Raw genomic sequence first — 57671 nt, 5'->3', positions numbered from 1 at the left:
CTATTGCATGGGTAGTAGAAATAAAAGTAAATGGAGTAGTTATAACTTCTCCTTTTAAATCCATTGCTTGGATTATGCTTTCCAGGGCTAAGTGCCCATTAACAAAAAGTGTAATGTTTTCCGTATCTAAATATTCCTTCAGTTTTTCTTCTAATAATTGATGTTTAACTCCCATGTTAGTTAACCAACGAGTTTCCCATAGGTCTTTGAGTTCTTCAACATATTCATCTAAATCAGGAATAGATGATTTAGTAACCAAAATTTTTTTATTCATTCATTTAATCACTCTTTTTCATTTAAAAATTGTTCTTCTAATTCTATTAAATTCTTACTTCTGCCTTTTATTTTTTTTATCGGATTACCTGCATATATTGACCATTCTTCTAAGTTTTTTTTCACTAAACTTAGGGCACCCACGGCTGTTCCTTCTCCAATAATTATATTTGGTAATATTACTGTTCCCGACCCAATTATTACATGTTTTCTCAAAATCACAGGCCCTTTATCAAGCTTCTTATATTTATCGGGAATCGTTGGATTAGTTAAAGAGTTACCGCTATAATCATCAGAAATGGCATATACAGAAACTTTAGAAGATAAAGTTGTAAAATCTTCCATAATTATACCTTTTTCACTGCCATACAACAATGAACTGGCAGCAATATGAATGTAATTGCCTAACATGATATTTCCACTCAATATACAAAAGTCATCTATTCTTACATTGTTTCCTATTTCTATTTTTTCCGGACTATATATGCTTGCTTTTTTACTTATAAGAACATTGTTTCCTACTTTCTTAAACCCTATTTCTTTTAATTCTTCTTGAGAATAAAATGAATTTGACATTTGAAATATTCTCCTTTAATTTTCAAATATATTTCTCCATAATTCAGCACATTTTTCTTCTGAAAATTCTTTCGCTATGATTTCCCTGTTTCTTTCCTTCAAATTTTTATCCATATAAATGAGCTCATCAAAAGTTAAATTATCTAATCCATATGTGTCGAACACAATTAAGCCTTTTCCCTTGAAAAAGTCCCATGGCGTTATGTCGCTTTTTATAAAAACTTTCTTCCCTAAATACAGGAGAGCTAATATATTCCCAAGGGCTTGTTGTCTATCATGATTAAAAATAGCTATATCTACAGAATTGAGTATTTTTGAATATTCTTCTGAAGGTAAAAATTCCAGCAAAGGCTGATATTTTTCTCCATATAATTTCTTGCCAGCTTCAGAAACCGTTTTCGCCCATTTCTGATCTCCATAAGAGAGTGGCGTTATTATTTCAATGTTTTTTTCTTTAAATCTTGATAATTTGTTGAGTATTTCAATGTGTTTATTCATTGGGTCCGCGGAATTACCAACCTGAATAACTATTCTATCTGTTTCCTTTTTGCTATTTTTTATTTTATCCAAATATTCATAATCAATAGGATTAGGATAAAAAGCATAGTGATACTGTGCTTTTGTTTTGTACCAATTCTTAGCTAAATAATAGTCTCCAGGAACTAAAGCAACTATATGCGCAAAATTTTTTATCACTCGTTTTCTTATAAATTCATAAAAATTAGATTTTAGATTTTTATTCCTAAATTTGTAATAGTATAAATCTCCGCCCCATAGAACCCAATACGATTTTTTTAGTAACCATGGTTGTAAAAATAATAATAACACTAAATGAGGAGAAAACAATGAATGAACAAAAATCTTTTCTGCTTTACGCATTTCTTTAATTAGTTTAAAAACCTCTTTTTTTTTAGAAATAAACAATATTTTTGAATCATAGAATCCGTTATTTTTACCCAATATAATTAATCTTTGTTTGTCAATATTAAAATAGCTATAAACAAATTTTATGAAGTTGATGTTGTAATTTGAAGTTCCACTTATTATATGCAAAATTTCTGTCTCTTTCATCCTATGTTTGATTTCCTTTCTTCAACAAATTAATATTTCCTTAGAAGCAATAAAATTACACTTATACCTTTTCCCCCATCAAAAACTCACACTTTAACCCTTCAAGTTTTTCCCAATCTTCAACATTCCAGTATAGTACAACGTTTGTACTTTCTATTTTTTCAAGCTCGTTTTCTGTTATGTATTTAACTCTCAACTCTTTCAATATCCCTTCTATTATTTCCTTCATTTCTTTATCTTTCCCAAATAGAACGTAAGTTCTATTTCTTCCATATGTTTGTATTATTCTTTCTATGTTTTGTTTTATCAGTAATGTTCTTCTATAGTATATTTTCATATACTCTATTGTCTTTTTACTCTTTTCTTTGAAGCCTTCTGGCGTTAATATGTACCTGAAACTCTTGTTGTTCAATCTTTCTAATTTGACAAACCCTTTTTTGATGAACTTTTTTAAAAGTCTATTTACCATTCCCAAGGATAACCCTGTTTTTTCTGAAAGACCTCTTTGAGTTATGTTAGAATTCTTTTCTAATTCTTCTAGAATGAGTATCTCATTATCTTGCATAATATTCAACACCTTCGTTCAATTTTTGAACAATATATAAAGATAATAGTAACTATTTTGGTATTTGTCAAATGCTTAATAATTTTACTATCTTTTCCCCTGGTTTCCCGTCTCCATATATGTTTTCTACATTTGAAGATATTTCGTTGTTCATTATATAATCCATCTTATTTTTGATTTCATCAGGTTCACTTAGTATATTCCAATCTGCTTGTGTTAACTCTCTCCAGCCTGTGTCTGGCATAACAACTATCGCTCTTTTCCTTGCAAAGTATGCTTCTTTTTGCAACCCTCCACTGTCTGTTATTACAAGAAGGCTTTTTTGTACCAATCCCATCATACTTAAGTAATCAAGAGGTTCTATCAGTAGAATATCTTTTGTGTATTTGTTAAGATTGAATTCATCTATTTTCTTTTTGGTTCTTGGATGTATGGGAAAGACAACCTTTATTTCTTTTGATATTTTATCTAACTCTTTTAATATATTCTCTAGTTTTTCTTTACTATCTGTATTGAAATCTCTATGAATTGTAGTCACTATGTATTTATTTTCTTCCAAACTCAATTCGTCTATAATATCTTCTTTGAAATATGGTCTCATCTTTAAAAAAAGATCGTACATTATATCTCCTGTGAAATGCACTCCTTCAGTGATACTTTCCTTTTTTAAGTTGTTTACAGCTACTTCAGAAGGACAAAATAGGTATTTTGATATTCTATCTGTTAATACTCTATTTATTTCTTCAGGCATGTCCTTTGGTTCTTGCCTTATTCCAGCTTCCACGTGTGCAACAGGGATCTTTAATTTTGCTCCTACTATTGCTCCAGCTAATGTAGTATTTGTGTCTCCATATACTAATATAATATCAGGATGTTCTTTTAATACAACCTTTTCAAACTCTATCATGGTTTTAGCCGTCATTTGAGCATGCGTTGCTGAACCTACTCCTAAATTGTAATCGGCTTTTCTTATGTTTAAAACTTGAAAGAACACATCTGACATATTGAAGTCGTAATGTTGGCCAGAATGAACCAAGATTTCTTTTATTCCTTTTTTCTCAAATTCTTTATTTATAATCGCTTCTTTGATTATCTGCGGACGAGCTCCTATCAAACTGATTAGTTTCATGATATTTCCCTCGTTTTTGTGAAATTATTTGTCCCACTTTGCAATAATTTCATCTATTTTATTTATTTCTATTTTCATTCTTTCTTCCCAAGTCAATATATCTTTATTTATTTTTTCTTTTACTCTGTCTTTATTTTTATATATTTCTAAAGCATCTTTTAAAGCTTCTTCTAAGAAATTGTGTGGATTGACATAGTGTATATTATCAAATTTCAAAACTTTTGAATTACTTCCATCATCAGTAGCTATAGTTTGCTTACCTAAATAAGCAGCTTCCAGTAATTGATTCCCCGTATTCGCATAATCATTTAATATTAAAATCACATCACAAATATTATAATAAGTAAGCATGTCGTCATATTTAACTTGGCCTAAGAATGTAACGTAATTTTCGAGTTTATTATCTTTTACAAATTTTTTTATAGGTATTTCCATAGGGCCACTCATGCCTCCAATAAGAAGATGGGGATTGTTTATCTCCTTTTTTAATTCCTTTATGAGTTGAACTGCTCTGTCTACTCTTTTGAATGGGTAAAATCTGTTAAATATCCCGAGAACTAAGTCTTTATCTTCTAATTTTAATTTGCCTTTTAATTCTTGAATTTTAATCTTTTCAGCTGGTTTGGTGATCCTTTCATCTAAACCGCTTAATAAGAATAGTATCTTATCATCTTTAAAACCTAATTTTTTTAACACCACATCTCCTTTTGTTCCATCATTTGTTATAATGTTCAAAGTACAATCTTTTTCGTATGCCTTTTTATGGAATAGAGTAGTTTTTGATTCTATATTATCTTTATCAATAAAAGTGCCCTGAAATCTTTTAACAAAAGGTTTATTTAAGATTTTAGATATCAAGCATCCTGGCATTACAGCGTATATTTCATAAGCATAAATAATATCAGGTTTTAAAAAGGGGGTAATTATAAGTTGTCTTAAACTTTCAAAAATATCATAAAGTAATTTAAAAATAAATTGACTTTTAGTTAGTTCTGAATGGGGTTTTATTATTTCATTTGGATTTGGAAGTTGCCAAAAATTATGATTCTTTTTATGATTCTTTTTTCTCTTTCGGCCATTCACAAAATATGACAGAAAATTTGGTATACCGAAAAATTTGTAATTTTCATATTTTAACAATGCAGATAATTCATATTTTTGATTTTTTTTACTGTAAAATGCAAAATGATATACTTTAAAGCCATTGTCTAAGTATCCTTTCACAGTATTTATAAATGATTGATTGCTTGACTTCATTGGGCCCACTATGCCAGAAATTAAGACAAGTCTTTTTTGATCCACATTTTTCTTCCTTTCTTTATCTAATTTATATTTTACCAATAACATTTATTGCATTTATAGCAAAAGCATAACTTAAATTTATAATTAGAGCACCTCTTCTATAGCCTTTTACATAAGATAAAGATAATATAAACATTTCCAAAGTAAAGTAAAAACTCAAAATTCTAGAAGCCATTTCATTCCAAGTATTAAAAAAAATGAACATAAACATAAAAATTATAAAGAATGCTCTAACAATCCTTAATTGAGAAAAAATGTAGTCTTCTTTTTTTATCTTTCCGAAATAGTACTCACTTAGTAAAAATATCAATAATATAGGTAAATACTTTATTGTGAAGTCTATCCTACCCTCGGTAATATTAAAGTTAAGATAAGTAGCATAATAGGTATAACTAATTATAATCGGAAGTAATATTATAAGAACTATACTAATAGATAAAAATAACAACCTTACTAAATTAATATTAAGGCTGAATCCTAAAAGAGAGAGAGGGTGCTTTTCTTTAAAAAAATATCTTTTTTTTGCAAAGTAAATTATAAAGATAACAAGAAAATAAAACATTGAAGAACTCAAATGAATAAAAGGGGCAAAAGCGAAAATAATTAAAGAATAAATTATCTTATTATTCAAAAAGAACCAAATAGCAATAAAAACGATTAAACTCGCCATGTATTGCCTTAGCCCATTATTAACCCCTAAAGTAAAGGCGGTAGAAAAAAAAGCAAAAATCAATGATATGCATTTATTTACCTTATTTTTCGAACTTTTAATATATAGTCTTATGCTTAGGTAAGTTAATATTCCTATCAAAAACTGAATAACAAGAATTACGTTTCGATTGTTAAAAAATGACCTTAATAGTATTATTAAAAAAGAAAATAAAGGTTCGAAGTAAGGATAATCTACTGCAGCAACGTAGGATGGTATGTCGTATGTATCGGGTTTTAGGAAATATATTATCATAAAGACCATAATAGAAGAAACTATGAAAAAAAATTTGTATTTTTTATTATAATAAATGAGAATAGATATAAGATGTTGTAAAGAAAATAAAAGACCTAAAATCATTTTTTCTCCCCTATCTATATTTAATGTCTTTCTGTATTCCATCCAGAGTGATCTCTGTTCTTTAATTTCGCTATATCTATAATTAAAAAAAATGGAATTATCATATCGATTAGGAAATACCTTGTTTTTTTGATTATCAGAAGCAAAAAAATAAATAGTACTGAAAGCAAAAAATATTTCAGACCAAAAAAAATGAATATATTAAGGAATAAGAGAAGCAAAAAAAACCATCTTAAAATTTTATGAGATAACAAAAAAATCGTCGACAAAAAATCATTTATTAAGAGTTTTCTAAACAACAAAAAAGATGTTTGTAAACCTCCTTTTATTACACGGGCTCTTTTGTTAAAATATTTTGGAAAAGTGAGCGTTTCGTCTTCTGTAGAACAATATATTTGCTCAGAAAGAACAGATTTTCCTTTTTTTATAAGTACTGTTAAAGGAATAAAAAGGTCATCAGCTATAATGTATTTGGGAAGTGGTTCAAAAAATTCTTTTTTTAAAAACATGAATGCACCATTTGAAGTTAAAAGTCTATTAAACTTGCTTTCAAAAGACCTAATGGCATAATCTAGATTCCAATAAGTATTTTTTGGGTAAGATAGTTTAGCGCTAACAAAATCTTTATTTAAAGACTGGGCAATTTTTAATGCATCTTTATTCATTATTAATGTGTCTGCATCTGTAATAAGGACATATTCTCCTTTAGCTCTAGTTACTAATTTATTGATTATATTCGCCTTTCCACCTCTTTTTTCTTCAATATAGATTACGTTATCAAATTTACTTGCGAATCTCTGGCAGATTGCAACAGTATTATCAGTTGAACCATCTGATCCTATAATTATTTCTAATTTATTTTTTGGATAATCTAAAGATAATATATTATTTATTTTGTTAGCAATATTACTTTCCTCATTAAAAGCAGGTACTAAAACACTCACAAATTTTAATTCATTTTCTTTTGTATGTACAATAATTTGTTCATTTTTCCTAAATAAGATATGTAAAATGCTAACCCCTGATAAAGCTATAGGCATGATTAGAAGAGTAAATATAAATACTTTAATGATCAATCACCTTGTCCCCCTCATTCCTACTATTGTTTCAAGAGTTTTAAACATTATTTTAATGTCCAGAAGAATATTTTGATTTTTTATGTAATACAGATCATATTCTGTTTTTTTTATGTATTCTTCAAGGGTTGATGTATGCTTGTAGTGTATCTGAGCCCAACCGGTTATTCCTGGGTTTAGTTTGAGTCTGTAATTGTAGAAAGGAATTCGGTTTGACATCATGTTATGAAACTCCAGCATTTCTGGCCTGGGACCTACAATAGACATATTCCCTTTTATTATATTCAAAAATTGAGGCAGTTCGTCAAGTCTTAACTTTCTTATTATTTTTCCACTTTTTAAAACACGTTTTTCTATATCTTTGTTTGGGTCATTTGGGTCTATTTCCGCCTCTTTCAAGGATCTAAATTTGTTGATAATGAATATTTGTTCGTCTTTTCCCATTCTTTTTTGTTTGTAAATAATGGGTTTGCCATCTTCAATCAGTATAGCCAAGCTTATTATTAACATAAATGGAGAGAATAGTATTAAAAGTAATGTTCCAAAGAACTTGTCAATTATCTTTTGTGATGGAGATGGTTGAACGTTTTGAAACACTATCTCGTAATATTCTTTGAAACTTTGAGCAACTTCTATTGGTATGCGTTTTAGGTATTTTTCTACCATGTTCGGTAAGTATTGAATCTCTAAACCTTCTGCTTTGTAGTTTTGTATCTGTGGTTTTACCCTTTCTTCTAATTCTGGGTCTGTTATTACTATGCCATGTAGCGTTTGGGTTAATGTTTTTTGTGTGTTTTGTTTTATTATTTCATCGAGTGTTACTGGATTTGGGTTTATGTATTGTGTGAACTTTATTTTGTTGAGCGATTTTTCTGAGATTTCTTCCATTATGTTGCCTATTTCTTCTTTTCTGCCTATTACGAGGTAGTTTTTTACAGGCATATATTTTTTGTAGATATTGTATTCTATTTTGTGTATTATTGGCAAGAGGGTTATTGTGTACAATAAGTTAGAAAGGAAAAAGTATCTGTTGAAGTACTTACCGAGAAAGAAGTAGATAATTAGTATAACGATGAAACTCACAAGAGTTCCAACGGTGGTTTTTATTAGAGATTCTGTGTAACTTTTCATCGTTTCGGTGTCGTATGTTCTGAAGGAGTATATCCCGAGGTATATTATTAGAGATGTGATTGATGAGATTGTTATTGGTAGGTTCAATAGGAAGGTGTTCATAATGAATATGAGCGATATATCTAATAAGTGGATCGCTGCTTTTTGCATTTTCGAGTCAAACCCCCAGTTGTGTTTTTCAAGGTCCATTATAGCATTATCTTAACGATTAAATATTAAACAAATATTAAAAATTGTTTTATTCTGATACATTGCTTACGTTCAATATATCAAATGTCTTTTCAGTAAAGATTTTATTATTATTATAATATATTATCATAGAGAAAGGAATACTTTATTGTATTTTTTGCATTTTATTTCACGGCGTTTTTATTAAAATTTATAAATACACATACTAGGATTGTAAAAGTGCACTAGTGTGAAATAATCTTACTATTCCATATACTGGGCACACATAAAAAACCTCCGTTGCGGAGGTTTTTAAGTTATTTTGTTTACTTTTAAATTAGAATTGTACGCCTGCGTAAATTTTGAATTTTGGTCTCAACTGGAACTCACTCTTATAAACTTCGTCATAATCCTCAGCTACTGTTGGTTTTTCAAATAAGACATCTGCACCTACATTCATATTGAGGTTTTGAACTACGAAGTTTGCTCCAGCTCCACCACCGAAACCTAAACTGCTTGCTACAACCTTAGCATCTCCTAATCCCAATGAATAGTTAAACAAGCCTTGTACATACATTCCAAATGGTAAGTCTGGGAAGAAAGTGTTTAAACTTTGTCTGTAACCAGCGTTGACACCTAAACTCATTTGAGACAACTCGGTAGCATCAGGAGTCTCATCAAGAAACTCTGCTGGAAAATAATAATCAAAAGAACCGCCGACTAACAACGCTCCACCTTCTACACCTAATTCATCGTACAGATAGTTTGCGCCAACACTAACACCATGCATCATTACAGATGTTGCAACATCTGTGTCACTAGCCGCTAACGATGCATTCACATAACCACCTGTGACTTCAAATGCAGCGAAGCTAAAAACAGCCAACATACCTACCAACAACGTTGCAAAAACCTTTTTCATCTTTTTTCCCTCCTCTCTGAGATTTTATAGAAACTATGATAAAAAAACCCCACTAATCTTTAGTGCTTATTGTATCACATTTATTTTATATCTCTAAGAAAAAATAAATACATTTTGTTGAATTTCGATGAAATCCGGTGTACTTTGTTTTAAAAGATTAAGAGAAACTATGTAATCTAACCTACTGTTTTTTTGAACAAACTTGTTTGTTAAATCGTTTTTATAAGAGTAATCGTTTTTATAATTTTTGTTTTTGACGTTTGGATCTGATTTGATAAATTTGTCAGAATGACTTTTAGATCGGTTGTGTGATGTACTTGCCATTGCATTAAAAGCTGAATTATAGTCTTGGTGATAGTTGAGATCAGTTAACTCTTTAATTTTCATTGTGTAATCATCAGTAGAAGCTAAATGATAGACCCCTACAGTAATCGTTGATTTCTCATTTTGATCCATTTCTGACTCGCCAATCAATTCCATTAAATTGAGATTACCGTGAATAGAAGAAACTAAAGATAAATTATCCAAATCTGTGAATCGATTGTAAGACGTATTACTTGCGAAAGACGAAAATATAAACAATAGAAAAATTAATAGAATGCTAGTGAATTTCGTAGCTTTTATCATAATTACTTCACCTCCTGAAATTAACCCGTTATATCGTCATAAAAAATCTGTATCTACGCCCCTTTAATTTGTTTGCTTTCAATGGTATAATAGACTACGTTCCTTAAAATTAGATTAAAAGAAAGGGGTAGTTCAGATGTTTGATCCATTAAAATTTGCTTATCCATCAAGAAGGATCCCCATTTATGCGAAAAACGGAATGGTAACAACAACAAACCCATTAGCTTCTGAGATAGGTATAGATATTTTAAAAAAAGGTGGTAATGCCTTCGATGCGGCTGTTGCAGTGGCAGCAGGCTTGACCGTCTTGGAACCTACTTCCAACGGTATAGGTAGCGATGCCTTCGCTATACTTTACAAAGACGGTAAACTATATGGATTGAATTCCAGCGGATACGCTCCAAAAAATCTCACCTTGGAACTAATGAAAGAAAAAGGGTTTGAAAAAATACCTCAGTTTGGTTGGGAATCAGTAACTGTTCCAGGTGCTCCGGCTGCTTGGGCAACTTTGTCTGATAGATTTGGTGTCCTTCCTTTTGAAGATTTATTAGAACCATCCATAAAATATGCAAGTGAAGGTTTCCCCGTTTCGCCTGTGACAGCAAAATCATGGCAGAGTGCTTTTAAAAGGTATAAAAAAGAGTTGAAGGGAGAAATTTTTAAAACATGGTTTGAAGTATTTGCCCCGAATGGGAAGGCACCTGATGTTGGAGAAATTTGGGAATCAACTTATCACGCAAAGACTCTAAAATTAATTGCTGAGACAAAGGCAAAAAGTTTTTATTCTGGAGAGTTGGCACAAAGGATGGTTACATTTTCAAAAAAGACGGGAGGCTACTTTTGCCAAGAAGATTTAGAAAGTTTTGAACCTATATGGGTAGAACCACTTAGTGTAAATTACAGAGGATTTGACGTATGGGAATTACCACCAAATGGACAAGGTATAATTGTTTTGATGGCTTTGAACATACTAAAAGGCTTTGAAATGAGATGTAAAGAAGATCCAGAAAGTTACCACAAGCAAATAGAAGCCTTAAAGTTAGCTTTTAGCGATGGATTGAAATATATTACTGATATAGAAGAGATGAAAGTATCAGTAGAATCGCTTTTATCAGAAGAATATGCAAAAAAGCGAAGAAATCTTATAGGTGAATATGCACTATTACCAGAGGCTGGAGATCCATATTCCGGAGGAACGGTTTACTTTGCAACCGCGGATAAAGACGGAAATATGGTTTCTTTCATTCAAAGTAACTATATGGGATTTGGTTCTGGAATAGTAGTTCCAAATACTGGTATAAGCCTTCAAAACCGAGGAACAAGTTTTTCTTTGAATGAAGAAGATCACAACTGTTTAAAACCACTAAAAAGGCCATACCATACCATTATACCTGGATTTATAACCAAAGAGAACAAAGCGATAGGGCCTTTTGGAGTTATGGGAGGGTACATGCAACCACAAGGTCATCTACAATTTCTTAATAATTTTATTGATTTTCATTTGAATCCTCAGGCAGCTTTAGATGCTCCAAGATGGCAATGGGTAAAGGGAAAGGAAATTATGGTAGAAAAAGAATTTCCGACGTATATTCTAGAGTCTTTAGTAGATAAAGGTCATCAAATAGAGGTTTCATTAAATTCCTCTAATTTTGGAAGGGGACAATTCATATATAGAACGGACGATGGTGTACTGATAGGGGGCACCGAACCAAGAGCGGATAGTAACATATCTTGCTTTTAAAAGAAATTTAATGTAAATTCCAAAAAGATTCTAAAAAATGGTGGTACAATATAGTTAGATAAGCTAACTATATTGAGGTGAGTAAACTGACGCAAAAGGTTATTAATCTGCTTATTTTTTCGTCCATAAGTAGCTCTTTTTGGGCAATTTATAGGGTTGTTTTTAATTTATTTTTAAGAGATTTAGGTTATACAAATCAGTTCATTGGTCGAATGACCTCTTTTGAGATGTTGGGTGCTGCCATCCTAGGGATCTTAATAGGGATCCTGGGGGATAGAATCGGAAAGAAAAAAATGATAATTATATCTTCAATAAGTTTTGGCATTCTATTATTGATCAGAAGTACGTTTCCCTATAAAAATATTTTATTAATCCTTGGATTTTTAAATGGTGGATTCATGACCTCTAGGAGATTACTTTTGGATTCTTATCTGATGGATGTTACCGATAGTTCAACTCGAGGAGCTGCTTTTGGATACAATTTTGCTATTTTTATGGCTAGCGGTGTTTTAGGGAATTTCGTAGGTGGTTTTATGGGAGAATATCTGGGTTTAGGGTTGACTCTTTACATAACAGGGATATGTTATGCCATATCACCCATATTATTAAGAAAATTACCCGAAAGCGTTAGAGATAAAAGAGTCACCCTTCAAAAAGTTTTAGACTTTTCCCAATACAACAAAGAAGAAAAATACATTTTAAAGTACTATCTTTTAAGAACGGCAGCAATATCTTTTGGAGCGGGATTGTTTGTCAATTTTGGGAATATTATATACAAAGACCTCTTCAACATGTCTCCTTCCTTGATAGGTATATCTCTGTCAATTGCACAATTTGGGGCGGCTGCTGGCTCTGCCCTTTCACCAGTACTTGGTAAAAGATTTGGTCCTTTTAAATATACATTCATTTTAAATGGTATAGTTATTCCGTTGATTATATGTTTAGGTTTCATCCGAAATCCTTTTGTTTTTGTTGTTATTTATGCACTAAGATTTACTTTCACAAATATGACCAACCCTGTGGAAACATCCTCTGTTTTGAGTGCTCTACCAAAGAATAGAGTCACATCGATATATAGCCTTAGAAACGCCGCCAATTTTTTGACAAGGTCTTTGGCTGCATTTATATTTGGAATCGTAAGTGTATTACCAAGTGGTTATACTTACTTGTTCTTAATTAGTTCAGTGTTTTATACGCTCGCACTAATTTTCATGTTTAAATTATTCGTTCCTTTGAGGAAAAACGGTGTTTTGCATCAATTGTACAGTAATAATTCATAAAAAGCGTTTTAATACTTCTTCCTTTTTAGGGATTGAAGACTGAGCTCCTTTTCTTTCAACAGAAATTGCGGCGGCGGTATTGGCAAAGTTAAGGCTTTTCTTTAAATCTTTTGTTTCTGAAAAAGCTACGGCAAATGCTCCATTAAAGATGTCTCCTGCACCGGTACTATCAACAGCTTTTATTTTTAGAGGTTCAATTTTCGCTAAGTTTTCATCTTCATCAATGTATATAACGCCTTTATCTCCCATCTTTACAATCAAATTTTTTACCTTGCTAATTCTTTTAAATTCAAGCATTGATTTGTCGAGGTTGTTTTCGTCGAAATCTATCTTTTCTTTTTCACAAAGGAACATAAACTCTTTAATATTGGGAGTTAAAAAATCTATACCGTTTAAACTTTCTATCTTTGTATTTCCAACAGGGGCAGGATCGTAAATAATAGTTATCCTTTTTTCTTTTAACTTAGAAATAGCGTACTCAACGCTTTGCATGGGAATTTCATTCTGCAATAAACAAATATCTATTTCATCACCATATTGATCAAAAAACTTATCTATTTTCTCTTTGTCCACATTATCGTTGGCACCCGAGAAGATAATTATTCTATTTTCGCCATTTTTATCAACCTCTATATAAGCCCTACCTGTTTTTTCATTCTTTTGCACGTAATAACCTTCTATTTTATACTTTTTAAAGTTTTGAGAAATTTGATTCCCATATTCGTCATCACCTAGGCAGCTACAAAAGTAAACAGGCTTTTCAGATAACTTAGCGGCTGCAACTGCTTGATTTGCCCCTTTGCCCCCAAAATAAAAGTCCAAGGAAAGGGCTTTTTGGGTTTCTCCAGGAAGTGTAAAATGTTCAACGTTGAATACAATATCCATGTTACTGCTACCAATTACAGCGATCATGAGGTTATCTCTCCTTTGGATAGTTTCAGTAAAAGGGGCATAAAGCCCCTTTTTAAGTTATTTTGTTACCAATTGAAGTGGAACGGGGAAGTAAATTGTCTCTGTGGTCAAATATTCATAAGCTTTTTCAACTGCCAGTTCCCCCATTGTGTAAGGTTGTTGAGCTATTGTTGCACTAAGTTCACCACTTTCAACAGAAGCTAATGCATCGGGAGTGGCATCAAACCCAACAACGATTATATCTTGTAATTTCCCAGCAGCCTTTATTGCTTCCAATGCACCTAAAGCCATTTCATCGTTATGAGCAAAAACGGCGTCTACATCAGGATAGGCCTGAAGTAGGTTTTCCATAACGGTTAGCCCTTCAGCCCTGTTGTAGTTTGCTGTTTGTCTGGCTACTACTTCAATACCAGGATATTTCGATATTTCTTCGTTGAAACCTTGACCTCTTTCTCTTGCAGAAGAAGTTCCAGGAACTCCGACCAATTCTATAACCTTTCCTTCTCCTCCTAATTGTTCAGCAATAAAACTACCTGCCATCATTCCTCCAGCAACGTTGTCTGAAGCTATATGGAGCAAAACTTTTCCACCATTGGCACTTCTATCAACAGTTATTACTGGGATTTTAGCATCGTTTGCTTCTTCAATAGCTGATACAATAGCGTCGCTGTCCGTGGGATTTACTAAAATCATGTCGACTCTCTGTAATATCAGATCTTCTATGTCGTTTAGTTGTTTTGCTGGATCGTCTCGGGCATCAACTACCAACAGTTCTACCCCTAATTCATTTGCTTTATCTTCAGCACCGTTTGCTAAGTCAACAAAAAATGGGTTGTTCAATGTTGAAACCGATAAACCTATCTTTACTCCAAAACTAAACGTTGAAACAAACAACACTAACAATACAAATACTAATACCTTTCTCATCTTTCTCTACCTCCTTTGATATGTTTTTCTCAGCGCCCTTCCCCCGCTCCCCACCCAAAAGGAAAGGGAAAGCATTATCCCTTCGCCTATCGAAAAATGTTTTTATTCCTCTTTTTCTGAAAGAACAGCTAACAGTATTATGACTCCTTTAACTAAATCTTGATAAAATGGGGAAATATTCATCAAGTTCATTCCGTTGTTAATTGTTCCCAGAAGAAGGGCACCAAACAACGTTCCTAACACTCCACCTTTTCCTCCAGCTAAACTTGCTCCACCCAAAACGACTGTTGCTATTGCGTCAAGTTCATACCCTTGCCCAAAAGTGGCTTGAGCGCTGTTCAATCTTGCTGTCAAGATTATTGCGCTGATCGCACTAAAAAGTCCACTCAACATATAAACAACGGTTTTATATCTATCTACGTTTACTCCACTGAGTTTCGTGGCTTCCTCATTTCCTCCAATTGCGTATATATACAATCCCAATTTTGTTTTTTTCAGTATGTAAAGGGAAAGAAAAAATATACCTAACATAATCAAAATGGGGACTGGTATACCAAATATATCCCCTCTACCCAAAAATCTAAAACTATCTGGGAAAAGTGAGATGGGGATTCCTTCAGTGTATGCTAAGGTTAAGCTCCTTCCTATAGCCATTGTAGCTAATGTTACAATGAAAGGTTGGATTTTGCCTTTCGATATGACAATTCCATTAAATGCCCCTATCGCTGCGCCAATTAATAAGCCTACAATTATTCCTAATAGGACTCTTCCATCTTTGACTATGGAAGCCATAACAACAGCACTAAAAGCAAAGGTTGAACCAACAGATAGATCTATTCCTCCAGAAATTATTACAAGTGTCATTCCGAAACCGAGGATAGCCATTATTGAAACTTGCCTAATAACATTAACAATATTATAGAGATTAAAAAAGCTGTCTGTAAAAATTGAAAGTACCACAAACAAAATGATAAAACCAACAAGGGCAGGATTTTTTCTCATAAAAACTAAGAGAGTTTTAAACAATTTCAACCAACCCCATTCCAGCTTTTAGTATATTTTCTGGTGTCATTTCTTCCTTTTCCAATAAAGCTGTTTTCTTTCCTCTGTGCATTATCAGAGTTCTGTCACATAACCCCAAAATTTCCGGAATCTCTGAAGTCACTAATATCACTCCCATTCCTCTATTAGCTAAATCGTTTATGAGCTTATAAACTTCAATTTTAGCTCCAACATCTATTCCCCGAGTAGGTTCTACAAGGATGGCAATTTTTGGTTGTTTTAATAAGAATTTTGCTAATACAACCTTCTGTTGGTTTCCGCCAGATAAGTTTTTCACCTTTTGTTTGTTAGACGATACTTTTATATTATATTTTTGGACCTGATTTTTAGTTTCTTCGATAGCTTTTTTCCAATCAATATTGAAAATAGGAGCGAATTCTTCAGCATTGGGAATGGTTATGTTCTCAACAACAGTCAATAGCTGAACTAGCCCTTGGGTTTTTCTATCCTCAGGAACCAAAACTATACCCCTTTTCAAAGCTTGAGAGGGAGACTTGAGCTCTTCTACCTTTTGGTTTTCTACAATAAGGTTTTTGAAAGTTGATTTGTATGCCCCAAAAAGTCCCAATGCCAGTTCTGATTTTCCACAACCAACCAATCCTGTTATTCCAAATATTTCCCCTTCCCTAACTTCAAAAGAAAGTGGGTAGACCTTTCCAGGAATTTCAAATTCCTCAACTTTTAGGGCAATTTTGTCTCTTACCTTATTAAACTTGGGGAACATGTCTTTTATTTCTCTTCCTACCATCATCTTTATCAGGTCATCTTGGTTTAGTTCTTCTAAATTTCCAGAACCAACCAATTTACCATCTCTAAGAACGGTTACTCTATCGGCAATTTGATAAACTTCTTCGAGTTTGTGGGTTATAAAAATAATAGAAATCCCCTTTTCTTTAAGATCCCGCATAACCTTAAATAAAGTACGTGTCTCGTGCTCGGTAATTGTAGCAGTAGGTTCGTCCATAACGATAATTTTGGCTTGTGATGCTATAGCTTTAGCAATTTCTACCAACTGTTTTTCTGATACGTTTAGATTAGAAACCTTTATTTTTGGGTCAATATCAAAATCAAGCATATTTAGATATTTTTTTGCTTCGATAGCCATAGATTTAAAATCGATATTCAAGAAATTACCTTTCTCTTTTCCTAAAAATATATTTTCTGCAATCGATAAATTTTCAGCCAGCATTAATTCTTGATGTATTATAGATATTCCTCTTTTTTTGGCTTCTATTGGGGAACGAAAGATTACTCTTTCCTCACTTAAAATTATCTCACCGCTATCTGGCTGATAAATTCCCCCAAGTATTTTGATTAACGTACTTTTGCCAGCCCCATTTTCTCCAAGTAAGGCGTGTATTTCTTTTTCTTTTAAATTGAAACTGACTTTGTCAAGGGCTAAAACCCCTGGAAAGGTTTTGGTAATATCTACCATCTCTAATAACATTAAAAAATCACCCCTGAAACCAATATAATGTTTGAAAAGGGGGTACATTCTCCAGTTCTTATAAAAAATTTGGAATTTTTTGCTATATCTTTAAACTCTTCATGTGATTTTTTCTCTATCTCAATATTTGAAAATATATCGATCACTTTTTGATAATTTTTAAGATTATTTACTTCCATCTCACCAGCGATAATAACTTTCTCAACTTCTAATTCGTATAAAACCATTTTTATGGTATCGATAAAATTTGGTATACCTTTATCAAAAACCAAGTCAACAAATGTGGCATCTTTTGGTATTGGATAACCCATGTCAACTATACTTAACATATCTTTATGCCCCATCGATGCAACAAAATATGATATCTGAGAATTAAATATGCCTTGCTTTTTCAAATTAGTTTCTCCCCCTCGTACTTTCTCGAATTATTATCTCGTTCTCAAACTGTTTCACAGGAATGTGATCGATTTTTTTTGAAAGTATTGTAAAGATCATTTCTCCGGCCGTTTTTCCCATTTCATACATAGGTTGTTTCACAGTGGTTAAAGGTGGTGAGAACATTTTACTAAACGCGATGTCGTCGTAGCCAGTGACGCTTACATCTTTTGGCACTTTCAAACCATTTGTTTTAAAATGTTCTATAACTCCATAAGCCAACAAGTCATTTGCACATACCACAACGTCGGGAAGACTTTTAATCTTTTTAGCCACCGAAATCCCCGATTCATGAGTGTACTCTCCCTCAAATATTTTGTAATCTATCTTGTATTCATTTGCAAAATCTTGGAAGGCTCTTAATCTTTCAGCTGCACTGAATATTTCTCTCTTGCCGCTTATAAATATGAATTTTCTGTGATTTGAATTGTATAGATATTCAAGTAATTTATGCATTCCATTGTAGTTGTTTGAACAAACGTAAGAAAATTCATTGTTTTTAATGATCCTGTCTATGAAAACGGTTTTTACATTTCTATTGATGAGACTTTCAACATGGTCACCTATACCTGAGTACAAAATCCCATCGACTTTCTTTTCGATTAATGTTTTAAATAATTTTTTTTCTTCAGAAATGTTGTTATCCGAATTGCATATAATCAAAGAAAAGCCTTTTGATCTTAGAAAATCTTCTGCTCCTCTTACTATAGTTGCAAAAAAGGGGTTGGCAATATTTGGAATGATAATACCTATTGTCTTGGTGTATCCAACTCTTAAACTCCTGGCGAGAGAATCGGGATAATAATTCAACTTTTCAATTGCCTTTAAAACTTTTTCTTTAGTTTCTTTTTTTACCGGTAAGGAACTGTTTATTACCCTTGAAACAGTTGATATGGAAACCCCCGCTTCTTTTGCTATATCTTTAATGGTTATTTGTTTATTCATAAAAAACCACCTTGTTACAATTATTATGCAAACGTTTTCGGAACTGCTTATTCATAGTATATCCCTAAATAATTTAAATTGCAAACTTGATTATGGGGGATTAGAGGAGATTAGACGGAATTATAGTCAATTAACTCAATTTTTCTTTTGTTTTCTTAATTTTACTCATTTTTTTCTTCCCTTTTGTTGGAACTGTATAAGAATAAGACCACCAGAGTAATTACATAAGGTAACATGGAAGTGATTTGTGGTGGGATATTGAAGTTTTGAAGAGTGAAAGTCACACTTTCAAAAAATCCGAACAGTAAAGACATTAAAAGTATTCCTAAAGGACGACCTTTTACCAAGATTATTATAGCCAAAGATATCCATCCTCTACCGTTTGACATATTTTCGCTGAAAAGGGTAACGTAGCCTAAGGATAAGTATGTTCCAGCCATGGAAGAAAGTATACCTGAAAGTAGTATAGAGGTAAACTTCATTTTATTAGGGCTAATGCCTAAAGATCTTGTGGTTTCTGGATCTTCCCCTGTTGCCCTAAGTCTGAGACCGAATTTTGTGTGAAATATTATAACTTCTAACAACAAGGCTAAAAGTATTGTTATGTAAACAATAAAAGGATGATTGTTCAATATTTGTGAAAGAATAGGAATTTGATTTAAAATGGGTATGTCCCATGTTGGAAGAGATTCTATCTTTGGAGATATGAAAGCACCTTTTACGTCGAAAATATTCCTTAAAAGATACGTAGTTCCACCCAAAGCGAGCATATTTATACCGATTCCTGTCAAGAATTCGTCTGTTTTAAGGGACAATGCAAATGCCGAAAAAATCAGGGCAACAACAGCTCCGGAAATCACTGCAAACAACATGCCCATTGCCCAACTTTGAAAAAGATAGCTTCCCAAAACTCCGAAGAAAGCCCCGATAAGCATCATACCTTCCATAGCAATGTTGAATACGTTAGCGTAATAGGTAAAAGTGCCCCCCAACGCTGCAAGAAGTATAGGAGTTGCGCTACTGAAACTGTCTCTAATTAATAAAGAAATTATATCAGTCAGAGGATTTCACCACTCTTTTTGCTTTCAGAGAAGCCTTGATTTTATCACTGTAGTAAGATATCGTACTCCTTGTTGCAACAACCAATAAAACGATTATAGCTTGAAGAACCATTGTGAATTCAGAAGGTATTGATACCTCGAATTCCATACCTATTCCACCTGCTTTAAGAAACCCGAAGAATATGGCAAAAACTGATGTTTCAACTACTCCGTTACCTCCCACTATGGCAAGCATTACTCCATCCCAGCCATAGTTTGCTCCTATCCCTTTAATAAACCTATGTTGAGTCCCACCTAATATCAACAAAGCACCTGCTAAGCCGGAAAGGAACCCTGTGTAAAACATAACCCAGATTAAATTTTCTTCATTTTTACATCCACCTATCTTTGAAAAATCATAATTATGTCCCATCATACGCCATTCGTAACCTTTTTTTAGATAAGTCACAACAAAAAATGAAACAAAGACCATAAAAATCGCTATGAAAAAACTGATATTTATTCCGTTTATAGTGGGAAGAAAAAATTCTCTTTTTATCATATGAGTGGCGGGGACGTAGGATTTTTCATCCAAAAATGGGTAGGTCGCCAGGTACAAAGTCAAGTAATCAGCTATAAAATTCAGCATTAAAGTGGTTATAAATTCATCCATTTTATAATACTTTTTTAGTACACCAGCCAAGCCGCCATATAAGCCCCCAACGATACCAGAAATTACCAAAATAACAAATATCCCCAAGATTCCTGGTATGGGTAGATAGTATCCTAAAAGCGCAGCGGTCAAAGCTCCAACAATTAGTTGTCCTGGTTCTCCAAGGTTCACCACGTTTGAACTGAATGCTATTGCTGCAGCCATACCCGTTAATATCAATGGGGTAGCGTTGTTTAAAGTTGAAGAAAGAGAAAACCATGAAGCTAATCCGTAATTAAATAATGCTCGATAAGCTTCGATAGGGGAATTTCCCTGGAGTTTTATCAAAACCGCAGCTGCAAGAAAAGACAAGGCTATACCAATGATTCCTGTTAATATTTTATTTAAACTTTTCATAGTTTAGCCCCCAACATGTATTCGCCCACTTCTTCTTTTGAGTGAATTTTGGGGTCTAATTCAGCCACTATTTCTCCTTTTCGTACCACGTACAACCTATCGCACATAGATAAAAGTTCATCCAGATCTGCAGAGATCATCAGAATCCCTTTCCCTTTTTCTCTCATTTCAAGGATAACGTTATGAACATATTCGATTGAACCAACATCTAATCCTCTGCTTGGTTGGTCCAAAAGCAAAAACGGTGCATCGAGGCTGAATTCACGGGCAACTATTAATTTCTGCTGATTACCTCCTGAGAGGCTTTTAGGAACATCGTTTATACTTCTTGAAAGGATGTTGTATTGATTGATCAAATCTTTCGCAAATTTTTTAGCCTTTTTCCAATCCATGATATATTTGAATTTTGATAATTTTTCACCTAAGTGGTGAGTCATGGCAAGATTTTCTGTTAAAACAGCGTTCAAAGCTAATCCATATCTTTTTCTATCGGCAGGGATATAACTAATTAGTCTTCTTCTTTTTCTGATGGGGAGCTCTGTGATATTTTGATCTTCTATAAAAATTTTTCCGTGATTCGGATAAATTTCACCGATTATTGTTTGTACGATCTCGTATTGGCCGTTGCCTTCAACACCTGCTAAACCAACTATCTCACCTGATCTAATAACAATATTGATGTTTGACAATAGGTTTATCTTTGTTTTATTCGAAGCAACGGTCAAATTTTCACATTTAAAAACCTCTTTACCTGGTTCTTTTGGTACCTTCTTTACAGTGAGCATAACCTCTTTGCCTACCATCATTTTAGCCAATTCGCCTTTTGAAAGGTTTTCGTTCTTTAAAGTTGAGATAATTTTTCCCCTTCTCATAACTGTTATGATATCTGAGATTTCCAATACTTCTTCCAATTTATGACTGATAAAAACAATGGTTTTACCGGTATCTCTAATATTTCTGATCTCTTTGAATAGTTGTTGAGTTTCTTGAGGTGTTAATACCGCTGTTGGTTCATCAAAAATCAACGTGTCAACCTTTCTGTACAGCAATTTTAGAATTTCCACTTTTTGTTGGGCTGCGACAGAGAGGTTGGAAGTAGTTGCTTGTAAATCAACAGCCAAACTAAACTTTTTGGTAATCTCTTCTAACTCATTTAATATTTTTTCTTTATCTAGGAAGCCGAAATTTTTTGTCTTTTCCATACCCAAAACAACGTTCTCGTATACCTTAAAAGAAGGAACGAGCATAAATTCTTGGTGAACCATACCTATACCAAGTTTAATAGCTACGTTTGGGTTAGTTATTTTTTGTTCTTGACTATTGATAAAGATCTCCCCACTGGATGGAGGCACCATACCGTATAAGATCTTCATCAACGTGCTTTTTCCGGCTCCGTTTTCGCCTATAATAGAGTGAATTTCTCCTTTTTCTAAGGAGAAATTCACTCCTTCCAAGGCTAAAACATCAGGTGGGTATACTTTATATATATTTCTTATTTGTATATAAGACATTTAGAACCACCTATGGATGATTATTCTCTATACTCTTTGACCACAATCTTACCATCCGCAACATCTTTCTGGATCTGTAATATTTTTTCTACAGTTTCTTGAGGAAGAATCTGATATGTGTATTCATCGATAGCCAATCCTACTGCTCCGGCTTTTAATCCGAGTTTGTACAACGTACCGGGTTCATATCTCCCCTCTACTATGTCTTTAAAAACTAGTTCAATGGATTTTCCAACTTCTTTAAGATCGCTGGTGATCACGTGACCCGGGGCAAGACCGTTTTGATTCGAATCTACGCCAATGGCATATTTCCCTACTTCCTGGGCGGCTTGTAATACACCAGTACCGGTTAAACTTGCGATTTGAAATATTACATCCACACCCTGAGAATAAAGTTGTAAAGCGGCTTGTTTCCCTTTTGCAGGGTCATCCCAACTTCCCACGTATATCGTTCTTACTTCAATTTCCGGATCTATGTAATGTGCCCCTTGTTCATAACCATACACAAAGGATCTGATGACTATATCGTCATCTCCGCCTACTGCTCCTATTAGTTTTTGGGGATTTATCCCTTCCAATTCCGTCATTGTTGTAACGATACCTGCTACAACTCCAGCCATGAAAGCCCCTTCTTCTTCAACGTAATCAACGTTTGATATTATACCCTGTTCATCTTCAACTACGGTGTCAATATTAACGAATATCTTATTGGGAAATTGTGTTGCTATGGTTTTTAATTCTTCTTCAAAACCATAAGAGATTACGAATATAACATCTGCCCAATTTGCAGCTGTAAGTAAACTTGGATAATAGAGCGAAGGATCAAAGTTGCATTCAATTACCCTTGTTTGAACCCCATAATCAGTTTCCAGCTGTTTTATGCCAGCGTAACCGGAGTCATAAAAGGATTGATCTCCAAGGGAACCGTTTATTACGTATGCTACCTTTTGTGGTACGGCAAAAGCTGTGAAAGAAAAGAGAATAACAATAAACACAAAAAATGTGAATCTTTTCATATTTTACACCTCCCCATACGATTTATTATACTATTTTTATGAACTTTGCAATCTGCTTTAGCGCCCTTCGCCCCGCTCCCCACCCCATAATGTTTACGATCTATTAATTCCATTTTGGGTACTTAATTTAAATGTCCATTCTGCTAAAGTGGATATTTTTATCTTTGAAAAATCTGGTAAATAGGTTTCCAACGTGTCTTTCAAAGGGTCTGACCAATAAGAAGGGAAATCGTTTGCACCATACATGATCCCCAATATCGTACCTACCTCACCAGCATTACAATCAACGTCATAACCGAAAGAAGATACGATCTTCATCGTTTTATCAAAATCCCCTTCCCCAAACCACAGAGAAGTTAAAACCGAGGCGGTATTGGGATACAGATGAACCCAATTATACCTTTGGAAATTGTCCTCTGTTTTTCTAAGGACGTTGATCCAATCATTATTTGCTTGACAATATTTTACTACATTATCTACGACTTTTTTAAATTCGGTATTTTTGGGGATATAATCCAATGACTTTTCTATTATTTTTCTTGGATCTTTTTCAGAAAAAGCCAAAGATGTCATAACCGCACTATGTATGCCGCCGTATATACCGTTACCACTATGGGATACTTGTGAATCGATAAACGATAACTTTGCGGCATTATATGGATCGCCAGGTTGCAATAAACCATGAACCATGCATCTCATCTGTGCTCCTATCCATTCTTGAAATGGGTTATTAAAAAATCCTGATTCGGGTGGGAATATTCCTCTTTTAATATTTTCAAGGGCTATCAACTCAGCACTCCATCCAAATGGTATGTACGATATCCAATTTTTTGCTAAATCCTTTGAAGTGATCCTTCCCCACTTCTCTTCGTAAGTTTTGAGAAAAATTAATTCATAGGTGACATCGTCGTTGATCGTTGAAACCTCACCTATGTAAGTACCCAATTGGTCAGAATATGTTTCTTCCAACGCATCGTGGGTATACCCTTCAAGTTTGGTTCCCATAGATCCACCTGCAAGTTGGCCTAACCAACCACCATGAATCTTGTCTTTTAGATTATCAATATTGTTAAATTTTTGCTTAGGAAAAGAGTTAGAGATATCTTCCCAGTCCAAAGGTCTATCATACTTTTCGTATGCGTTATTGTCCAATGAATCGGCTTTAGAAAGAGAAAAGAAAATTTCTGAAGTTATAGCCTTTAATTTAGAGTAATCTTTATTTTTTAATGCTTCGAATCCTTTATCCAGCAATAACTCCGCTTGGTTTACGTTTTTACCCATATTTTCTACAGATTGGACTGCACCAACGATGAGAGATTCCGGGGCGTTAGAACCTGGAACTTTACTATCCCAAAGGGTTACCAATATCTCTTTTGGAAAAACATTCATTTTTTCTACATCTTCCCATTTTTCGATGTGATCTTTTTTTGGTTTGGCGTTTCTTCTTCTATTAAATTCGTTTACCCATGCCTTCATAATTTTTCTCCTTTCTTGAAACAAGAGGAGCTCTAATGATATAATTATTTTATCACATCTGTCGGTTAGGAGGATGATTAAAAAATTATGAATGAATTTGTAATTTTAGGGCATAGGGGTTACAGGGCAAAATTTGTCGAAAATACGATCGAAGCCTTTAAAAAAGCCAGAGAATATGGTGCCGATGGTATTGAGTATGACTCGAGATTAACTAAAGATGGGACGTTAGTTGTTCTTCACGACGATAGTATTGAAAACAGAAAGTTGAAGGAACTAACTTACTATGAGTTAAAACAAATACATTTTAAAAATGGAGAGACCGTTCCAACAGTCGAAGAAGTTATCTTTAATTTAGATGAGCGAGCTATTCTTAATTTAGAAATCAAAGAGGTTGAGGCGGCTGTTCCTTCCTACGAAATAACTAAAAGAATAAATGCAGTTGATAGAACCCTATTTTCTTCTTTCAAAATTGACGCTTTGAGAAAGGTCAGAAGTTTAGATAAAAGTGCAAAAGTTGGATTACTCAGTGAATATAATACTTTAAAATACGTAGATGAATTGAATAACGAGATCGGTCTTTATTCTTTGAATCTTTGGATAGACGCTTTAAAAGATGATATAGAACTTTCTAAAGAACTCTTGCATAAATGGAAAGAAAAGGGTTTGAAGATATTTTTATGGACGGTCAACGATCCTAAATATTTGCACACATTCAAGGGTTTGTACGATGGTATAATTACCGATGAGGTTGAAAAAATAGTAGAAGTAAGGAGACAAATCGCAAAAGAGAAACTTTAGAGATTGATGTGTCGAGGTATGGGGATGTTATATGGTTCTTTTGTTGGTTTTTCATTGTAAAAAGGACGGGTGCACCATGGACATCCCGAGGTTTTTTTAGCTTCTTCCATATCTATCTCCGCTTCTGGCAATTTTTCAAGGTTACCATTTGAATCAAAGAGAAAATCGGTTTTTTCTACATCGTGTTGTAAGATGATTTCTCTAGCGATCTGGATTTTTCTGTACCTAGATAAAGAAGGTGGTAAAAGGTTTTCAAACCTTGTCCCCTTTATGGGGGTTAAAGAAAATAAACTTACCAATATCTTAAACTTTTTCATTTTTAATAAAAACTCTATAATATTTTCGTCTGTTTCTCCCAATCCAACGATTATATGTGTTGTAATTCTGTTGGGGAAATCATTTGAAGCGTTTATGAGCATATTTTCATAGACTTCGTATCTACCGCCTCTGATTTTTGAGAAAAGTTCTTTGTTTGCTACATCTATAGCCATTCCAACCCTATCAACGTTGTACTTTTTAAACAAGGTTCTAACTTCTTCAATATTTCTTGGCCTTATAGAAACAGAGATAGGTATTTCTGTTTCTTCCAAGAAAGATAATAATTCGTTTAATTCGTTCCAATAATCTAAAGAAGAAACAACTTGGATACATATACGTTTGAATTTTGTTGGGATGAAGATATTTTTAAAAGTTTCTACAGATATTTCAGGCCATTTAATTCTTGATAATAGATCTGTGTTACTTTGAGCATTCCTGGCTTGTGCACAATAAGAACAGTTGAAAAGGCACTTTTCCCCGATCATGAGATAAGCTGTGTAGTTTGGAAAGTCAATTTTTCCTTTTTTTAAACCGAGTTCTACAGCTGTAGCATAGGATAAACGCAATTTAAATATTCCTCCATTCACCTATTGTTTCGATATATTTGTTACTTAGCGTGTATTTTCGATGTATACGAAGTCATATCCCTTATATTCAAAAACATGAATAGTCGCTTCTTTCGTTGTTGTCGATATTGTTTGTTTAATTTCATAACTATTCAAAAACTCTTGAGGCGTTAACGCAAAGATTTCTTCCACTTCATTTATTAATTCAAAGGCTTCTGTGATTTCCTTTTCTTTCAAATTTCTGTATTCAAGGATCCGATAGGCATATTCATATGAAAGCACAGAAAAGATCAACGTTGGGATCATAATAACAAAAGTCAACACTACTTTCAAATTAGAACGACCCCAGAAGTATAATAATTAAAATTATCAAAAGTATACCTATTATTGAGAAACCAGCTATTATCAGTACATCTAATGAACCTATTTTTTTATCAATAGGTATACTTTTATCATTTTTCATTTGGACGTATAAATCTCCGATAGTTTTTGTTTCGTTTTCGTGTTCAGTTTTTTCTTGAGACTTTCTTAAAATTTGAAGTCGATTTTGGTCTACTGAAACCTTTAACTCTCTATGAACTACCGCTTTACCCAAAACCCCATTCCCTAGATCTACTTTTAAAAATATATAGTCGCTTGAAGGAATCAACTCTTTAGATATAATTTTTCCCTCGACTACTTCTCCCATTTTTTTTTCGCCTTCATTTTTATTTTCAATTGGTAAAACTATTATAGGTTCACCTATATCCAATTTAGAAACGGAATAACCTTCTATGGGGTCTATTATTGGATAGATTTCGGTTGCATTTTTAACGTCTTCTCTAGTTAAGTATTCTTTTAAACCTTCTTCTCCTTTCTCTTTTACAGCGGTTATCCAGGTTAGATCTTTATAATCAAATTTTTGGGCTACCAATCTGATCTTTGTATCTCCAGCCCATTCACTTAAAATATCGTTCAAGATTGATTTTAAAACATAAACATCTTCATCTTCTATAGCCATAAAGATTTTTGTCCCTGTGACCTCGAATTTCATTTTTTTTAGCATGCTGTAGAAGTAGGCTTTGAACTGAGTTAAAAGGTTATTATTTTTTTCCTTAGACAATTGATAATACAGCATATCGATGTCTGATTTAAAATCGAGATAATCTTTTGTTATATCAGGAAGATCTATTTCTCTAAGTTGAGCCCTACTCAACAAAAGAACATTAAAATAGGGGGTTTGAGCCTTTTTACCAAACATATATCCCACATACGTTTCACCAGTTAAATTTGAGGTTGCTAAAAATTTTAATGCATAAAAGTCCATATTTTTTCCCCTTTTCTTGAATATACGTTTTTTCTAAAAATTTTTTGTTCACTTTGATATTCCTTCCCCACTTTTTATTTCTTCCACATCATAATCATTTAAATCTATCTCGTTGTCTATTACACAATTTTTCCCTATTATCATCTTGTCTTTTATCTTCGAGTTGAAGCCTATTACAGTTATATCTGAATTATAGATCTTTTTATCGACTTTTGATTCTGAAAATTTGCCTTTTCCTATCTCAACCGAATCACCGATAATAGTGTTTTCAGCAATAATTGTTTTTTCTATATACGAATTTTTGCCGATAAATACGTTATTCATTATTATGGAATCTTTTACATAAGTTCCCTCTGAAACGGTTACCCCCTGGAAAATTACTGAATTTTCAACTGTACCATATATTTCTGATCCTTCACTAACAAAGCTTTTTATTACACTAGATCCCTTTGCAATGAAAGCAGGTGGTAACTCTTCCGATTGAGTGTATATTTTCCAATTTTCATCATGAAGGTCTAACGGAGGCAAGGGAGAAATTATCTCAAGATTACAGTCAAGATAAGATTCTAAAGTTCCAACGTCTCTCCAATACCCTTCAAAGTTGAAAGCATACAGTTGAGAATTTTCTACTAGCGATTTGGGAATAATATTTTTTCCAAAATCATGTTCAGAAGTATTATCTTTGGCATCTCTTATTAGAGCATCTTTTAGAAAATTCCATTTGAATACATATATACCCAAAGAAGCCAAGGTTCCTCTTGGTTCTTTGGGCTTTTCTTGAAATTCGATTATTCTATCGAAAGGGTCAGTGACCATTATACCAAATCTATGTGCTTCGCTCACTGGTACTTCCATACAGGCTATAGTACCATCGGCATCTTTTTCTATATGATAATCTATTATATCGTTGTAATCCATTTTATATACATGATCCCCTGACAACAGTAACACAAAATCAGGTTTATACCTTTCTATGAATTCTATGTTTTGATAAACCGCATCGGCTGTTCCTTGGTACCAAGAAGTTCCTGATCTGCTTAGATAAGGGGGCAAAATATGTAAACCTCCGCCTTTTATGTCCAAGTCCCAGGGTTTTCCTATCCCCAAATGTTCTACTAGCCTATGTGGCATATATTGAGTGACAACACCTACTGTATTTATATTTGAATTAACGCAATTACTTAAAGTGAAATCGATCATACGATATTTTCCACCGAAGGGTACGGCGGGCTTTGCTAAATTGTTTGTAATTACCCCAAGTCTTGTTCCTTGACCTCCAGCTAAAATGATAGCTAAAACACGCATTTCAATGCCTCCTTTATAGAACAGCCCCTTTTTCTATAACGTTGATCTCGTTACCTATGCCTTCCAACTTTCTCCCTGATCTTATCCTTACGTTTTTATCAATTATTGTCTTTCTAATTACACTTCCTTCCTCTAAATAACTTCCTTGAAGTACTATACAATTTTCTATTACTGAACCCGCTCCAACGTACACATCCCTAGAAAGGACAGAATTTCTAACAACTCCATTTATTATACAACCATCAGATATAAATGAATTGGAGACTTCGGCGTTAACGTTAATCTTCGGTGGGACCGAATCTTTGAGCTTAGTATATATTTTTCTTTCTGGTGAATAAAACAATTCATTTCTGACCTCTTCTTTTAGAATATCCATATTAATATTATAATAATCTTCCACAGATTTTTTTATATTTTTCCAATAACCATCAAAATCGTAAGAAAAAACTCTCATCCTGGATAAATTGGGAATGATTATATCTTTTAATAGATCGAATTTACCGTTTGATACGTTGGCATATAGAATTTCCATCAAAAATGCTTTGTTTATAAAATAAACACCCAAAAAAATCTTATCAGAGCGATATTGGGAGTCCTTTTCATAGATTTGTGTGATTCTGTTATTTTCGTCTGTAATGACTTGTCCATATTGGCTAAAATTTACTCCCTCTTCTACAGTTTTTGTTAGCAACGTAATATCTGCGCCGTTTTTTACATGGTATTTAAAAAGCGGTCTAAAATCAATATTATATATATGATCTCCAGAACCAATTAAAACAAAATCTTCGTATGATCTTCTCAAAAAGGTCAAATTTTGAAATATTGCATCCGCTGTTCCTTCATAGTACATTTTATGACTTTGAGGGCTTATAAATGGCTGAAGTATGAATAATCCCCCTCTTTTTCTATCCAAGTTCCATTCTTTACCGCTTCCCAAATGATCCATGAGAGACCTAGGATTGTATTGAGTAAATACTCCTACGTTTGTGATGCCAGAATTTACCATATTACTTAACGTAAAATCTATTGCTCTGTACTTACCAAAAACAGGAACGGCTGCGCTAGTTCTTTTTAAAGTTAATTTATCTAAATTATCTTTGGTGGATCCAGAAAGAATAAGACCTACAACCCTCATAAACCTCACCTCTTTGATGTTTACAACTCGTTTTCAAACCCGCATAGATATTCAAAAATCTCATTTTCTTCAAAGAAAATTTTCCACTCTTGTTCAGCACTTTGAATCGAATCTGAGGCATGTACAATGTTCTTTCTGACACTTATCCCAAATTCTCCACGAATGCTTCCTGCTTGAGCTTTTAGGGGATCCGTTTCACCGTTTATACTTCTAACAGCTTCAATAACCCTTGGGCCTTCTATAATCATAACAACCACAGGTCCAGATAGTATGAATTCTATCAATGGTTGATAAAAATCCTTACCTTGGTGTACTTTGTAGAGCTCTTCAGCTTGTGCTTTTTTCATCTTTATCATCTTCATAGCAACTACTTTTAGGCCTTTTTGTTCATATCTTTTGATTATTTCACCAATTAGTCCTCTTTTAACAGCGTTAGGTTTTATCATCACAAATGCTTTTTCCGCCAAATTAAGCTCCCCCTTCTATTCATCTTTTAAAGATTCGACAATATTGAAGCTCGCTGCTCGCCTTGATGCGACATAACTAAAAAAAATGGATACAAAACTGTTTATTAAAAAGGCTATCAAAAAAGAGCTGGCTGTTATCTTAATGGGTAAATATTCCACATAAAAGAGGCCTTCGGGTAATGGGATCTTTAAAATAATTAGAAACCAGCAGGTTAAAACACCGGCAATAACTCCAAGTACAAATCCTACTAGAGATATTAAAAAAGTTTCTAAGATAAAAATAGTAGTTACTTGTCTTCTTTGAAAACCAAGAGCCCTTAAAATAGCTATCTCTTTCTTTCTAGTAAAGACAGAGAAAGAAACCGAGTTTGATATACTGAATCCAGAAATCAAAAGAATGAAAAAAGTTATCATAAAAGCTATCAAGCTATCAAATTGGACTGCCTTAGCCAAAGTTTCATTGGACTCTTCCCAAGTGAGGGCGGAGTAACTAGAAAGATATTTTTCTTTAAATTGTTGAGCCTTGTTTGGATTTTTTAAAAAAATGCCGGTATATTCTTTTGAGTTTGAATTTTGAGACAATATGAAAGTTGAATCGTACGAATATACCCCAGAATCGAATATTCCTGTAATGGTACTTTCTTGGAAAATCGGTAATAGGCCCTTTGTTCTAACAGTTATTATGGTATCACCAATTTCAACATTGAGATTATCTGCTAATTTATTTCCTAATATAAGGCCTTCGGTACCCTTTTCCTCATTTATAAATCCTTCATAGATTGATAGATCATCCAATTCCATAAGCTGAGAGAAGGCAATTTTAGATTGGTTTATAACTGCTACAGAGGAGATGTTGAAATTTACAATTTTGTCTATTTCTGATGAGTTTTGAGTGTAATTTCCTCTAACAACTAGATGAGGATAAAAATTAGTTATTGAATCTATTAACAAGCTATCGAAACCATTTATTATTGAAGTAACTACTATAATACCCCATACCCCTATTATCATAGCGATGAGTGAGAATTTAAAGTTTTTTTTCGACCTTGTGAAAAAAGAAATAGCCAAAAGTAAAACCGGATTATTTCTTTTACCACCTTTCATTGAGAACCACCAGAGCATCGTAATCCGTTGGATCGATCAAATTTTCTGAAATAAAATCTATCAACTGGAAATATTTGTACTTATCTTCTATTTCGATGAAATTTGTTCCGAACGTCTCTTTCAAATCTGCCTTTATCTTTTCCTTAGTTTCTTCTTCGACGTTCCTAAAAAAAACATATGAATATTGGTCACTTAAACCATCAAAGGTTTCATCCAAAACCTTAATCTGATACCCCGGTTTTTTCCATACGTCAAAAACATATGTATAAAAATTATATAATTTACTAGAAAAATTTTTGGTTATCAGAATTTTTGGTTTATCATTGCTTTGGTCAGAATATGTTTCAAAGGTTTTCAACTTGTATTGAATTTGGGGTATTTTACTTTCATCAGCAACTACATAGCTATCTTTGATTAGATAGGGGAATGAGATAAATTCCATCTGGGCATCCTTCGCTTGGTTATACAAAAAAAGTAGATCTTGGATTTCAAAAGAATTAATCGTGTCAGATAAACCTATATTAATAGCTTCAAGGAGTTTATTTATTCCAGCAGATTGAACTTCATCCAATAAAGCCAATACAGCATTTTTTTGACGTTCCATCCTTCCTAAATCTCCCGATGTATCTCTATACCTTACATAATATAACAATTCTTCACCGTTTAACTTATTATACCCTTTTTTAAAATCTATGTGTAAATTTTGATGGTAATCTGAGTAACTCATATCTGATTCTATGTATATATCTATTGGAGCAAATAAATCACCAATACTTTTAAATATAGAATAATCAAAAATTATATAATCTGAAATCTGAACACCGCTTAATTTTTCGACCTCTTCTTTTAGCCTGTCTATGCCATAAATCTCATAAACAGAGTTAATTCTTCTTTCACTTTGATCGATACTGATCAAAAGATCCCTTGGTATGGGTAGAAAAATGATCTTCCCTTTATCGATTCCCCCTAAGATTATCACATCTGTTCTGGTTGAACTTTCAATATTTTCATCTCTTCCTAGAACCAAAAAATAGTAAGGAAATTCTATGGGGGATAAATCTAATTGAATATTCTTACGTAAAGGTATTATAAAACTGAGTGTCAAAAAAATCAGAAAAATGAAAGATAATATTCTTAAGATATGTATTTTCAAATAATAATCACTCCACGATCTCTTTGACCCTTTCAAAAGCCTCTACATCCGCGTATTTTCTTTCGATTGTTTGATTTGCTATATTGATTTGAATAGGTTCATTTAAAAGGAGTGGAACGGTTAATTTATCGTAATTGGTAATAGAGTACTTTGAAAAGCCATCAATGAGGGCATAAAGACCTTCTTCGTCTAAATTGGTCGACCTATAGTAATTTTTTACTATATCTACGTATCCTTCCAAACTGAAAACTTGCCAAAATCTTATCTCACTATTCTTCAAAGCGTCAAAAAATCCATCTATACCTTTTAAGGTGCTGCCTCCTAATTTACTTATAAACTCGTTGGCAACTTCATCATTTAGGTAGAAATAGTAATTAAAATTTGAGTTAAGATCAAACAACTCCAAAAAATCGTTTGTCACTTTATCTAAATTTTCAGAAGATAGAGTAATGTAAGACTCTGGAAATGTAGTTCCATCTTCTACTTTGACTATCATTATCTTTCTGTTATCGTTCAGAACCCTTATAAAATAGAGTCCATTGTCATAAGATACTGTATAAGTTACACTGCTCGATGCTGCTACAGGATTGTTGATGAATTGGTTGTATCTATATAACATGAAGCCTAAAAAAGCCGCGATTATAGCGATAATTATTATCAAGATAAGCCATATTCTTCTGCCTCTTTTTCTTTTTCCTCCAACATACACATTTGCCACAAAATACACCTCCAACATGCGAATTCCTTAGATAATTTAGAAATTAAAAAACATCAACGAGAGATGCTCTCAATGAGCATCTCTCAATCATTTTATTTATTTTCTAAAAAATTACTTAAAACTTCTTCTAAATCAGGTTTACCGATTTCTTGCAACTCGTAAGTTACCCTAACTGTAGGTTTTTTTATGTCCATAATTCTTGTTAGATCAATTGGTGTACCTATAACCACAACTTCGGCATCGGATTTATTGATGCTTTCTTCCAGTTCTTTGATCTGTTTTTTTCCATAACCCATTGCGGGAAGTATTTTATCAAGATGAGTATATTTCTTATAAGTATTTACTATTGAACCAACTGCATAAGGTCTTGGGTCAATTATTTCAGAAGCTCCAAACTTTTTGGCAGCTATGAAACCGGCTCCATAGGTCATTTCGCCGTGAGTTAAGGTTGGACCATCTTCAATAACAAGGCATCTCTTTCCTCTTATAATAGAAGGATTTTTGACGAACAAAGGAGATGCGGCATCAATCACTGTTGCGTTTGGATTCCATTTTTCTATATTTGCTCTTACTTTTTCAATGCCTTCCAATGTTGCTGTTTCTTCTTTATTGATAACTAGAACATCTGCCATAATAAGATTCGTCATTCCAGGGAAATAGGATACTTCATGACCGGCTCTGTGTGGATCGACTACAACGATAGATAAATCGGGTTTATAGAATGAAAAATCGTTGTTTCCACCATCCCATAATATAACATCGGGATTTTCTTCTTCCGCCTGTCTCAATATCTCTTCATAATCAACACCTGCATAGATGACAGAGTTCCTATCAATATGAGGTTCATACTCTTCTCTTTCTTCAATTGTACATTCGTGTCTATCTAGATCTTCGTAAGTGGCAAACCTTTGTACCTTTTGCTTTACTAGGTTCCCATATGGCATTGGGTGTCTGATTGAAACAACTTTCAAACCTTTATTTTTTAGAATATCCAAAACTCTCCTCGTTGTTTGACTTTTCCCTGAACCGGTTCTAACGGCACAAATCGAGATAATAGGTTTTTTGGATTTCAACATAGAATTATTGGGGCCCAGAAGTTTAAAATCCGCGCCACTAGCAAGCACCAAAGAAGCCTTTTCCATTACATACGAAAACGGCAAATCGCTGTAGGATAACACAACTTCGTCGATGTTGTTTTCTTTGATAAGATTGACTAGGTTTGCTTCTGATTCTATGGGTATCCCATTGGGATACAACTCTCCAGCGAGTTCTTTGGGATAAAGCCTTCCTTCGATATCAGGAATCTGTGTGGCTGTGAAGCAAACAACTTCGTAGTCAGGATTATCGCGATAATAAACGTTGAAATTGTGAAAATCTCTACCTGCAGCTCCCATTATCAAAACTTTTTTTCTCAAGAGTATCTCCTCCTTATAAGTGGCATACTAGCGCACCTAGGGCCTCCCCTTCCTCTAGATAATTCACTGGACGGTATGGTTAAAACTTCTATCCCCGATTTTTCTAATTCTCTGTTGGTGATGTAATTTCGATCGTAGGTGATAACCTTTCCAGGTTCTATTGCCAAACTGTTGGAGCCATCATTCCACTGTTCCCTGTGTGATGCTATTATATCAGCGTTTCCACATTTAATAATTTCGACATGATCTAAATTAAGATGTTTTTTTAATATGTTTTCCAAACTTTCTTCTTCTTCATAAAAATCAAATCCCTCTTTAGACTTAGTAATAATGAAAGTATCTATATCTTCTTTTAAATTTGCATGTACTAGAAATTTATCGTAATCAACCATTGTGAATATGGTGTCTAAATGCATATAAGCCCTATTATCAGGTATTATAAAAGCAATTATCTTCTCAAAGGTATCTTTATTTTCTTTTAGAAACTTCTTAGCTAGGATTTCAACAGCTTCTGGTGAGGTTCTTTGAGAAATCCCTACCGCTAAAACTTTTTCGCTTAACACTAAGATATCCCCACCCTCTATTGGATAAGGGTAATCTTTCTCGTAATACAATGGGGTGCCTTCAAATTTTGTGTTGTATTTTATGACATATTCCATAAGCATAACTTCTCTTCTTCTTGCTGAGGTTTTCATTCTGTTCACGCAGGCACCTTTTCCCAAAATCGCCACAGGATCCCTTTGAAAATATAGATTCGGCATAGGTGGAAGGAAAAAAGGTAACTCTATATCCGCTCTTCTAACCCTCAAGGAGAAGATGTTTCTGTTAATTTCTAGTTCATCAGAACGTATACCCGATATTATAGTATCCACCATTTCTTTGGTATCTAGGGAAAACAAATAATCTTTTAAAAGAGCATAAATGAAGCTATTGTATATTTCTGAGAATTGTAAAAACTCTTTGACAAATTTTTCTTTTAAATCCAAATCATTAAGCGTTTCCGTCAACAATTCAGTAAGATACAAAACTTCTACACCATTCTCTCTTAAAACATTTGCAAAGTAATCATGTTCTTCTTGCGCTTTATACAAAAAAGGAATATCGTCAAATAACAGATCAGAAAGATAATGAGGAGATAAATTTTCTAACTCTTTTCCCGGTCTATGTAGAAGGATTTTTTCTAATTTTCCGATTTCTGAATACACAGATAAATTCATGACTTTTAAGCACCAACCTTTTCCTTTCTAATATTATACAACAAAAACTCTTCTAAAAAATCTCATAGCTTTGTAAAAGTGTTGGGGCGTTCAAAGTATCAAGCACTTTTTCTAAAAGTATGCCTTCCCTTTGGGGATATTTATAACCATAACTAGCTTTTAAACACGTAGAAACGAATTGAGTAGCCCTGTCTATTGCCATCGGTACACTGTCTCCGTTTAAAAGACTACCAACGATAACGCTTGCAAAGGAGTCCCCTGTACCAGGGTATAAGGCTTTTATATAGTTATTGGTGATTTTCCAAAACCTATTATTTGTCCTTTCATAAGCTAAAACCCCTATTTTTGATTTAGATTCATCAGGAACACTTGTTATAATAACGATTTCTGGGCCCATGTCTGACAAACGTTTTAACCAGCTTTTCAACATCTCTTCACTAATATCTTGGTCGTACTTTTCATCCAAAAGAAAACAAGCTTCCGTTAAATTTGGTGTTATTACATGAGACTTGGAAACTAGTTTTTTCATATCTTTGACCATGCCTTCAGTAATGGTAGCGTAAAGTCTCCCGTCATCGCCCAGTACTGGATCAACGACTACTAGAGTTTCATTTTTCTGTGAAAAATATTGTATAAATTCCATTACAATATCGATCTGTTTTTCTGAACCTAAAAAACCACTATAAATGGCATCAAAACTCAGGTCTAATTTTTTCCAATGCGATATTATATCTTTCATATTGTCTGTTAGATCCAAAAAAGAGTAATCCTCAAACCCCCCTGTATGGGTTGATAGTATGGCAGTGGGAAGTGGGCAGACTTGAATCTCCATAGAAGATAATATAGGAATTACAACGGTTAAAGAAGCTTTTCCAAAACCTGAAAGATCGTGAATTGCCGCAACTCTTTTGATAGGTTTCTCTTTCAAATACATCATTCCTTTCCCCTAAGATAGGATGTTAAACTCTTTTGCTATTTCTGCACCAAGTTGGGCATTGTTGTAGACTAATTCAATATTTGCTTTTAAACTTTCCCCTTTTGTTAATTCGTTTATTTTTGAAAGTAGAAAGGGGGTTAATTCCTTACCTTTTATTTTTCGCTTTTTAGCCTCTTCTATTGCGTTTTCTATTGTTTTATCTATTTCCTCAAAATCCAGTGAATACTCTTTAGGAATAGGATTTGCAATAAAAATGCCCCCTTGTAGGCCCAAGTCCCACTTTGTCTTCATTATTGATGCGATTTCTTTAGGAGTTTCAACTCTATAAGGTACATTTATCCCACTTTCCCTCGAAAAAAAGCATGGAAGTTCGTCTGTTTGATAGCCAATCACTGGGACACCGAAAGTTTCTAGATATTCTTTGGTTAATTGAAGATCTAATATAGCTTTAGGTCCAGCAGATATCACCGCCACGTTGGTTTTGGCAAGCTCTTGCAGGTCTGCGGAGATATCAAAAGTTTCTTGAGCGTTTCTATGTACACCTCCTATTCCTCCTGTTACAAAAACCTTTATTCCAGCAAGTTCAGCTATTATCATAGTTGCTGCAACCGTGGTAGCGGCGTTAAAACCTTTTGCAAGGATAACGGGGAGATCCATCCTGCTTGCTTTCAATATATTTTTGGAGGTGGCCATGAATTCTAATTCTTCTTTTGATAATCCTACTTTCATTTTGCCATCTATTATTGCGATAGTTGCTGGAACTGCTCCCCTTTCTCTTATTGTTTCTTCTACATTTTTTGCAACTTCTACATTTTGTGGATAAGGCATTCCATGAGAAATTATAGTTGATTCCAAGGCAACGATAGGTCTATTTTCTTTTAAAGCTTGGTACACTTCTTCTTTTATTTCTAAATATGGGGTTGTATTCATATTAGTTTTCCTCCAAAAGCTGTATTTTTATTGTTTTACAAACTTTCTATAGCGCCACTTTGCCCGGACGTTAAGGAGTAAACCCCTTAAGATCCCCAATTTCAATACATCATTAGCGTAGCAAACGAGATTTTGAAAAACATTTCTAAAGCATTGCAAACAAACTATTTTGCACAAAGCTGCAAAAGGCTTTTTACACAAAGCTGCAAAAAAACATGGTTTGCACAGTAGCGCAAACAGGGCTTTGCCCTGTTTTTGACTTTTAGTCAACCAAAAATTTCAGAAGATAACTCATCTGCCACTGTTTTTGGACTTTTTAGGGTAATTTGAGAGGCTTTTATTCCGTATTCAATGCTTTTTTCTATATCAGCATCTTTGTAAATGCCGTAGATAAATCCAGCAGTGAAAGCATCTCCGGCACCATTGGCATCGACTATTTCAGAGTCTTCGACTTCAGCTACAGAAAAGAAATCTGCTCTTTTAAAGCGATTGTTTAAAAGGAGAACCCCCTCTTCCCCGTTTGTTACAATTAAATTAAAAATATTGGGGAATTTTTCTGGAAAAGTCTTTTGTATACTTTTATAATCAAAAAAATTCAAGTTTTCTTGTTCTCTTAAGGATTTCAATTCTGAGAAGTTTAGGGTCAGATAATCTATTTTTCCAGTTATATTTTTTAATTTTTTTACTTTTAGATTTGATACGGCGTTAAAAACTGTGTAAACATTCGTGTTTTCAAGGATTTTAAGTATATATTCTATCGTCTGAGGTTCTAAATTTGCTTCAAGAAAGACAATTTTTGATTGGAGTAACGTATCTTTGTGTTTTTTTATATAATTTATATTTATCTCATTAATAATATCCATGTCTGATATAGAGACAAACATATCTTTTTTTTCGTCTAAAATAGCCAGGTAAACACCCGTACGACGGTTATCACAAATCTTGATAAAATTAGTATTTATCTTTAGATTATCTAATTCGGCTAAAATTATTTCACCAAATACATCGTTCCCAACTGCTCCAAATAAATTAACAGGGACTTCTAATTTGCATAAATTGTGGGCAACATTCCGAGCTACACCTCCTGAAGAATAAAAGATACGTCCAGGGTTTGAAGTCTTGAGAGATAATTTTTCGTAAGAAGATCCTTTGAAATCTGTATTTATTCCTCCTATTACTGATACATACATAAAATTTCTCCTCAAATGTTTTTAGGGTTAAAAACTTTTCCTAGATCTTCACAACTTTTTCGCAAATTTTCTTCTTCTTGAATATCAAGTGGTGTGAATTCGTCTGCTGCTTTTATTAACCATTCTAAAAGGTTTATGTGGCTAGAGCATAATATAGAGGTTATTGGCTTAGTAAGAGAAAATCTTATCGTTGTCTTCACTTCTTCATAACTTTCAGAAGGAATATAAAGAAGGTCCGATATCCCTTTTTCTGCATTTATCTTCGTTATCTTTTTTATAAGATTTTGTTTACTTATTACGCCAGTTCCTTTTTCCTTGGCTTTAGAAATTACTTTTCTTCCATAACCAGTGTACCAATTCATCCAATCTATGGGAAAGGTAATCGAATCAAAATCATAACTTTCTAAAAGTTGTAAAGCTATGCTTTCTTTGTTTGTTGAAAAACCTATGTATTTTACTAAGCCCAAATTTTTGGCGGCAAAGAATCCCTCTAACGCGCCTTCAGGACCTAGAATTCTATGAATATCCTCTTGGGTATTTGCAACAATTTGGATCAAGTCTAGATATTGAAGATTGAATTTAGCTAAGAGTTCTTTTATGTCCAGTTGTATCTCATCACTGCTTTTGGAGAAAGACTTACCCGCAATAAAAAGTTTATCCCTATGCAAATTTATTGGAAAAATAGTCGCTTCGTCTTTAGGTTCCAATGTAGGCGAAATTTCAAAGAAATTTACACCACCTAGAATAAACTTTTCTAAAAACCTTTTAATTTCATAATTATATTCGCTTACCAGCAGCTTTTCCAAATCCAAACCTATGATAGAGAGTTCTTCTTGTGTCTTACCCAAAATCCTTCTCTGCATATCTAGTTCCTCCTTTCAATGGTACCCCCTGGAAGGTGATCAACACTTAAAAAAGATATGAAAAATTGCATATTCAATTATACCATAAAAAATAAATACTATAGAAAATTAGCGATTAGGAATAATTAGAGGTAATTAAGGACGATTAAAAACGATTAGAAAGTTGTTTTTTGATTTTGAAATTATACCAATTACTGGTATAATGTATGGGTATATTATTTATATTGTGTCAAGTATGAGTTTTTTTTCACAAACTATATAAAGTGGAGGGATTGTTGTGAAGAAGTTTGTTTCAACTTTTGTTGTTCTTCTAGTAATTTGGCTGTTTTTGACTTCTTTTAACCTTTCTGAATTGATCGTAGGGTTCTTAGTTTCAATTGTTTTAGCAGGAGTCATTGCAGGTCTTGTGGATTATGAGTTTGATCTTTCCATTGTTTACAAACTACCTTTGTTTGTGGTTGTATACGTACCTGTTTTCGTCTACAAAATGTTTTTATCAAATATCGATGTTGCAAGGAGGGTTTTAACACCAAAAATACCTTTAAACCCAGGTTTTGTGAAAATTCCTATTGATTTGAAGGGAGATGTTGGTAAGTTAACTTTAGCCAATTCCGTTACTTTAACCCCTGGGACACTAGCAATTGATGCTGATGATGAAAACCTATACATCCATTGGATAGATATAAAAGGTGAAAACGAAAAAGATTACAAAAAGCATGTTACAGGGACTTTCGAAAAAATTTTGGGGAGGATATACAAATGATAGAGATTGTCGTATTTAGCCTCATTGGAATAGGTGTGTTTTTTTCGATCTTGAGAATGATAATTGGTCCTGAAGTAACAGATAGAATCGTCTCTTTGGATACTATGAACGTAATGATCACAGGAATTATTGTTTTGCTGTCGCATATTTTTAAAAATGAAATTTATTTGGATATTGCAATAGTTTACGGAGTTCTGTCCTTTTTGGAAACGGTTGTTCTTTCCAGATATTTGGAGGCGAAAAAATGAAGGTGATCGGAGACGTTTTAATAATAATTGGAGGGATTTTCTATCTATTGGGAGGTTTAGGTATATTCAGAATGCCGGATGTTTTCAATAGAATACAGGCAGGTACGAAAGCCACGACTTTAGGTGCGTTTTCTTTAATTTTAGGAGTTGGATTTTTAAACCCAACGTGGTTTTTGAAGTCACTAATCTTAGTCGTTTTTATGACTATCACCAATCCCGTTGGAAGTTCCGTTTTAGCTCGCGCCTCCTACTTACATGGTGCAAAAATAGCAAAATTGCAAAAAGATGATTTAAAAAGTTTGTATGAGAAAGAGGAGATGAGCCAAGATGATTGAAATAATAGCTGTAATCATTGGTTTTACAATGATTCTCTTCGCTTTGATGGCAATTGAATCGAAAAAGTTGTTGAATTCCATCGTTTTTTTATCTATAACGTCTTTGCTCTCAGTTGTGGAATTCATAATCATGAAAGCTCCGGATGTTGCTATAACTCAAGCTGTTATAGGTTCGGGTTTGATGACCTCGCTCTTCGTTTTTACTTTGATGACTATGAAAAAGAGTGGTGAAAAATAATGAAGAAGTTTATTTCAGCTTTAATGACGCTTGCCCTTGCTTTTTTTATTTTTTCATTATTGTACGATTCAGAAAGTTTCTTTCCAAAGTACGGTGAAAGAGATTTAAATAACACCGTTTCACAAGGATACATAGAGAAAAACGTCGATGAAACCAGACCTTATCCGGAAACAGGATCGGCTAATATTGTTACCTCTGTAGTTGTTAATTACAGAGGATTTGATACCTTAGGAGAATTAACAGTCCTTTTTATTTCAGCAATGGGGGTAGCCTTGCTTTTAAATGTAGGGAAAGAAAGGATTATCTTTCGAGTAAAACCAAATTTCATTCTCAAAGCTGGTGTTCGAATTATAACAGGCATTATATTGATCGTTGGGATTTATATCTTCGTTCACGGTCATCTAACCCCAGGTGGAGGATTCCCGGGTGGTGCAATGATAGCCTCATCGGTTTTATTGATGTACATAAGCGATGATAAATTTAAAGAGAAGATGAAAGCCTTCAATGTACTTGAAGGCACCTCGGGAGTTTTGGTTATAGTCTTAGGGTTAATAGGACTTTTTGCTTTTAATTCATTTTTATACAACTTTTTGCCTTCGGGAGAGATTGGTCAACTTTTCAGCGCAGGATTAACACCTATACTATACGTGTTAATAGGTTTAAAAGTTGGTTCTGAATTGTCAAATATCATAGGCAACTTTTTAACACGGGGGGGAGAAGAATGATTCAGTATTTATTTTTAGCACTGTTTTTTGTTGGAATCTACGGCTTACTCTCATCGAAGAATTTGATTAAGATGCTTATTTCACTGAACCTTTTAGAATTAGGTTTGAATCTTTTCATTATATCTGTTGGATACATTAAAGGTGGTAACGCACCGATTATAACTCCTGAATCTGTTTCAAATTATGTTGATCCACTCCCTCAAGCGTTGGTATTAACAGCCATTGTTATCGGTTTTGGGACTACCGCTTTAGGCTTGGCTTTTATTAGAAAGGTATACTTTGAAAAGGGTTCTATCGAAATAGATGAAATTAGAGGTGGTTCAGATGATTAATCCAGTACTTTTAATAGTTATCCCTCTACTTCTAGCGTTCGTTGGGGTAATGTTTAAAAACCTTTCAAAATCTCTTTTGTTTTTTGGGTTGATTTTAAACACCATCTTTGCTTTTTTTGTACAAAAAGGAAGTTACGAACTTGGAGGCTGGCAACCGCCATTTGGTATTAACTTGTTGGTGGATAATTATTCTTTATTTGGGATAGTATTAATTAATGTTTTGTTTCTCGTTTCCTCTCTGATTGGAATAAGGAAGATTGAAAAATATTCATTGCCTCTGTTAATATCTTTAGCCGGTTTAAATGGAATGGTGTTAACTAATGATTTATTCAACTTCTACGTTTTCTTTGAAATAGCCACTATTTCAGCTTATATAATATCAACGTTACATGGAAAGTACCATCATACGTTTAATTATTTGGTTTTAGGTTCCGTGGGATCTAGTTTGTATTTACTTGGAATAATTATTGTATACGCCGTTGTTGGAAGTCTTAACATGTCTGATTTGTCCATGCATTTTTCGGAACTTTCAGCAAATATTCAACTGATAGTTTCCATTTTAATTTTTTCAGGTTTAGCGGTTGAGGCAAAACTTATACCTTTTAATAGTTGGGTTAGAGGTATTTATTCTAATGTGAACACCTTGACTGCCCCATTATTTTCTGCTGTTTATGCGTCAACAGTTTTTTTGGTATTTGGAAGGTTCTTTTCCAATTTAATTACCATTAGTGGGCCTTTGTTTAATATTTTTATCGCGATTACTTTCATCACCTTTATATTTGCCGAAGCTTCTGCGACCGCCACAAAGAATATGAGAGAGATACTTACTTTCTCAAGTATTGGACAGGCAGGATTGATCACTGGACTATTTTTAATAGGTGGGGGGTACGCAGCAATTTTACAAATTATAAACAATGCTTTTGCTAAGATAGTTATGTTTTCTACTGCCGCGAACGTTTATGAGAATAATTCAAGTGATTCTATTGATCAGGCTGCGGGGATATTTAGAAAGTATCCTCTAATAGGTTTTGGATTTACTGTTTCTGCTTTGTCTTTGATAGGTCTTCCTTTGTTCTTCGGTTTTTATGCGAAATTCAATATTATAAACACTGCTTTCAATACCAACTGGATTATTCCATTAGTAATATTGTTGGGAAGTTTGTTGGAAGGTGTTTATTATATAAGGATGCTAGTTAAACTATGGGTACCAGGTGAAGAGCATGAGGAAACTACTGAAAAGTTGACAACCAAATTTTCTATGAACAAGTTATTTGTTATAAGTGTCGTATCGGTAGTTGTTGGGTTCTTATTCATTGTGGGAGGAATTTACCCAGAACTATTCGGAGATTTTGTACAGAACGTATCAACACCTTTGAAGGATTCCTTATCTTATTTGTCAATGGGAGTGATGTAGATGGCGTTAAACTCTCTGTTAATTACAGGTTTGCTGTTATCGGTTTTGACTTTTTTCTTAACAAAGATAAACAAAAAGTTAGGTAGTTACTTTACCATTTTTTCAACGTTGTTTGTGCTGATATTTTTGTTTGGATATATGAACGATGTTGGAACAGTATTTAACCTGTGGTCTTTTGGAGGATTTTCATTGCAGTTGGTGAGCTCTAATTATGGTTGGTTTTTTTCCATAATAATGGTTTTAACTTATTTTCTTGTGTCCTTTTTTAATCCATATTGGGTAGAAAAAATGGTTAATCCTGCTTCATACAACATGCTTTACGTGTTTTCTGTAATTTCTACATTGGGGGTTTTCTTTGCCAAGGATTTTCTAACGTTATTCATATTTTGGGAGATGGTAGTTTGGTCTTCTTTGTTTATAATTCCCCTTGGTAAATCAAGGAAGGCCTCTGTAGTTTATTACACTATAAGTACGATTGGTTCTTTCTCTATGTTTTTTGCAATAATGTATTTATACTCATTGTTTCAAACCTTTGATATAGAAAGTATTTCACAGAATTTAATTAGCAGCCCCAATACAGCCGTGATGGCTTATTTTGTAATTATTATTGCGGGACTTGCAAAACTAGGAATTTTTCCGTTTCACACATGGCTCCCCATTGCCCACGGGAACGCTCCTCACACTTTTTCTCCGGTTCTTTCGGGAGGATTAGTTAAAATGGGGGCATTTATAGCCTTGTTGGTTAGCGCAATTATCCCTACTTCACAGATCTTTTCTAACCATATTCATATAATCGGGGTCCCTTATGAAAATTATATAATTATGGTTTTAGGTGCAATAAGCATTATTGTTGGAACCCTTATGGCAATAAAACAAGAAGATGCTAAAAGATTGATAGCTTATTCCACCGTTGCAAATGGAGGATACATATTGATCGGTATCTCACTTTTGGATCAAGTGGGATTCGCGGGTGGAATGATGCATATTTTCAATCACGCAATGGCATCAGCCGCTATGTTTTTAACTATTGGAGCGGTTGCTTATAGAACGGGTACCACAAATATGAGCGAACTGGGTGGGATGATTAAAAAGATGCCTGTAACCTTTGCTGCTTATTTAGTTGCCATAATTTCTATTGCCGGGATACCACCCACCAGTGGATTCGCATCAAAGTGGTTGATCTTCCAAGGTTTAGCCAGTAAAGGGCTTATGTTCATAGCTTTTGCCACCTTTTTTGGAAGTATAGGATCTTTCATGTACGTTTTTAGACCTCTTGCTACAGTGTTTTTAGGTCAATTATCACCTAAGCACAACGATGTGAAAGAAGTCCCGTTTATGATGCAGATTCCAATGCTTGTCATGTCTTTACTGACAATATATTTTGGTGTATTCCCTTCTCAAATGTTAGGATTTATTTCAAAAATTCAAGCTTCTTTGAATATTGTTCCAATCAGTGTGGAAGGTTCTAAGATATATTCCTTCAGTGGCATGTGGGATTCTTTAGTAATTACGGCGGTCTTCGTAATAGGTTTCATTATAGCCGCGTTAATTTTTTACACACATAAAAAGGCTCAGCCCGTTGATCAAATGAACACTTACACTGCTGGCGAATTTATATACGATCCTGAATCGTATCATTACGCCAAAAACTATTACGCTCCTTTTGAAAGATTGTATAAGAATCATCCATCAGTAGAAAAATTTTACGATGCCATAGCTTTAAGAGTAAACGAGTTTGGCCGTCTTGTCAGAAGTTGGTTCTTTTCTTCAAACGCTTCTGTAGGGGTGTTTTGGATCTCTGTGATAATAACAATAGCCTTTTTCTGGGGTGATAAAATATGAGTTATTTGATAGCCTTGATGATAGTTTTCATTGGATTTTTATGGCAAGTATCTCTTGATGGTATTCAAAGAAAAGTTACGGCTAAGGTTCACAGAAGAGTGGGACCTCCATGGTATCAAACTTTTATGGATATTTTCAAAGCTCTAACAAAATCATCTATAACACATGGTTTTATTTACGATTTTGGTGTGATGATGGCCTTGGGAGGAACGATAGCCACTTTTATGTTCCTACCTTTTGGCAATATTGTTGCTTTCAATGGCCTTGATAATTTCTTTGTTGTTGTCTATTTGTTAGCAATTGGTTCTCTTGGGATGGCCATGAGTGCTTCTGGATCTGGAAACGCTTGGGCAGGAATAGGTATTATGAGGGCATTAACTCAGATGTTAGCTTATGAAGTCCCATTTATGATAGTTGTATTCGGTATGATACACGTATATGGTACTTCTTCACTTACTGAACTAGCTCATGTACAACAAATGAATGGGATTTTCGGATGGCACATTTTTACTATGCCACTAGGAGCTATAGTAGCTTTCATATCCTTACTTGGTATGCTTAACAAAGTTCCATTTGATACCCCCATAGCACCGACAGAAATAGCTTCGGGACCTATGGTTGAGTATGGAGGAAAACATTTCGGTATGTTGATCTTACAACACGAGTTCGCAACTTTAGTGGAAGTTGGTTTGTTCGTGAGCCTATTTTTAGGAGGAGGAAATTTAATTGAATACTTAATAAAATACTTTTTTGTTTATACCTTAGTTACACTGATATATGCCGTTTCGGCTCGTTTTAGAATAGAGAATGTTGTAACATACTTCTATGGAGTTCCAATAGTATTATCACTTGTTCAAACAGCGATAGTAATTTTTACAGGACTGGGGGTGAACGTATGACAAATGAAGAAAAAATAGAACAGATGAATATCTTTGAAGAAGATCTAAACGATACGATAACTTTTTGGGAAAAGATAAAGAATATCTTCAGAGGAAAATCTTTATGGATGCTTCATTATTGCACAGGCTGTGGTGCCGTAGAACTTCCGCCAACAATGACAGCAAGATTCGACATGGAAAGATTGGGTATGGGACCAATGGCTACACCTCGTCAAGCGGATGTTCTGCTGATAACAGGTTATCTGAGCGTTAAAACTTTAAGGAGAGTTATATACACTTATGAACAAATGATGACTCCAAAATATCTTGTAGGTTTTGGATCTTGTACTATAAACGGTGGAATATACTATGATTCTTATGCGGTGATCAACCGATTGGATTATTATCTTCCTGTTGATCTATACGTTGCCGGATGTATGCCAAGACCTGAAGCTATAATGAATACTTTTAAAACGCTTGAAAACATGATTACAAAAGGGGAAGCCAATGGATGGAAGAAATATGTAGAGAATTACGATTGGTATCGAAATAATCAAATTCGTTCCTTAGGGGAGGTGTATGTAAAGGATGAATTCCACGAATGATGCCAAAGAATTGATAAACATTCTTGAAAAAAGTTTCGATATAAAAGATTTCACCACACCAAAGAAAAATGAAATAAGTATAGTTGTTGAACAAAACAATTTGCCAACAATATTAACTTATTTAAAGGACAAAGGTTGGAAACAGTTAAGCTTGATAACCTGCGTCGATTGGATTAAAGAAAACAAATTTGAATTAGTTTATGTTCTGTTCAATTGGGCAAATGGAATTACTTTTGTAGTAAAAACAAAAATAGAGAGAGAAAACCCGGAATATATCAGCATCATAGATATTTTCCCTGGAGCCAGATACTACGAAAGGGATATCCATGAGTTCTTCGGAGTAAAATTTGAAGGTAATTCGGATTCTGAAAAACCGCTTTTCTTAGAATTATGGGATGATAAACCTCCTATGAGAAAAGATTTTGATCCGTTAGAGTATTCTAAACGTAAATTTCCTGATAGAAAGTATGATGTGGAATTTTCCAAAAACGCAGTAAAAGAAGCCATAAAAGAAGGTGGAATAAATGAAAGAACTTAAATTATACTTGGGGCCAAATCATCCCGGAATGCACGGGAATTTCAGTGTACATATGTACGTTGATGGAGATACCATCGTCAGGGCAAGACCTATGCCTGGCATGTTGCATAGAGGATTTGAAAAACTTATGGAAAGAAGACTTTGGATGAATAACCTCGCCCTTATACCAAGGATTTGCGTTCCAGAACCTGATATCAATGAGATGGTGTACGCCATGGCGATAGAGGAGTTGACAGGAATCGAAGTCCCTGAAAAGGCTCATTGGATAAGGATGATAATCTTAGAGCTAGCAAGAATCGCAAACCATCTAATGTCCCTTGGAGGAATAGGAGGACCAGTTGGACTATACACTGGCCCCAATTGGGGACTCGCAGATAGAGATCTTATACTGGATATCTTTGAAGAGATAACCGGAGCAAGAATCTATCATATGTATATAGTACCAGGTGGCGTAAGAAAGGATTTGAGAGAGGAAACTATTGAAAAGATAAAGAGTTTTCTCGATTACTTAGAAAATAGACTTCCAGAATACGAAGATTTGATTCTCAAGAACTCCCTCTTTCAAAGAAGAACCAAAGATAAGTTGCTGTTACCTGCCGAGGTTGTTTGGGAGTTGGGAGTTACTGGAATAGGTATGAGATCAGCTGTGGGAGAAGCATACGATATTAGAAAAGTAGACCCATACGCAAGGTATGACCAAGTAGAATTTTACGTCCCCACGGCCAATTACTCAGATGGATATACAAGGGTTTATTTCAAATACCTCGAAACCTATCAGAGTATAAAAATAATAAGGCAGGTACTTGAAAAAATGCCCCAAAAAGGGAAGGTATGGAACAAAATATCTAACGGAAGTGCCTTACGATGGCGTGTTCCAAAGGGGCAAGTTTACACACATGTCGAATGCGCAAGGGGAGAGTACGGATATTATATGGTTTCAGAAGGAGAAGATAAACCCTATAGAGTTGCTGTTAGAGGAGCGTCCTATCCACAAGGTTTGTTGGGTGTAGAGAAATATTTGCCCGGTACAAGGATAGAAGATGCAGCGCTTTGGATGGATACAATGGGGGTATGCCCTCCTGAAATAGATAGATAAAAAATAAAGGAAGAGGTGAATACGGTGAATACTCCTGAAAAAAGTTTTTTTGCTCCAGCAAGAGCTTGGAAATACCTTACTAAAAAGCCTGTTACCGTTCCTATGGAAAATATTCTAATAACACCTCGAGAGGCTTCAGATAGATATAGAGGTTTTCATATAAACGACTGGGAAAAATGTATCGGTTGCGGTACTTGTTCAAAAATATGCCCAACAGATGCTATAACTATGATAGAGATCGAAGAACTTTCGGATGTGGAAGGCTCTAAACCCCAAAGGCCTTCTATAGATTATGGAAGATGCAGCTTTTGTGGTTTGTGTGTGGATATATGTACCACTGGTTCATTGCAGATGACCAAAGAATATTTACATATATCTAAAGATCCGAACACCTTCTTTTTTATACCCACAGAGGAAGGAATCCATGGAATTAGAAAACCATTAGGTTATGTTAGAGATGAAAATTCAGACCTACTTGACTTAGAAAGAGAAGAGATGGAAATTGATCCACCAGAAATCAGAAAAACATCATTCATAGAGATGGTTAAAGGATTTTCAAAAGAACAGGCTGTTAAAGAGGCTTCAAGATGTGTAGGGTGTAGTATTTGTGAAAAGACATGTCCAGCCCATATGAACATTGCAGACTACATAACGGATATATACACGGATGATCTTCAAACAGGATTGAAAGATCTTTATAAAACGAATCCTTTGCCTGCTGTATGTGGGAGAATGTGTACTCACAAATGTGAGACAGTTTGTACCATAGGTCACAGAGGAGAACCTATAGCCATAAGATGGTTGAAAAGATATATAGTGGATAACGTCCCACAGGATAAATACCCAGAAATTTTAGATCAGGAAGTTATAAAAAAGGCTAACGCTAAGGTTGCCATCGTTGGAGCCGGACCTGCCGGACTTTCTGCAGCTTATTTCTTATCTTTAATGGGATATGAAATCACTGTTTATGAAGAAAAGAATAGGCCTGGTGGTGTTCTTAATTACGGAGGCCCTTCTTATAGGCTTCCAGACACAGCTTTTGAGCAAGATGTAAATTACATAAAGTCACTGGGAGTAAAGATAATAACGAATACAAAAGTTGGAAAGGATATCACTTTAGAAGAATTAAAAGCAAAAAACGATGTAATATTTGTTTCAACTGGATTCAACAAGGGTAGAAAGCTTCCCATTGAAGGATCTGACCATGAAAATGTCTTTGACTCTTTAACAATTTTAGAAGAAATGAAAAATTATGTCAGAGGAGAAGGCCCAAAACCATATATACCTAAATCCCTTGTGGTAATAGGAGGAGGAAATGTTGCCATGGACGTTGCAAGGTCCATGCTTAGACTCCAAAACCTAGAATATAAAAAATCCGAAGTGCATGTTCTGAGTTTAGAGAGAAGCTTTGATGAAATGCCTGCTGATGAAGACGAGATAGTTGAAGGTAAAGAAGAAGGGGTAAATTTCCATCCAGGATGGGGTCCCGTGAAGGTGATAGTTGAAAATGGAGAAGTGAAAGGTGTGTTATTTAGGAAATGTGTGGAAGTATTCGATGAGGACGGAAGATTCAATCCAAAATACGATGAAAGTAACACTATTACGGTAAATGCAGATATGGTCGTAATGACTGTTGGGCAGGCTCCAGATTACAGCTATCTGCCGGAAGAGATCCAAAAGAACATGAAGATAGAAAGAGGAAAGATAAAAACAAACGAGTACGGTCAAGTGGAAGGTGTACCATGGCTATTTGCAGGTGGAGATATAGTACATGGACCAGATGTAATTCACGGAGTTGCAGACGGACACAAAGCTGCTCAAGGAATAGACCAATACATTATGGAGAAAAAATTTTCAAAATAAAAAAATAGAGGGGAGCTTGGTAACTCCCCTCTTCTTAATATAATAATTGAATTAGTAATAATACTATAAGAGAAATAAGTCCAGAAATCATAGGTGTTCCTATCCAACCAAATATTACTTTCATTATCGTATTAGTATCAAAAGTTCTAGTACCTGTTGCTAATCCAACACCTATAATGGCACCTATTGTAGCCTGTGCGGCACTGACAGGGATACCAATTAAAGAGTAGACCCACAAGGTAACCCCTGCCCCCAAAATTGATACGGATGAGGAAAAATGATCCAATTCCATAATTCCTTTCCCTACCGTATACAAAACCTTTTTGTTTGTGGATAAAATTCCAACCGCTATTGCTAAACCACCTATAATGAGTAAAAGGAAAGGGGTAAATAAAACGTTTGCAAATACTCCAGTAACGTTTGCAACGTTGTTAGCCCCTAATGAGTAGGCACTATAACAAATAGCGAGCCATGTTAGTACTTTTAAGAATCTATCTTGGGCTGTGATCCCCAAAAATTTTCTAAATATTAGGGCTAAAAGTCTATATAATATAAAAGCGAAAACCAAGGCACCAATAGGAGTAAGTATCCACGAAATAAAAATTCTTGTTAAAATGGCTGAATTGAACGTTCCTTTTAGAATACTTAAACCAATCAGGGAGCCCACAACAGCCTGGGTAGCAGATGCAGGAAGCCCAATCAAACTCATAAAAATCATCGTTAAAAAAGCACAAAATAAGGCTAATGATAGTAGTTCAACACTTAAATTAGTCAAAGCCCCCAAGGTGTTTAACCCATTTCTCCCCCCAACTACAGAGCCGACAAAAACAAAAAATGCAGATACTATAATAGCTTTTTTGTATGGAACTAATCCAGAAGCCACAGCTGGTCCAAATACATTGGAAGAATTGTTGGAACCTAAAGACCATCCTAACAATATAGCTGGGATTAAATAAAATAGATTCATATTAAAAATATTCCCCCATTTTAGGAAGATATTTAAAAAATTAAAGCCCATTTTTACCATAGTGGCAATCATAGGCTTTTCTCAGAAGAGATTTTTCTATTCTAACACCAATTTTAATAGATGTCAATGATTAGAAAAATCAAAATAAGAGAAAGTAAATTTAGGAATTGTTAATTATTTTTTTACTCGATAAAGATTATCATATGGTATAATAAATTCGTATTCTTTATTAACCTGTTGAATCAGTAAGGGGGAAGACAACTTTTGGGCAGTCTTAAAAGAGCGGCTGTATTTTTTACTTTCTCAATTTTGGCTGTAGTAGCCTTTTCGTCTTATTCTATCGTTGAACATCAAATTAAAAGTAATGAAACATTGTATAGTATATCAATTGAATACAACCTATCCATTTCAACTATTTTAGATTGGAATCCTAATTTATCTCCAAACAATTTAAAAATTGGGCAAGTAATATCGATTCCTCAACCGGAAGGGTATATCTATGAAGTCAAAAAGGGAGATAATCTAACTTATATCGCTAAATTGTTTTTCACAAGCGTTTCTGATATAGTTAAAGCGAACAATCTTGCTACAACAACTATTTTTGTTAATCAAAAACTTTTTATCCCTAAAAGTGTTGTAGGAAAAGCTTTTAATAACGAAAGAAGTATAATATGGCCGGTTTATGGTACGATTTCTTCTCTTTATGGATATAGGATTCACCCTATTACTAAAGAGCCTTCTTTTCATGAAGGGATCGACCTTGCGGCACCCATCGACACACCCGTTTTTTGTGTTGAAGCTGGGAAAGTAAAATTCGTTGGCGAAAATGGCGGATATGGTTTGATGGTTGAAATAGAATCTTCCAATGGTTCTTATGTTTACGGTCATCTTTCTCAAATAAATGTGTATGAGGGTCAATATGTCGAAAAAGGCGAAATGATAGCAAGAGTGGGAAATACAGGTTTAAGTACAGGTCCTCACCTTCACTTCGAAGTTAAAAAGTCCGATACAAATTACGACCCGTTAGTATTTTTGCCTTCCAGTAATAGAATTTATGTGTTGAATAATACAGAAAACGAATATGGCTTAGGTGGAAATTGATACAAATCCTCAAATTTGACACAGTGCGTTCCATGTCTTATATGTATCTTCCAATATGTATCTCTCTTTAGCTAATGCATAGCTTATTTTGTTTTTAATCGCTAATTTGTACCCTTCATTCAAAGATATGATTGATACCTTTCTTAGTTCTTCAACGCCTTCAAAATTCCTGTCATCTCCTGCTGAATCGGAAATAAAAAGCGCTTTTCCTATATCTCCCATTTTTTCATAACCGCTCGTGTGATAATATATCGCTTGGTATATATCATCGTCAATAAGGAATTTCCTTGCCAAAAATTCCGCACTTACTTTTCCATGCAAGAGAATGGGGCGATTTTTATCGAATTTATCAAGTGGAATTTTATAAAACTCCGCCAATTTGATTAACCTGCCTGGATCTACATCTCGAAACAAATCGTGTCCTAACGAGGCGACTTCCACTTTTCTTTCTGGAAGTTTGTGGATTTGGGCTAATTTTATGGAGAAATTGACAACGTTGTAGATATGTTCTAATCTTTTTTTAGATTTAATAGTTGCTTTTAAATACATTTTTAATTCTTCTATAATTCTGGTTAAATCCAAATTATAACCTCCTAACTATGCGGTCATATAACAATTAAAAAATTGTGTAATCTTCCCTTTCAACTTCTAAACCATAATTAAGTTCGATGTCATCCTCAATCTGTTCAATAAGGTTTAGTAAATAATCTCTGCTTTGACTTAACGACGATACGAATATTCCCAAGTAATTTTTCGAGTCGTTATAATTCCCTTCTAGAGCACACACATTGTACTTTTTTCTAAGTGAGTTTATAAGTGTTTTCACTACCGATCTTTTGTCTTTCAAAGAACCAATTCCAAACAACCTAATTTTCAATTCTAATTTGATGCAGAACATTTTAATTCCCTCACCATTTTTTGAATTCAATTTTATCTTCTATGTACTCTTCAAAACGAGCTAATACAAATAACAGATCAGATAATCTATTTGCATATTTTTTTAATGGCTCTGATACAGGTTCTTTTTTGTCTAAAGCGATAATTCGTCTTTCTGCTCTTCGAGCTATAGTTCTACAAATATCTAACTTTGCAGATTGCAAAGTTCTTCCGGGTATTACAAATCCCTTTAAATCTAACCTGTTTTCAAATTCATAAACATAATTCGTAATTTTAAGGGCATCTTCTTCTTGAATGGGATATTTATATGTTTGACTTTTGGAAGCTAATTCTCCTGCTACTTTAAATAAATTATTCTGTACTTCGTTAATTATTTTTTTTACTTCATGAGATTTTAAATAGTGGCTTGCTTCGGAAAGGAATGAGTTTAATTCATCTACGGTACCGTAGGCTTCAACCCTTAGGTCGTCTTTTGATACTCTTTCTCCACTCCAAAGAGAAGTTTCACCCTTATCACCTGTTTTTGTTGTAATAGACACCATACATCTCTCCTTTTTATTTATTTGTCCTGTGACCCTTTTAAAATGAAAATCTTAGTTTTGAAGTGCCACAGTTTGCACAATGCGGCAAACTTAAAAAACCATTTTGCACAAAGCTGCAAAAGATATATAAAAATGGGGCATAGCCCCATTTTATTTTTGTAATTCTTCTTCCCTTCTTCTTTCTTCTATTATTTTGTTTTGTATATCAGGGCTGACTTCTGAATAATGGGAAAATTTCATGGTAAAATAACCCTTTCCTGAGGAGATAGAACTGAGACGAGGTGAAAAATCCAGCATTTCAGCCAATGGAATTTCAGCCACTATCTTATCGTATCCTTTCCCGGCTGATTCCATTCCTAAAGGCCTTCCCCTTTTAGCTGTAACTTCACCGATAACATCTCCTGTGTTTTCAGTGGGTAAGAATATTTCAACATGCATAATTGGTTCTAAAATAACCGGGGTGTCGCTTTCCATAGCTATTTTAAATGCGTGCCTTGCAGCTATTTGAAATGAAATATCTGAAGAGTCAACTTCATGGTAAGAGCCATCAAAAAGAGTGACCCTAATATCAACAACAGGAAAACCAGCCAAAACACCTTTTTTGATAGCTTCTCTGATACCTTTGTCTACGGATGGTATGAAATTTTTTGGGATGACTCCTCCAACGATTTTATCAACAAATTCATAGCCTTTTCCTCTTTCTAGCGGTTCAATTTCTATTTTAACGTGACCGTATTGACCATGACCTCCAGTTTGTTTCTTGTGTTTGTACTCCGCCTGTGTTTTGCTTCTTATGGTTTCTTTGTAAGCAATTTTTGGTTTTCCTACCTCAAAATCAATGCCGAAATTCTTCTTCAATTTCTCTATCATTATTTCTAAGTGAATGGTTCCCATTCCACTTATGACCGTTTCTCCAGTTTCCGCATCGAATTCCCATTTAAATGTTGGGTCTGACTCTGCAATTTTTGCCAACGATTCAGTAATTTTGTCTATTTCATTTTTAGAATTAGGGGCGATAGACTTAGATATCATCGGTTCTGGAAATTCTGGTAATTTCAGCCTATTTGACGTTTCTTCACTGGATACGGTTTGATTTATTTTACTCGATTTTAGCTTAGGTATAACTAAGATATCGCCAACACCAGCGACTTCGACTTCTTCGTTCTTATCAAATCTAGGTATGTTGATATGGGAAATCTTTTCTCTTGTGGATTCTTCAACAATATAGATACTAGAACCGGCTTTTAAAGAACCGCTAATAACCCTTAGATAGGTGAGTTTTCCAACGAACGGGTCTACTTCATTTTTAACGATGATACCTAAAAACTGACCATCTTCTTGGGAAAAAATCTCAGTGCCTTCTTCAGTGTGAAACTTTCTTTCAAGGGGGGTCATTCCGAAACTCATTAAAGCCTTTATCAATTGATCAAAACCAATGTTTTTTAAAGCAGATCCAATGAATACAGGAATTATTTTATCTTCATCATACGCTTTATGAAGTGAGGAAATCAATTCTTCTTGACTTAATCCTTCTTCGCCGGATTCAAAATATTTTTCCATTAGTTCTTCGTTGGTTTCAACAATATCTTCTATTATTTCAGAATGAAATCTTTCCAAATAATCTTTAGCATTATCAGGGATTTCACTCTGTTTGGAGGATTTGCCTGTCCCTTCTTCATATATAAATACGTCATTTGATAAAAGATTTATAACTCCTTTAAAATCTGAGCCTTCACCTATGGGAACCTGGAAAGGAACTATTCTTATTTCTTCCTCAAAACTTTCTTTGAGTTCTTGCATTAAGTTTCCGAAGTTAACTTCTTCTTTATCCATTTGGTTTACATAAAATACGATAGGCTTGTTTAATTCTCTCGCCATATTCCAAATTCTTTCTGTTGTCACTTCTACACCAGCAGAAGCGTTTATTACAATAACTACGTTGTCCACAGCGTTTAAAGCTATTTGTATATCTCCTATAAAGTCTAAAGATCCCGGTGTATCAAAAAAGTACATTCTTGAATCATCTAAATCGAACGAGAAAATGTGGTTAGAAAAGGTTGCTCCTTTTTCTTTTTCAACAGGATCCTTGTCTAAATGTCTTTGACCTATTCTATCAGTTAATCCAAGATTTACAAGGACATCGTCCATAAGGGTAGTTTTGCCACATCCATGATGTCCAAAGAATCCTATGATCCTCTTTTTTTCAGCGTTATATTCACTCACTATTACCCCTCCATTCTAAATCTATTTCTTAACTACGGGATTTTTTTATAAACACTTAGAAGCACGGGAATATAATTACGAGTTTTTTCGTTTTTGAAATTTTGTATTTCACCCTCGTAATAAACTATAGAAGAACTACCACCATCTAGCATCATCGCAACTTCAAACTCACCAATTTTAAATAGCAGGTTTCTTGTTTCGTCGTATGTAAGACCTGTTTCCGGATTATCAAGTCCTTCAATTACCATTAAATTGATATTTTGTTCTTTATCTATAGCTACTACAGTTCTAGGGGCTTTACCATAAATTATTCCATTGGAGTAACTTTTCTTTTCTGCATCTAGTTGTTCTTGCGTATATTTGGAATGTATCAATATGGGCCCACCCTCTAAAAGTAAAGTAGGATCGTTTGTCAAATTTTCGCTTTTATTAAGTGTGAAATCGACTTTTGTTCCCAAAGATATATTTTCTAGATATTTTTCGTATTTTTTATCTACAAGTATTAATTTTTCACCTTCAGAAGGAGTTGTTTTATTTTTTGATATAATTCGGTTATTTTCATCAATTAAGAAAAAAACATAATTCTCTTCTGTTTCCGTTATGTTTCCCTTATAATGATGAGTATATAATTTAACGTCTCCTTTCCAGGTAGAATTAATGGATTTTATCCAAAAAAGCAGATTATCAATATTTAATTGGTATTCTAATTTAATATAGTCGATGTCTAGAAAATTTGTTCCTATAATTAATGCAGGCCGAGAATAAGAGCTCAAATGTAATAATGCGCCGTCGGATATGATATTTCCCACTGGTTCCAAAGTTTGAGGATCGAAAAAAGAAGCGTTAACAGAAAAGATCGGATTTTTCTCTTT

At 34.0% G+C, this 57671-nt stretch carries 60 protein-coding genes (2 of these 60 only partly in view); 17 read left to right on the top strand and 43 right to left on the bottom strand.

The window, feature by feature from the left end:
- The 11 genes from PMOB_RS04845 to PMOB_RS04795 form a co-directional block, all read right to left on the bottom strand.
- Window positions 1-274: the beginning of a DegT/DnrJ/EryC1/StrS family aminotransferase gene (locus PMOB_RS04845; RefSeq protein WP_012208763.1), read on the bottom strand. Its footprint begins 824 nt before the window's first position; 274 of the gene's 1098 nt are visible here — the first part of the coding sequence; its start codon is at window positions 272-274; its stop codon lies beyond the left edge, outside the window.
- A gap of 8 nt (window positions 275-282) precedes the next feature.
- The gene (locus tag PMOB_RS04840; protein WP_012208762.1) at window positions 283-849 is read right to left on the bottom strand and encodes an acyltransferase; all 567 of its coding nucleotides are present in this window, start codon (window positions 847-849) and stop codon (window positions 283-285) included.
- 15 nt (window positions 850-864) lie between these two features.
- The gene (locus PMOB_RS04835; RefSeq protein WP_012208761.1) at window positions 865-1920 is read right to left on the bottom strand and encodes a TDP-N-acetylfucosamine:lipid II N-acetylfucosaminyltransferase; all 1056 of its coding nucleotides are present in this window, start codon (window positions 1918-1920) and stop codon (window positions 865-867) included.
- Between the two features lie 61 nt (window positions 1921-1981).
- Window positions 1982-2485, bottom strand: a complete 504-nt coding sequence (locus tag PMOB_RS04830; protein WP_012208760.1) for a winged helix-turn-helix transcriptional regulator — start codon at window positions 2483-2485, stop codon at window positions 1982-1984.
- Window positions 2486-2552: 67 nt separating this feature from the next.
- Window positions 2553-3614 (bottom strand): non-hydrolyzing UDP-N-acetylglucosamine 2-epimerase, encoded by a 1062-nt coding sequence (gene wecB / locus PMOB_RS04825; RefSeq protein ID WP_012208759.1) that lies wholly within the window; start codon window positions 3612-3614, stop codon window positions 2553-2555.
- Between the two features lie 24 nt (window positions 3615-3638).
- Window positions 3639-4916, bottom strand: coding sequence for a glycosyltransferase family 4 protein (locus PMOB_RS04820; RefSeq protein ID WP_041534066.1), 1278 nt, complete (start codon window positions 4914-4916; stop codon window positions 3639-3641).
- A 25-nt stretch (window positions 4917-4941) separates the two neighbouring features.
- Window positions 4942-6027 (bottom strand): EpsG family protein, encoded by a 1086-nt coding sequence (locus PMOB_RS04815; RefSeq protein ID WP_041534065.1) that lies wholly within the window; start codon window positions 6025-6027, stop codon window positions 4942-4944.
- Entirely contained in the window at window positions 6006-7061 is a 1056-nt protein-coding gene (locus PMOB_RS04810) for a glycosyltransferase (RefSeq protein WP_012208756.1), read from the bottom strand. The genes PMOB_RS04815 and PMOB_RS04810 overlap by 22 nt, the downstream gene beginning before the upstream one ends.
- A complete protein-coding gene (locus PMOB_RS04805; protein ID WP_012208755.1) occupies window positions 7062-8342 on the bottom strand; it encodes a sugar transferase in 1281 nt (426 codons plus the stop codon). It lies immediately after the preceding gene.
- 355 nt (window positions 8343-8697) lie between these two features.
- A complete protein-coding gene (locus PMOB_RS04800) occupies window positions 8698-9282 on the bottom strand; it encodes an outer membrane beta-barrel protein (protein WP_012208754.1) in 585 nt (194 codons plus the stop codon).
- Between the two features lie 93 nt (window positions 9283-9375).
- Entirely contained in the window at window positions 9376-9909 is a 534-nt protein-coding gene (locus PMOB_RS04795; protein WP_012208753.1) for a hypothetical protein, read from the bottom strand.
- 136 nt (window positions 9910-10045) lie between these two features.
- Here PMOB_RS04795 and PMOB_RS04790 point away from each other — a divergent pair, with 136 nt between their 5' ends.
- Window positions 10046-11650 (top strand): gamma-glutamyltransferase family protein, encoded by a 1605-nt coding sequence (locus tag PMOB_RS04790; RefSeq protein ID WP_012208752.1) that lies wholly within the window; start codon window positions 10046-10048, stop codon window positions 11648-11650.
- A gap of 77 nt (window positions 11651-11727) precedes the next feature.
- A complete protein-coding gene (locus PMOB_RS04785; protein ID WP_012208751.1) occupies window positions 11728-12930 on the top strand; it encodes an MFS transporter in 1203 nt (400 codons plus the stop codon).
- On the opposite strand, the gene rbsK is transcribed toward PMOB_RS04785, so the two are convergent.
- From rbsK to PMOB_RS04730, 11 genes are all read right to left on the bottom strand, one after another.
- Entirely contained in the window at window positions 12925-13842 is a 918-nt protein-coding gene (gene rbsK / locus PMOB_RS04780) for a ribokinase (RefSeq protein WP_012208750.1), read from the bottom strand. The genes PMOB_RS04785 and rbsK overlap by 6 nt on opposite strands.
- A gap of 57 nt (window positions 13843-13899) precedes the next feature.
- Window positions 13900-14769 carry a ribose ABC transporter substrate-binding protein RbsB gene (gene rbsB / locus PMOB_RS04775; protein ID WP_012208749.1) on the bottom strand — a complete coding sequence of 290 codons (870 nt, stop codon included), beginning with the start codon at window positions 14767-14769 and terminating at the stop codon, window positions 13900-13902.
- A 102-nt stretch (window positions 14770-14871) separates the two neighbouring features.
- Window positions 14872-15771, bottom strand: coding sequence for an ABC transporter permease (locus PMOB_RS04770; RefSeq protein ID WP_041534308.1), 900 nt, complete (start codon window positions 15769-15771; stop codon window positions 14872-14874).
- Between the two features lie 16 nt (window positions 15772-15787).
- Window positions 15788-17278, bottom strand: a complete 1491-nt coding sequence (locus PMOB_RS04765) for a sugar ABC transporter ATP-binding protein (protein ID WP_012208747.1) — start codon at window positions 17276-17278, stop codon at window positions 15788-15790.
- Window positions 17278-17673 carry a D-ribose pyranase gene (rbsD, locus tag PMOB_RS04760; RefSeq protein ID WP_012208746.1) on the bottom strand — a complete coding sequence of 132 codons (396 nt, stop codon included), beginning with the start codon at window positions 17671-17673 and terminating at the stop codon, window positions 17278-17280. Before rbsD ends, PMOB_RS04765 begins: the two co-directional genes overlap by 1 nt.
- 1 nt (window position 17674) lies before the next feature.
- On the bottom strand, window positions 17675-18658 hold the full coding sequence (locus PMOB_RS04755; protein ID WP_012208745.1) for a LacI family DNA-binding transcriptional regulator: 984 nt from the start codon (window positions 18656-18658) through the stop codon (window positions 17675-17677).
- Between the two features lie 161 nt (window positions 18659-18819).
- Window positions 18820-19695 (bottom strand): ABC transporter permease, encoded by an 876-nt coding sequence (locus PMOB_RS04750; RefSeq protein ID WP_269207897.1) that lies wholly within the window; start codon window positions 19693-19695, stop codon window positions 18820-18822.
- A gap of 16 nt (window positions 19696-19711) precedes the next feature.
- Entirely contained in the window at window positions 19712-20767 is a 1056-nt protein-coding gene (locus PMOB_RS04745; protein ID WP_012208743.1) for an ABC transporter permease, read from the bottom strand.
- Window positions 20764-22278 carry an ABC transporter ATP-binding protein gene (locus tag PMOB_RS04740; protein ID WP_012208742.1) on the bottom strand — a complete coding sequence of 505 codons (1515 nt, stop codon included), beginning with the start codon at window positions 22276-22278 and terminating at the stop codon, window positions 20764-20766. Before PMOB_RS04740 ends, PMOB_RS04745 begins: the two co-directional genes overlap by 4 nt.
- 20 nt (window positions 22279-22298) lie before the next feature.
- Window positions 22299-23294 carry a BMP family ABC transporter substrate-binding protein gene (locus PMOB_RS04735; protein ID WP_012208741.1) on the bottom strand — a complete coding sequence of 332 codons (996 nt, stop codon included), beginning with the start codon at window positions 23292-23294 and terminating at the stop codon, window positions 22299-22301.
- A gap of 93 nt (window positions 23295-23387) precedes the next feature.
- Window positions 23388-24770, bottom strand: coding sequence for an ADP-ribosylglycohydrolase family protein (locus PMOB_RS04730; protein ID WP_012208740.1), 1383 nt, complete (start codon window positions 24768-24770; stop codon window positions 23388-23390).
- 87 nt (window positions 24771-24857) lie between these two features.
- Here PMOB_RS04730 and PMOB_RS04725 point away from each other — a divergent pair, with 87 nt between their 5' ends.
- Window positions 24858-25568 (top strand): glycerophosphodiester phosphodiesterase family protein, encoded by a 711-nt coding sequence (locus PMOB_RS04725; RefSeq protein WP_012208739.1) that lies wholly within the window; start codon window positions 24858-24860, stop codon window positions 25566-25568.
- Here PMOB_RS04725 and PMOB_RS04720 read toward each other — a convergent pair.
- The 15 genes from PMOB_RS04720 to PMOB_RS04650 all read right to left on the bottom strand — a co-directional run bounded on the left by PMOB_RS04720 (window position 25565) and on the right by PMOB_RS04650 (window position 40192).
- Entirely contained in the window at window positions 25565-26452 is an 888-nt protein-coding gene (locus tag PMOB_RS04720) for a radical SAM protein (protein ID WP_012208738.1), read from the bottom strand. The genes PMOB_RS04725 and PMOB_RS04720 overlap by 4 nt on opposite strands.
- Before the next feature lie 45 nt (window positions 26453-26497).
- Window positions 26498-26785: a hypothetical protein gene (locus PMOB_RS04715; RefSeq protein WP_041534063.1), complete on the bottom strand. Its 288-nt coding sequence runs from the start codon at window positions 26783-26785 to the stop codon at window positions 26498-26500.
- Window position 26786: 1 nt separating this feature from the next.
- Window positions 26787-27758 carry a DUF4899 domain-containing protein gene (locus PMOB_RS04710; RefSeq protein ID WP_012208736.1) on the bottom strand — a complete coding sequence of 324 codons (972 nt, stop codon included), beginning with the start codon at window positions 27756-27758 and terminating at the stop codon, window positions 26787-26789.
- A gap of 48 nt (window positions 27759-27806) precedes the next feature.
- The gene (locus PMOB_RS04705; protein ID WP_012208735.1) at window positions 27807-29063 is read right to left on the bottom strand and encodes a glucose-1-phosphate adenylyltransferase; all 1257 of its coding nucleotides are present in this window, start codon (window positions 29061-29063) and stop codon (window positions 27807-27809) included.
- A 13-nt stretch (window positions 29064-29076) separates the two neighbouring features.
- The gene (gene glgD / locus PMOB_RS04700) at window positions 29077-30198 is read right to left on the bottom strand and encodes a glucose-1-phosphate adenylyltransferase subunit GlgD (protein ID WP_012208734.1); all 1122 of its coding nucleotides are present in this window, start codon (window positions 30196-30198) and stop codon (window positions 29077-29079) included.
- A gap of 20 nt (window positions 30199-30218) precedes the next feature.
- Window positions 30219-30665, bottom strand: coding sequence for a nucleoside-diphosphate kinase (gene ndk, locus PMOB_RS04695; protein ID WP_012208733.1), 447 nt, complete (start codon window positions 30663-30665; stop codon window positions 30219-30221).
- 15 nt (window positions 30666-30680) lie between these two features.
- Window positions 30681-31769 carry an ABC transporter permease gene (locus PMOB_RS04690; protein WP_012208732.1) on the bottom strand — a complete coding sequence of 363 codons (1089 nt, stop codon included), beginning with the start codon at window positions 31767-31769 and terminating at the stop codon, window positions 30681-30683.
- Complete coding sequence (locus tag PMOB_RS04685; protein WP_012208731.1) at window positions 31756-32922, bottom strand: LCP family protein; 1167 nt, start codon at window positions 32920-32922, stop codon at window positions 31756-31758. Before PMOB_RS04685 ends, PMOB_RS04690 begins: the two co-directional genes overlap by 14 nt.
- Window positions 32923-32929: 7 nt before the next feature.
- Window positions 32930-33640, bottom strand: a complete 711-nt coding sequence (locus PMOB_RS04680; protein ID WP_041534062.1) for a hypothetical protein — start codon at window positions 33638-33640, stop codon at window positions 32930-32932.
- Window positions 33641-33732: 92 nt separating this feature from the next.
- Window positions 33733-35034: a cyclic 2,3-diphosphoglycerate synthase gene (locus tag PMOB_RS04675; protein ID WP_041534306.1), complete on the bottom strand. Its 1302-nt coding sequence runs from the start codon at window positions 35032-35034 to the stop codon at window positions 33733-33735.
- A 17-nt stretch (window positions 35035-35051) separates the two neighbouring features.
- Window positions 35052-36272, bottom strand: a complete 1221-nt coding sequence (locus PMOB_RS04670) for an arginine deiminase (RefSeq protein WP_012208728.1) — start codon at window positions 36270-36272, stop codon at window positions 35052-35054.
- A gap of 52 nt (window positions 36273-36324) precedes the next feature.
- On the bottom strand, window positions 36325-37206 hold the full coding sequence (locus PMOB_RS04665) for a pyridoxamine kinase (protein ID WP_012208727.1): 882 nt from the start codon (window positions 37204-37206) through the stop codon (window positions 36325-36327).
- A 12-nt stretch (window positions 37207-37218) separates the two neighbouring features.
- Window positions 37219-38139 carry a pseudouridine-5'-phosphate glycosidase gene (locus PMOB_RS04660; protein ID WP_012208726.1) on the bottom strand — a complete coding sequence of 307 codons (921 nt, stop codon included), beginning with the start codon at window positions 38137-38139 and terminating at the stop codon, window positions 37219-37221.
- Between the two features lie 266 nt (window positions 38140-38405).
- The gene (locus PMOB_RS04655; protein WP_012208725.1) at window positions 38406-39329 is read right to left on the bottom strand and encodes a carbohydrate kinase family protein; all 924 of its coding nucleotides are present in this window, start codon (window positions 39327-39329) and stop codon (window positions 38406-38408) included.
- An 11-nt stretch (window positions 39330-39340) separates the two neighbouring features.
- Entirely contained in the window at window positions 39341-40192 is an 852-nt protein-coding gene (locus PMOB_RS04650) for an aldo-keto reductase family protein (protein WP_012208724.1), read from the bottom strand.
- Between the two features lie 277 nt (window positions 40193-40469).
- On the opposite strand from PMOB_RS04650, the gene PMOB_RS04645 reads away from it, so the two are divergent.
- From PMOB_RS04645 to PMOB_RS04585, 13 genes are read left to right on the top strand one after another with little or no spacing between them, the layout of a single operon-like run.
- Window positions 40470-40955, top strand: a complete 486-nt coding sequence (locus tag PMOB_RS04645) for a Na+/H+ antiporter subunit E (protein WP_012208723.1) — start codon at window positions 40470-40472, stop codon at window positions 40953-40955.
- Window positions 40952-41203: a monovalent cation/H+ antiporter complex subunit F gene (locus PMOB_RS04640; RefSeq protein ID WP_041534061.1), complete on the top strand. Its 252-nt coding sequence runs from the start codon at window positions 40952-40954 to the stop codon at window positions 41201-41203. The genes PMOB_RS04645 and PMOB_RS04640 overlap by 4 nt, the downstream gene beginning before the upstream one ends.
- Entirely contained in the window at window positions 41200-41538 is a 339-nt protein-coding gene (gene mnhG, locus PMOB_RS04635; protein WP_012208721.1) for a monovalent cation/H(+) antiporter subunit G, read from the top strand. Before PMOB_RS04640 ends, mnhG begins: the two co-directional genes overlap by 4 nt.
- Window positions 41531-41776, top strand: coding sequence for a Na(+)/H(+) antiporter subunit B (locus tag PMOB_RS04630; RefSeq protein WP_012208720.1), 246 nt, complete (start codon window positions 41531-41533; stop codon window positions 41774-41776). Before mnhG ends, PMOB_RS04630 begins: the two co-directional genes overlap by 8 nt.
- Window positions 41776-42501 (top strand): Na(+)/H(+) antiporter subunit B, encoded by a 726-nt coding sequence (locus PMOB_RS04625; protein WP_012208719.1) that lies wholly within the window; start codon window positions 41776-41778, stop codon window positions 42499-42501. Before PMOB_RS04630 ends, PMOB_RS04625 begins: the two co-directional genes overlap by 1 nt.
- A complete protein-coding gene (locus PMOB_RS04620; RefSeq protein WP_012208718.1) occupies window positions 42498-42833 on the top strand; it encodes a sodium:proton antiporter in 336 nt (111 codons plus the stop codon). Before PMOB_RS04625 ends, PMOB_RS04620 begins: the two co-directional genes overlap by 4 nt.
- Window positions 42826-44247 carry a complex I subunit 5 family protein gene (locus PMOB_RS04615; RefSeq protein ID WP_012208717.1) on the top strand — a complete coding sequence of 474 codons (1422 nt, stop codon included), beginning with the start codon at window positions 42826-42828 and terminating at the stop codon, window positions 44245-44247. The genes PMOB_RS04620 and PMOB_RS04615 overlap by 8 nt, the downstream gene beginning before the upstream one ends.
- Window positions 44248-46089 carry a proton-conducting transporter transmembrane domain-containing protein gene (locus PMOB_RS04610; RefSeq protein ID WP_012208716.1) on the top strand — a complete coding sequence of 614 codons (1842 nt, stop codon included), beginning with the start codon at window positions 44248-44250 and terminating at the stop codon, window positions 46087-46089.
- Entirely contained in the window at window positions 46086-46988 is a 903-nt protein-coding gene (locus PMOB_RS04605; protein WP_012208715.1) for a respiratory chain complex I subunit 1 family protein, read from the top strand. Before PMOB_RS04610 ends, PMOB_RS04605 begins: the two co-directional genes overlap by 4 nt.
- Window positions 46989-47011: 23 nt before the next feature.
- Window positions 47012-47572, top strand: a complete 561-nt coding sequence (locus PMOB_RS04600) for an NADH-quinone oxidoreductase subunit NuoB (RefSeq protein ID WP_049755337.1) — start codon at window positions 47012-47014, stop codon at window positions 47570-47572.
- Window positions 47556-48110 (top strand): NADH-quinone oxidoreductase subunit C, encoded by a 555-nt coding sequence (locus tag PMOB_RS04595; RefSeq protein WP_012208713.1) that lies wholly within the window; start codon window positions 47556-47558, stop codon window positions 48108-48110. Before PMOB_RS04600 ends, PMOB_RS04595 begins: the two co-directional genes overlap by 17 nt.
- Window positions 48097-49206 (top strand): NADH-quinone oxidoreductase subunit D, encoded by a 1110-nt coding sequence (locus PMOB_RS04590; RefSeq protein ID WP_012208712.1) that lies wholly within the window; start codon window positions 48097-48099, stop codon window positions 49204-49206. The genes PMOB_RS04595 and PMOB_RS04590 overlap by 14 nt, the downstream gene beginning before the upstream one ends.
- Window positions 49207-49230: 24 nt before the next feature.
- On the top strand, window positions 49231-51069 hold the full coding sequence (locus PMOB_RS04585) for an FAD-dependent oxidoreductase (protein WP_012208711.1): 1839 nt from the start codon (window positions 49231-49233) through the stop codon (window positions 51067-51069).
- Between the two features lie 34 nt (window positions 51070-51103).
- On the opposite strand, the gene PMOB_RS04580 is transcribed toward PMOB_RS04585, so the two are convergent.
- Window positions 51104-52036 (bottom strand): inorganic phosphate transporter, encoded by a 933-nt coding sequence (locus tag PMOB_RS04580; protein ID WP_012208710.1) that lies wholly within the window; start codon window positions 52034-52036, stop codon window positions 51104-51106.
- Between the two features lie 264 nt (window positions 52037-52300).
- Here PMOB_RS04580 and PMOB_RS04575 point away from each other — a divergent pair, with 264 nt between their 5' ends.
- Window positions 52301-53137 carry a M23 family metallopeptidase gene (locus PMOB_RS04575; protein WP_012208709.1) on the top strand — a complete coding sequence of 279 codons (837 nt, stop codon included), beginning with the start codon at window positions 52301-52303 and terminating at the stop codon, window positions 53135-53137.
- Between the two features lie 9 nt (window positions 53138-53146).
- Here the strand turns inward: PMOB_RS04575 and yqeK are convergent, their stop codons facing one another.
- The 5 genes from yqeK to PMOB_RS04550 form a co-directional block, all read right to left on the bottom strand.
- Complete coding sequence (gene yqeK, locus PMOB_RS04570) at window positions 53147-53719, bottom strand: bis(5'-nucleosyl)-tetraphosphatase (symmetrical) YqeK (RefSeq protein WP_012208708.1); 573 nt, start codon at window positions 53717-53719, stop codon at window positions 53147-53149.
- A 34-nt stretch (window positions 53720-53753) separates the two neighbouring features.
- On the bottom strand, window positions 53754-54035 hold the full coding sequence (locus PMOB_RS04565; protein WP_012208707.1) for a DUF503 domain-containing protein: 282 nt from the start codon (window positions 54033-54035) through the stop codon (window positions 53754-53756).
- 10 nt (window positions 54036-54045) lie between these two features.
- Window positions 54046-54573 carry a cob(I)yrinic acid a,c-diamide adenosyltransferase gene (locus PMOB_RS04560; RefSeq protein ID WP_041534059.1) on the bottom strand — a complete coding sequence of 176 codons (528 nt, stop codon included), beginning with the start codon at window positions 54571-54573 and terminating at the stop codon, window positions 54046-54048.
- Between the two features lie 153 nt (window positions 54574-54726).
- Entirely contained in the window at window positions 54727-56799 is a 2073-nt protein-coding gene (fusA, locus tag PMOB_RS04555) for an elongation factor G (RefSeq protein ID WP_012208705.1), read from the bottom strand.
- A gap of 32 nt (window positions 56800-56831) precedes the next feature.
- On the bottom strand, window positions 56832-57671 hold the 3' end of the coding sequence (locus PMOB_RS04550) for a phosphodiester glycosidase family protein (RefSeq protein WP_012208704.1). Its footprint extends 846 nt past the window's final position; the window shows 840 of its 1686 coding nt (coding positions 847-1686); its start codon lies off the right edge, out of view; it ends in the stop codon at window positions 56832-56834.

Origin of the sequence: Petrotoga mobilis SJ95 (assembly GCF_000018605.1) — a bacterium.
In the GTDB taxonomy this organism is placed as follows: Bacteria; Thermotogota; Thermotogae; order Petrotogales; family Petrotogaceae; genus Petrotoga; species Petrotoga mobilis.
This window is presented reverse-complemented; position numbering and strand designations above follow the sequence as displayed.

Bases quoted from the DNA above. Each gene is read 5' to 3' on its own strand.
- PMOB_RS04840 (WP_012208762.1), bottom strand. From the start codon at position 849: ATGTCAAATTCATTTTATTCTCAAGAAGAATTAAAAGAAATAGGGTTT.
- PMOB_RS04835 (WP_012208761.1), bottom strand. From the start codon at position 1,920: ATGAAAGAGACAGAAATTTTGCATATAATAAGTGGAACTTCAAATTAC.
- PMOB_RS04830 (WP_012208760.1), bottom strand. From the start codon at position 2,485: ATGCAAGATAATGAGATACTCATTCTAGAAGAATTAGAAAAGAATTCT.
- wecB (WP_012208759.1), bottom strand. From the start codon at position 3,614: ATGAAACTAATCAGTTTGATAGGAGCTCGTCCGCAGATAATCAAAGAA.
- PMOB_RS04815 (WP_041534065.1), bottom strand. From the start codon at position 6,027: ATGGAATACAGAAAGACATTAAATATAGATAGGGGAGAAAAAATGATT.
- PMOB_RS04805 (WP_012208755.1), bottom strand. From the start codon at position 8,342: ATGCAAAAAGCAGCGATCCACTTATTAGATATATCGCTCATATTCATT.
- PMOB_RS04800 (WP_012208754.1), bottom strand. From the start codon at position 9,282: ATGAAAAAGGTTTTTGCAACGTTGTTGGTAGGTATGTTGGCTGTTTTT.
- PMOB_RS04795 (WP_012208753.1), bottom strand. From the start codon at position 9,909: ATGATAAAAGCTACGAAATTCACTAGCATTCTATTAATTTTTCTATTG.
- PMOB_RS04790 (WP_012208752.1), top strand. From the start codon at position 10,046: ATGTTTGATCCATTAAAATTTGCTTATCCATCAAGAAGGATCCCCATT.
- rbsK (WP_012208750.1), bottom strand. From the start codon at position 13,842: ATGATCGCTGTAATTGGTAGCAGTAACATGGATATTGTATTCAACGTT.
- rbsB (WP_012208749.1), bottom strand. From the start codon at position 14,769: ATGAGAAAGGTATTAGTATTTGTATTGTTAGTGTTGTTTGTTTCAACG.
- PMOB_RS04770 (WP_041534308.1), bottom strand. From the start codon at position 15,771: ATGAGAAAAAATCCTGCCCTTGTTGGTTTTATCATTTTGTTTGTGGTA.
- PMOB_RS04765 (WP_012208747.1), bottom strand. From the start codon at position 17,278: ATGTTATTAGAGATGGTAGATATTACCAAAACCTTTCCAGGGGTTTTA.
- PMOB_RS04755 (WP_012208745.1), bottom strand. From the start codon at position 18,658: ATGAATAAACAAATAACCATTAAAGATATAGCAAAAGAAGCGGGGGTT.
- PMOB_RS04745 (WP_012208743.1), bottom strand. From the start codon at position 20,767: ATGAAAAGTTTAAATAAAATATTAACAGGAATCATTGGTATAGCCTTG.
- PMOB_RS04740 (WP_012208742.1), bottom strand. From the start codon at position 22,278: ATGTCTTATATACAAATAAGAAATATATATAAAGTATACCCACCTGAT.
- PMOB_RS04735 (WP_012208741.1), bottom strand. From the start codon at position 23,294: ATGAAAAGATTCACATTTTTTGTGTTTATTGTTATTCTCTTTTCTTTC.
- PMOB_RS04730 (WP_012208740.1), bottom strand. From the start codon at position 24,770: ATGAAGGCATGGGTAAACGAATTTAATAGAAGAAGAAACGCCAAACCA.
- PMOB_RS04725 (WP_012208739.1), top strand. From the start codon at position 24,858: ATGAATGAATTTGTAATTTTAGGGCATAGGGGTTACAGGGCAAAATTT.
- PMOB_RS04710 (WP_012208736.1), bottom strand. From the start codon at position 27,758: ATGGACTTTTATGCATTAAAATTTTTAGCAACCTCAAATTTAACTGGT.
- PMOB_RS04705 (WP_012208735.1), bottom strand. From the start codon at position 29,063: ATGCGTGTTTTAGCTATCATTTTAGCTGGAGGTCAAGGAACAAGACTT.
- glgD (WP_012208734.1), bottom strand. From the start codon at position 30,198: ATGAGGGTTGTAGGTCTTATTCTTTCTGGATCCACCAAAGATAATTTA.
- PMOB_RS04690 (WP_012208732.1), bottom strand. From the start codon at position 31,769: ATGAAAGGTGGTAAAAGAAATAATCCGGTTTTACTTTTGGCTATTTCT.
- PMOB_RS04675 (WP_041534306.1), bottom strand. From the start codon at position 35,034: ATGGGAGCTGCAGGTAGAGATTTTCACAATTTCAACGTTTATTATCGC.
- PMOB_RS04670 (WP_012208728.1), bottom strand. From the start codon at position 36,272: ATGAATTTATCTGTGTATTCAGAAATCGGAAAATTAGAAAAAATCCTT.
- PMOB_RS04665 (WP_012208727.1), bottom strand. From the start codon at position 37,206: ATGTATTTGAAAGAGAAACCTATCAAAAGAGTTGCGGCAATTCACGAT.
- PMOB_RS04660 (WP_012208726.1), bottom strand. From the start codon at position 38,139: ATGAATACAACCCCATATTTAGAAATAAAAGAAGAAGTGTACCAAGCT.
- PMOB_RS04655 (WP_012208725.1), bottom strand. From the start codon at position 39,329: ATGTATGTATCAGTAATAGGAGGAATAAATACAGATTTCAAAGGATCT.
- PMOB_RS04650 (WP_012208724.1), bottom strand. From the start codon at position 40,192: ATGCAGAGAAGGATTTTGGGTAAGACACAAGAAGAACTCTCTATCATA.
- PMOB_RS04640 (WP_041534061.1), top strand. From the start codon at position 40,952: ATGATAGAGATTGTCGTATTTAGCCTCATTGGAATAGGTGTGTTTTTT.
- mnhG (WP_012208721.1), top strand. From the start codon at position 41,200: ATGAAGGTGATCGGAGACGTTTTAATAATAATTGGAGGGATTTTCTAT.
- PMOB_RS04630 (WP_012208720.1), top strand. From the start codon at position 41,531: ATGATTGAAATAATAGCTGTAATCATTGGTTTTACAATGATTCTCTTC.
- PMOB_RS04625 (WP_012208719.1), top strand. From the start codon at position 41,776: ATGAAGAAGTTTATTTCAGCTTTAATGACGCTTGCCCTTGCTTTTTTT.
- PMOB_RS04620 (WP_012208718.1), top strand. From the start codon at position 42,498: ATGATTCAGTATTTATTTTTAGCACTGTTTTTTGTTGGAATCTACGGC.
- PMOB_RS04615 (WP_012208717.1), top strand. From the start codon at position 42,826: ATGATTAATCCAGTACTTTTAATAGTTATCCCTCTACTTCTAGCGTTC.
- PMOB_RS04610 (WP_012208716.1), top strand. From the start codon at position 44,248: ATGGCGTTAAACTCTCTGTTAATTACAGGTTTGCTGTTATCGGTTTTG.
- PMOB_RS04605 (WP_012208715.1), top strand. From the start codon at position 46,086: ATGAGTTATTTGATAGCCTTGATGATAGTTTTCATTGGATTTTTATGG.
- PMOB_RS04600 (WP_049755337.1), top strand. From the start codon at position 47,012: ATGAATATCTTTGAAGAAGATCTAAACGATACGATAACTTTTTGGGAA.
- PMOB_RS04595 (WP_012208713.1), top strand. From the start codon at position 47,556: ATGAATTCCACGAATGATGCCAAAGAATTGATAAACATTCTTGAAAAA.
- PMOB_RS04590 (WP_012208712.1), top strand. From the start codon at position 48,097: ATGAAAGAACTTAAATTATACTTGGGGCCAAATCATCCCGGAATGCAC.
- PMOB_RS04580 (WP_012208710.1), bottom strand. From the start codon at position 52,036: ATGAATCTATTTTATTTAATCCCAGCTATATTGTTAGGATGGTCTTTA.
- PMOB_RS04565 (WP_012208707.1), bottom strand. From the start codon at position 54,035: ATGTTCTGCATCAAATTAGAATTGAAAATTAGGTTGTTTGGAATTGGT.